65 protein-coding genes and 1 pseudogene (1 of these 66 running past the window's edge) are annotated in these 57,671 nt (G+C 35.3%); 61 read left to right on the plus strand and 5 right to left on the minus strand.

The window, feature by feature from the left end:
* A pseudogene (locus B9Y87_RS04560) lies at positions 1-269 on the minus strand (IS110 family transposase); the annotation flags it as partial.
* Positions 270-481: 212 nt separating this feature from the next.
* Between B9Y87_RS04560 and B9Y87_RS04565 the strand changes: the two are divergent.
* The 44 genes from B9Y87_RS04565 (at position 482) to B9Y87_RS04775 (ending at position 41,182) form a co-directional block, all read left to right on the plus strand.
* The gene (locus B9Y87_RS04565; RefSeq protein ID WP_085496686.1) at positions 482-1,012 is read left to right on the plus strand and encodes a GNAT family N-acetyltransferase; all 531 of its coding nucleotides are present in this window, start codon (positions 482-484) and stop codon (positions 1,010-1,012) included.
* A gap of 469 nt (positions 1,013-1,481) precedes the next feature.
* On the plus strand, positions 1,482-2,234 hold the full coding sequence (locus B9Y87_RS04570; RefSeq protein ID WP_085496688.1) for a DUF7079 family protein: 753 nt from the start codon (positions 1,482-1,484) through the stop codon (positions 2,232-2,234).
* A gap of 163 nt (positions 2,235-2,397) precedes the next feature.
* Entirely contained in the window at positions 2,398-2,919 is a 522-nt protein-coding gene (locus B9Y87_RS04575; protein WP_085496690.1) for an SMI1/KNR4 family protein, read from the plus strand.
* 83 nt (positions 2,920-3,002) lie between these two features.
* A complete protein-coding gene (locus B9Y87_RS04580; RefSeq protein WP_085496692.1) occupies positions 3,003-3,698 on the plus strand; it encodes a hypothetical protein in 696 nt (231 codons plus the stop codon).
* Positions 3,699-3,840: 142 nt separating this feature from the next.
* Positions 3,841-4,503: a hypothetical protein gene (locus B9Y87_RS04585; protein WP_085496693.1), complete on the plus strand. Its 663-nt coding sequence runs from the start codon at positions 3,841-3,843 to the stop codon at positions 4,501-4,503.
* Positions 4,504-5,088: 585 nt separating this feature from the next.
* Complete coding sequence (locus B9Y87_RS04595; protein WP_085496697.1) at positions 5,089-5,475, plus strand: hypothetical protein; 387 nt, start codon at positions 5,089-5,091, stop codon at positions 5,473-5,475.
* A gap of 397 nt (positions 5,476-5,872) precedes the next feature.
* Entirely contained in the window at positions 5,873-6,367 is a 495-nt protein-coding gene (locus B9Y87_RS04600; RefSeq protein WP_085496698.1) for a hypothetical protein, read from the plus strand.
* Positions 6,368-6,535: 168 nt separating this feature from the next.
* A complete protein-coding gene (locus B9Y87_RS04605) occupies positions 6,536-7,063 on the plus strand; it encodes a Crp/Fnr family transcriptional regulator (protein WP_085496700.1) in 528 nt (175 codons plus the stop codon).
* A 102-nt stretch (positions 7,064-7,165) separates the two neighbouring features.
* On the plus strand, positions 7,166-7,765 hold the full coding sequence (gene ribA, locus B9Y87_RS04610) for a GTP cyclohydrolase II (protein ID WP_085496701.1): 600 nt from the start codon (positions 7,166-7,168) through the stop codon (positions 7,763-7,765).
* Positions 7,766-7,838: 73 nt separating this feature from the next.
* Positions 7,839-8,255: a DoxX family protein gene (locus B9Y87_RS04615; protein ID WP_085496703.1), complete on the plus strand. Its 417-nt coding sequence runs from the start codon at positions 7,839-7,841 to the stop codon at positions 8,253-8,255.
* A gap of 15 nt (positions 8,256-8,270) precedes the next feature.
* Positions 8,271-9,215 (plus strand): dioxygenase family protein, encoded by a 945-nt coding sequence (locus tag B9Y87_RS04620; RefSeq protein WP_085496704.1) that lies wholly within the window; start codon positions 8,271-8,273, stop codon positions 9,213-9,215.
* 2 nt (positions 9,216-9,217) lie between these two features.
* Positions 9,218-10,036, plus strand: a complete 819-nt coding sequence (locus B9Y87_RS04625; protein ID WP_085496706.1) for an SDR family oxidoreductase — start codon at positions 9,218-9,220, stop codon at positions 10,034-10,036.
* Positions 10,037-10,798: 762 nt separating this feature from the next.
* On the plus strand, positions 10,799-11,755 hold the full coding sequence (locus B9Y87_RS04630; protein ID WP_085496708.1) for an alpha/beta hydrolase family protein: 957 nt from the start codon (positions 10,799-10,801) through the stop codon (positions 11,753-11,755).
* 148 nt (positions 11,756-11,903) lie between these two features.
* Positions 11,904-14,363 (plus strand): glycosyl hydrolase 115 family protein, encoded by a 2,460-nt coding sequence (locus tag B9Y87_RS04635; protein WP_085496711.1) that lies wholly within the window; start codon positions 11,904-11,906, stop codon positions 14,361-14,363.
* Between the two features lie 192 nt (positions 14,364-14,555).
* Positions 14,556-15,107 carry an NADPH-dependent FMN reductase gene (locus tag B9Y87_RS04640; protein WP_085496713.1) on the plus strand — a complete coding sequence of 184 codons (552 nt, stop codon included), beginning with the start codon at positions 14,556-14,558 and terminating at the stop codon, positions 15,105-15,107.
* 181 nt (positions 15,108-15,288) lie between these two features.
* Positions 15,289-15,843 carry a dihydrofolate reductase family protein gene (locus tag B9Y87_RS04645; protein ID WP_085496715.1) on the plus strand — a complete coding sequence of 185 codons (555 nt, stop codon included), beginning with the start codon at positions 15,289-15,291 and terminating at the stop codon, positions 15,841-15,843.
* Between the two features lie 531 nt (positions 15,844-16,374).
* Positions 16,375-17,412 (plus strand): alpha/beta hydrolase, encoded by a 1,038-nt coding sequence (locus tag B9Y87_RS04650; protein WP_085496718.1) that lies wholly within the window; start codon positions 16,375-16,377, stop codon positions 17,410-17,412.
* A gap of 372 nt (positions 17,413-17,784) precedes the next feature.
* Positions 17,785-18,186: a hypothetical protein gene (locus B9Y87_RS04655; RefSeq protein ID WP_139827162.1), complete on the plus strand. Its 402-nt coding sequence runs from the start codon at positions 17,785-17,787 to the stop codon at positions 18,184-18,186.
* A 430-nt stretch (positions 18,187-18,616) separates the two neighbouring features.
* Positions 18,617-18,949 carry a hypothetical protein gene (locus B9Y87_RS04660; protein WP_085496722.1) on the plus strand — a complete coding sequence of 111 codons (333 nt, stop codon included), beginning with the start codon at positions 18,617-18,619 and terminating at the stop codon, positions 18,947-18,949.
* A 155-nt stretch (positions 18,950-19,104) separates the two neighbouring features.
* On the plus strand, positions 19,105-20,139 hold the full coding sequence (locus B9Y87_RS04665; protein WP_139827163.1) for a serine hydrolase domain-containing protein: 1,035 nt from the start codon (positions 19,105-19,107) through the stop codon (positions 20,137-20,139).
* A 629-nt stretch (positions 20,140-20,768) separates the two neighbouring features.
* Complete coding sequence (locus B9Y87_RS04670) at positions 20,769-22,103, plus strand: YfcC family protein (protein ID WP_085496726.1); 1,335 nt, start codon at positions 20,769-20,771, stop codon at positions 22,101-22,103.
* A gap of 157 nt (positions 22,104-22,260) precedes the next feature.
* Positions 22,261-23,613 carry a TrkH family potassium uptake protein gene (locus B9Y87_RS04675; RefSeq protein WP_085496728.1) on the plus strand — a complete coding sequence of 451 codons (1,353 nt, stop codon included), beginning with the start codon at positions 22,261-22,263 and terminating at the stop codon, positions 23,611-23,613.
* A 145-nt stretch (positions 23,614-23,758) separates the two neighbouring features.
* Positions 23,759-24,475 (plus strand): hypothetical protein, encoded by a 717-nt coding sequence (locus tag B9Y87_RS04680; protein WP_139827164.1) that lies wholly within the window; start codon positions 23,759-23,761, stop codon positions 24,473-24,475.
* A gap of 164 nt (positions 24,476-24,639) precedes the next feature.
* Positions 24,640-25,101: a GNAT family N-acetyltransferase gene (locus tag B9Y87_RS04685; RefSeq protein WP_317045111.1), complete on the plus strand. Its 462-nt coding sequence runs from the start codon at positions 24,640-24,642 to the stop codon at positions 25,099-25,101.
* A 186-nt stretch (positions 25,102-25,287) separates the two neighbouring features.
* Positions 25,288-25,869 (plus strand): Crp/Fnr family transcriptional regulator, encoded by a 582-nt coding sequence (locus B9Y87_RS04690; RefSeq protein WP_085496734.1) that lies wholly within the window; start codon positions 25,288-25,290, stop codon positions 25,867-25,869.
* Between the two features lie 86 nt (positions 25,870-25,955).
* Positions 25,956-26,846 carry an MBL fold metallo-hydrolase gene (locus B9Y87_RS04695; RefSeq protein ID WP_085496736.1) on the plus strand — a complete coding sequence of 297 codons (891 nt, stop codon included), beginning with the start codon at positions 25,956-25,958 and terminating at the stop codon, positions 26,844-26,846.
* A 68-nt stretch (positions 26,847-26,914) separates the two neighbouring features.
* Positions 26,915-27,304, plus strand: a complete 390-nt coding sequence (locus B9Y87_RS04700) for a nuclear transport factor 2 family protein (RefSeq protein ID WP_085497507.1) — start codon at positions 26,915-26,917, stop codon at positions 27,302-27,304.
* A 503-nt stretch (positions 27,305-27,807) separates the two neighbouring features.
* Positions 27,808-28,140, plus strand: a complete 333-nt coding sequence (locus tag B9Y87_RS04705) for a hypothetical protein (protein WP_085496737.1) — start codon at positions 27,808-27,810, stop codon at positions 28,138-28,140.
* Complete coding sequence (locus B9Y87_RS22410; RefSeq protein WP_394334958.1) at positions 28,137-28,283, plus strand: hypothetical protein; 147 nt, start codon at positions 28,137-28,139, stop codon at positions 28,281-28,283. Before B9Y87_RS04705 ends, B9Y87_RS22410 begins: the two co-directional genes overlap by 4 nt.
* Before the next feature lie 221 nt (positions 28,284-28,504).
* Entirely contained in the window at positions 28,505-29,302 is a 798-nt protein-coding gene (locus B9Y87_RS04710; protein ID WP_085497509.1) for an SDR family NAD(P)-dependent oxidoreductase, read from the plus strand.
* 376 nt (positions 29,303-29,678) lie between these two features.
* The gene (locus tag B9Y87_RS04715) at positions 29,679-30,152 is read left to right on the plus strand and encodes a Crp/Fnr family transcriptional regulator (RefSeq protein ID WP_085496739.1); all 474 of its coding nucleotides are present in this window, start codon (positions 29,679-29,681) and stop codon (positions 30,150-30,152) included.
* A gap of 57 nt (positions 30,153-30,209) precedes the next feature.
* On the plus strand, positions 30,210-30,644 hold the full coding sequence (locus tag B9Y87_RS04720) for a DoxX family protein (protein ID WP_245808646.1): 435 nt from the start codon (positions 30,210-30,212) through the stop codon (positions 30,642-30,644).
* Positions 30,645-30,842: 198 nt separating this feature from the next.
* A complete protein-coding gene (locus tag B9Y87_RS04725) occupies positions 30,843-31,418 on the plus strand; it encodes a Crp/Fnr family transcriptional regulator (RefSeq protein WP_085496741.1) in 576 nt (191 codons plus the stop codon).
* A gap of 162 nt (positions 31,419-31,580) precedes the next feature.
* On the plus strand, positions 31,581-31,994 hold the full coding sequence (locus B9Y87_RS04730) for a RidA family protein (RefSeq protein WP_176225591.1): 414 nt from the start codon (positions 31,581-31,583) through the stop codon (positions 31,992-31,994).
* A 6-nt stretch (positions 31,995-32,000) separates the two neighbouring features.
* The gene (locus B9Y87_RS04735) at positions 32,001-32,822 is read left to right on the plus strand and encodes a DJ-1/PfpI family protein (protein WP_139827165.1); all 822 of its coding nucleotides are present in this window, start codon (positions 32,001-32,003) and stop codon (positions 32,820-32,822) included.
* Between the two features lie 421 nt (positions 32,823-33,243).
* Positions 33,244-33,690, plus strand: a complete 447-nt coding sequence (locus B9Y87_RS04740; protein WP_085496746.1) for a hypothetical protein — start codon at positions 33,244-33,246, stop codon at positions 33,688-33,690.
* Positions 33,691-33,834: 144 nt separating this feature from the next.
* Positions 33,835-34,491 carry an SDR family NAD(P)-dependent oxidoreductase gene (locus tag B9Y87_RS04745; RefSeq protein WP_085496747.1) on the plus strand — a complete coding sequence of 219 codons (657 nt, stop codon included), beginning with the start codon at positions 33,835-33,837 and terminating at the stop codon, positions 34,489-34,491.
* A gap of 321 nt (positions 34,492-34,812) precedes the next feature.
* The gene (locus tag B9Y87_RS04750) at positions 34,813-36,579 is read left to right on the plus strand and encodes a Na/Pi cotransporter family protein (RefSeq protein WP_245808647.1); all 1,767 of its coding nucleotides are present in this window, start codon (positions 34,813-34,815) and stop codon (positions 36,577-36,579) included.
* A gap of 182 nt (positions 36,580-36,761) precedes the next feature.
* Complete coding sequence (locus tag B9Y87_RS21900; protein ID WP_176225592.1) at positions 36,762-36,932, plus strand: hypothetical protein; 171 nt, start codon at positions 36,762-36,764, stop codon at positions 36,930-36,932.
* Positions 36,933-37,499: 567 nt separating this feature from the next.
* Positions 37,500-37,979: a DUF2975 domain-containing protein gene (locus tag B9Y87_RS04755; protein WP_085496751.1), complete on the plus strand. Its 480-nt coding sequence runs from the start codon at positions 37,500-37,502 to the stop codon at positions 37,977-37,979.
* A gap of 3 nt (positions 37,980-37,982) precedes the next feature.
* A complete protein-coding gene (locus B9Y87_RS04760; protein WP_085496752.1) occupies positions 37,983-38,189 on the plus strand; it encodes a helix-turn-helix domain-containing protein in 207 nt (68 codons plus the stop codon).
* A gap of 232 nt (positions 38,190-38,421) precedes the next feature.
* Complete coding sequence (locus tag B9Y87_RS04765; protein WP_085496754.1) at positions 38,422-39,342, plus strand: NAD(P)-dependent alcohol dehydrogenase; 921 nt, start codon at positions 38,422-38,424, stop codon at positions 39,340-39,342.
* A 679-nt stretch (positions 39,343-40,021) separates the two neighbouring features.
* The gene (locus B9Y87_RS04770; protein ID WP_085496756.1) at positions 40,022-40,489 is read left to right on the plus strand and encodes a DinB family protein; all 468 of its coding nucleotides are present in this window, start codon (positions 40,022-40,024) and stop codon (positions 40,487-40,489) included.
* 249 nt (positions 40,490-40,738) lie between these two features.
* Positions 40,739-41,182 (plus strand): DUF1330 domain-containing protein, encoded by a 444-nt coding sequence (locus B9Y87_RS04775; protein WP_085497513.1) that lies wholly within the window; start codon positions 40,739-40,741, stop codon positions 41,180-41,182.
* Between the two features lie 141 nt (positions 41,183-41,323).
* Here the strand turns inward: B9Y87_RS04775 and B9Y87_RS04780 are convergent, their stop codons facing one another.
* Complete coding sequence (locus tag B9Y87_RS04780) at positions 41,324-41,530, minus strand: helix-turn-helix transcriptional regulator (RefSeq protein WP_085496758.1); 207 nt, start codon at positions 41,528-41,530, stop codon at positions 41,324-41,326.
* On the minus strand, positions 41,520-41,996 hold the full coding sequence (locus tag B9Y87_RS04785) for a hypothetical protein (protein ID WP_085496760.1): 477 nt from the start codon (positions 41,994-41,996) through the stop codon (positions 41,520-41,522). The genes B9Y87_RS04780 and B9Y87_RS04785 overlap by 11 nt, the downstream gene beginning before the upstream one ends.
* A gap of 161 nt (positions 41,997-42,157) precedes the next feature.
* Here B9Y87_RS04785 and B9Y87_RS04790 point away from each other — a divergent pair, with 161 nt between their 5' ends.
* From B9Y87_RS04790 to B9Y87_RS04870, 17 genes are all read left to right on the plus strand, one after another.
* Positions 42,158-42,655 carry a hypothetical protein gene (locus B9Y87_RS04790; RefSeq protein ID WP_245808648.1) on the plus strand — a complete coding sequence of 166 codons (498 nt, stop codon included), beginning with the start codon at positions 42,158-42,160 and terminating at the stop codon, positions 42,653-42,655.
* Between the two features lie 28 nt (positions 42,656-42,683).
* Positions 42,684-42,836, plus strand: coding sequence for a hypothetical protein (locus B9Y87_RS21905; protein WP_176225593.1), 153 nt, complete (start codon positions 42,684-42,686; stop codon positions 42,834-42,836).
* Between the two features lie 239 nt (positions 42,837-43,075).
* Positions 43,076-43,465: a VOC family protein gene (locus B9Y87_RS04795; protein WP_085496762.1), complete on the plus strand. Its 390-nt coding sequence runs from the start codon at positions 43,076-43,078 to the stop codon at positions 43,463-43,465.
* A 221-nt stretch (positions 43,466-43,686) separates the two neighbouring features.
* Positions 43,687-44,313, plus strand: a complete 627-nt coding sequence (locus B9Y87_RS04800) for a carbonic anhydrase (protein WP_085497517.1) — start codon at positions 43,687-43,689, stop codon at positions 44,311-44,313.
* A 122-nt stretch (positions 44,314-44,435) separates the two neighbouring features.
* Positions 44,436-45,230, plus strand: coding sequence for a cation efflux transmembrane domain-containing protein (locus tag B9Y87_RS04805; protein ID WP_085496764.1), 795 nt, complete (start codon positions 44,436-44,438; stop codon positions 45,228-45,230).
* Between the two features lie 216 nt (positions 45,231-45,446).
* On the plus strand, positions 45,447-46,178 hold the full coding sequence (locus B9Y87_RS04810) for an MBL fold metallo-hydrolase (protein ID WP_085496766.1): 732 nt from the start codon (positions 45,447-45,449) through the stop codon (positions 46,176-46,178).
* A 216-nt stretch (positions 46,179-46,394) separates the two neighbouring features.
* Complete coding sequence (locus B9Y87_RS04815; protein ID WP_085496768.1) at positions 46,395-47,363, plus strand: amidohydrolase family protein; 969 nt, start codon at positions 46,395-46,397, stop codon at positions 47,361-47,363.
* Positions 47,364-47,510: 147 nt separating this feature from the next.
* Positions 47,511-48,380, plus strand: a complete 870-nt coding sequence (locus tag B9Y87_RS04820; RefSeq protein WP_085496770.1) for a helix-turn-helix domain-containing protein — start codon at positions 47,511-47,513, stop codon at positions 48,378-48,380.
* A gap of 84 nt (positions 48,381-48,464) precedes the next feature.
* Positions 48,465-49,373 (plus strand): DMT family transporter, encoded by a 909-nt coding sequence (locus B9Y87_RS04825; protein ID WP_085496771.1) that lies wholly within the window; start codon positions 48,465-48,467, stop codon positions 49,371-49,373.
* A gap of 259 nt (positions 49,374-49,632) precedes the next feature.
* The gene (locus B9Y87_RS04835) at positions 49,633-50,052 is read left to right on the plus strand and encodes a DUF3995 domain-containing protein (protein ID WP_085496775.1); all 420 of its coding nucleotides are present in this window, start codon (positions 49,633-49,635) and stop codon (positions 50,050-50,052) included.
* Positions 50,053-50,293: 241 nt separating this feature from the next.
* Complete coding sequence (locus B9Y87_RS04840; protein WP_085496777.1) at positions 50,294-50,701, plus strand: nuclear transport factor 2 family protein; 408 nt, start codon at positions 50,294-50,296, stop codon at positions 50,699-50,701.
* 226 nt (positions 50,702-50,927) lie between these two features.
* A complete protein-coding gene (locus B9Y87_RS22130) occupies positions 50,928-51,101 on the plus strand; it encodes an SDR family oxidoreductase (protein WP_394334959.1) in 174 nt (57 codons plus the stop codon).
* A gap of 383 nt (positions 51,102-51,484) precedes the next feature.
* A complete protein-coding gene (locus tag B9Y87_RS04850; protein ID WP_085496779.1) occupies positions 51,485-52,042 on the plus strand; it encodes a DUF1572 family protein in 558 nt (185 codons plus the stop codon).
* A 51-nt stretch (positions 52,043-52,093) separates the two neighbouring features.
* Positions 52,094-52,840 carry a carbon-nitrogen hydrolase family protein gene (locus tag B9Y87_RS04855; RefSeq protein ID WP_085496781.1) on the plus strand — a complete coding sequence of 249 codons (747 nt, stop codon included), beginning with the start codon at positions 52,094-52,096 and terminating at the stop codon, positions 52,838-52,840.
* Positions 52,841-53,068: 228 nt separating this feature from the next.
* Complete coding sequence (locus B9Y87_RS04860; RefSeq protein ID WP_085496783.1) at positions 53,069-53,830, plus strand: helix-turn-helix transcriptional regulator; 762 nt, start codon at positions 53,069-53,071, stop codon at positions 53,828-53,830.
* Between the two features lie 5 nt (positions 53,831-53,835).
* Entirely contained in the window at positions 53,836-54,309 is a 474-nt protein-coding gene (locus B9Y87_RS04865; protein ID WP_085496784.1) for a GyrI-like domain-containing protein, read from the plus strand.
* A complete protein-coding gene (locus tag B9Y87_RS04870; protein ID WP_085496786.1) occupies positions 54,302-54,730 on the plus strand; it encodes a DUF1801 domain-containing protein in 429 nt (142 codons plus the stop codon). Before B9Y87_RS04865 ends, B9Y87_RS04870 begins: the two co-directional genes overlap by 8 nt.
* Positions 54,731-55,766: 1,036 nt before the next feature.
* On the opposite strand, the gene B9Y87_RS04880 is transcribed toward B9Y87_RS04870, so the two are convergent.
* On the minus strand, positions 55,767-56,591 hold the full coding sequence (locus tag B9Y87_RS04880) for a universal stress protein (RefSeq protein WP_085496789.1): 825 nt from the start codon (positions 56,589-56,591) through the stop codon (positions 55,767-55,769).
* Between the two features lie 294 nt (positions 56,592-56,885).
* Positions 56,886-57,671, minus strand: the 3' portion of a protein-coding gene (locus tag B9Y87_RS04885) for a universal stress protein (RefSeq protein WP_085496791.1). Its footprint extends 51 nt past the window's final position; only the last 786 of its 837 coding nucleotides appear in the window; its start codon lies off the right edge, out of view; its stop codon occupies positions 56,886-56,888.

A 57,671-nucleotide genomic window follows, 5' to 3' on the forward strand; every position in this document is an offset into this window, starting at 1 on the left:
ACGTCGGCAGGGTTCACCACCATTGAACGCCAACCATAACCCTCAAAGCAACGATGGGCATGGTAACCACAGCAACCGGCCTCATAGACAACATTGACCTCATGTCCTGCAAAATGTTTGTCTACATACTTCCGTAAAAGTTCCGGATCGGGAGCCATGCTAAAGGATTTGCCTGAAAAAAGGTCCGTGGAACAATGAATCTTCCAGCTTCGTTTGTGTATATCGATACCAATGAATAACTTAGGTGTGGCAGTAATTTGAGTGTTCATATCTTTAAGGTTTTAGCTATAATTTAAAGATACTCGACTTACTGCTTTTTCATCGATGCTATAGCTCATTGCGGCTGAATTCCTAATCGGAATTCATTGCAATTTGCTATCTTTCGGTTACTGCTGAAAATCATAGCTGATTTTCAGCAACAAGCCATACACAAACCGTTGTGGTGCATATAACAGGAACGCAGAAGAAACTGAAAAAGTAAATGAAATTAACGATAAGAAAAGAAAAACCAGAAGACTTTAAAACAGTCTTTAACCTTATAGAAAAGGCATTTGAAAATGAACAAATGAGCGACCACAAGGAACAGTTTTTAGTGGAACGATTGAGAAAGTCAAATGCTTTTGTTCCCGAACTTTCAATGGTAGCCGAAACTGAAAACAAAATTGTTGGACATATTCTGTTGACAAAACTTAAGATTAAAAACGAATCGAACGAATTTGACTCATTGGCTTTAGCACCTGTTTCTGTGTTGCCTGAATTTCAAGGAAAAGGAATTGGCGGAAAATTGATAGTCGAAGCTCATAAAAAAGCTAAAGAATTAGGACATAAATCAATCGTTCTACTTGGACACGAAAATTACTATCCAAGATTTGGTTATGAACAAGCTGATAAATATGGAATCGAATTACCGTTTGAAGTTCCGAAAGAGAATTGTATGGTAATTGAATTGATTGAAAACGGACTTAAAGGAGTAAATGGAATGGTTGAATATCCAAAAGAGTTTTATGAATAAAAAATACGACACCACAACACCGTATATAAAAAATTGCTGGTGTTGTGCTAAAACAAAGGTCGTTGCACGTTTGCTATGTCTGAATTTCCTTCGGAAATTCCTCGCACGCAAACACGCTACTTTTCATATACAAAACCGATGATGTTGCATTCTCCTACGTCGACCCTATGTGCTACATCTCGTACCTCGATTCTCGCACAAAGGGAAATGCAACATCATCGCAGCGCTATGTCAGATCACATAAAACCGTAGGATAAGGGTACTTTTTCTAAGAACGACGCTTAACGGAAGAAACCAACGCAACATATCAAGTCACTATATGTAATCTGGACCGCCACATTTTATTCCCAATACCGTCGAAAACCAAAAAAGGTTTTCACTTTATTTCCATAAAATTGCCCACCAACGCTACAACCCGCCCACTGCTGTCGTAGATGTCGTAAATAGCGCTGCGTTATATGCCATTTGAATGAACAAAACTTTGAACATAGAAGAAAGGAAACCTATTTGGATTGCATTATCTGATTTCTATCTTGACACGGAACTTCAAGAATCCGATTTCAGACATATTGCTTTCAAAATTATTGAAAGTCCTTATTCCTTTGAAAAAGTCAAAAAAATTAATAAGTATGAGATTTTCCCAGTGTTACAGCCAAATTTAATGAGCGTTGCTGGAGAATGGGCCGGCTTTGATGAAGAATGGTTAGTTAATCGAATTCAGGAATCGCTTTCCAAAAGGAATACGGTAAAGAAAATAGGAATTGAAGGCTCATACTTGACTTTTAAATGGATGTTTAAAGATTATTGGGAAAGATTGGAAAAAGTTTACATCGAATTAAAATCAAATCCTGAATCTTATATACTTACTTGCAAAGAATTATGGAAAGCCAATATTGAGCCATTTGAATATTTAGAAAATAAACCAGAATTACAAAATAAGCTTGAAAGGATTGCTTTGAGACATAAGAATAGACTTTCGGACTTTTACCAGTATCTGCAAGAAGGGCAATATTGGTTAAACCTTTGGACTGCATATTACCTACTCGAAGTTTTTGAGTTGAAAGAATCGGACAAACTAATCGGACTGAATAATGAAGTTGGAATTATAGATTTTTGTATCGAGACAGTTCAGCGGAATCAACCGTATTTAGAAAAAGAAATAGCAAAGTCGAATTGCAAAAAATGGATCAATAATAAAAAAACAGCATACAACAAGGAATAACGGCAATTACGGCAGATTCGACTACGTCCGAATCCACTCGGAATTGCTAATGTCAGTGCTTAACCGAAAATTATTAATTCTAAATCCGTAACTGACGGTAATACAAAACCGTAGTGCGTCATTTGAAAACCAGCGCGAATAAAAATTAAATAAATGATTAATTATGAGATTTAACACCATTAAGGTTTCAGATTTCTGGGAAGATAGCGATTACGCCCAAGAAGAGTATGTGGAGCAATATCTTACTGATGAACTCATTACATCAATTGAAAAGGACCTTGGTTATAAGCTTCCAGCGTCTTATATAGAATTAATGAAATTACAGAACGGCGGGATTCCTAAAAACACTTGTTTTCCCACAAACGAAAGCACATCTTGGGCAGAAGACCATATAGCTATTACTGGAATAATGGGCATAGGAAGGGAAAAACCAAATTCGCTATGTGGAGAATATGGCAGTAAATTTTGGATTGAGGATTGGGGATATCCTGATACGGGAATTTATATTTGTGACTGTCCATCGGGAGGGCACGATATGGTAATGTTAGATTATTCTAATTGTGGAAAGCAAGGTGAACCCGAAGTTGTACATATTGATCAAGAATATGACTATAAAAAGACATGGCTTGCGAAGGATTTTGAAACTTTTATTAGTGGACTTAAAAACGAAAATGATTACGATTAAAGTATTGCTGCTCATATTAACTTGATACTAACTGGTAGGCCTTACAAAATACTTCAGCGAATACTAACATTTATAGGAAAAAGATGAAAAAAGGATGCCCTGTATGTATTGATGAAAACACAATTACTTTTTCGGAAAATTTTCTGCGTTCAGAATACAACGCAAAACTGGATAAAGCGGAAGCAGTAGGTGCCACACGGTTATATAAATGCGCTGATTGTAATTCGGATTTCTATAAGGAAAAGAGTATGTACCATAAATTGACAGAACGTTCAAAGCAGGTATTGATTGCCTTTTTTAAACGTGATCTGGTTTTGAATAAAATGTTTAAAGACCAAGCTAGCCAAATTGGAATTACAGAAAACTATAATGGCGACAAATTAATTCCCGCTAAAATAGAACTGAACAACGGAGTGGTTCATGAAATAGCCAGAATACAACTATCCAAAAATCCACCAATGGAATTTGATTTTGATTCTTTCGAAAGTATAGTTTACATGGATGAAGTAAAATCGATAAGTAGTAGCGATTTTGCGTTATCTAAAGAAATTAGAGAGGAATCTAAAAATGCCGACGAATTAAGAATGGGTTTTTATCCAACGGTTTTAAAGACTACTGATAACAGAAAAGTTGTCATCAACAGTTTGGCATTGTTTTTTGACTCGCATCAAATAAAAGGTTCTGATTTAGAGCTGGCAAATGAAACCTTTGATTTCACGAATGATCAATACATCTATGAGGCTCTTCTAAAAGAAGTATTGGTAATAGCAAGAGAATAAATAGGCTGCAGAACAATCATTCCGTCCTGGCAATAAAACATCATATATCCTTAGGCTCCTTATTTTTAATCATGTAACACCTTCATATAAATGATGCTCAAAAACACTAATTTTATTGACACTTTTTCATAAGCAAAAAAAAATGAATGACCTGATAATTTTTAACTACCTAATAAATAAAACATTAAAAGGAAAATTTAAAGATAGCGGCTGGTCTGGAACAAGTCCTGTTTTTTATAAAAAAGATATTCCTAACATTATAAAGTGTGTAGAGCTTATAAAACTGATCAATCAAGATATTTTTTGTTGTTATCTTAAAATCTATTCTAGCTTCAACTTTTCAAATTCTATCAAAGGTAGAGGCATTCAATCGCTCAACGAGATATTCATTATCGGTTTAACCCCAAAAAAAGTTTCGAATGAGGCCTATTATTGGGATTTATCAAAGCACGATGACTCAAATTCTAAACAAATGGATTTGTTATGGGAAGCCATCATAAGGCACGGTAATGCTTTTTTTGATAACTTTAATGAGTTTCCAGCCTCCTTTTTAGATATAAAACCAGAAGATTTTCTAAAAGGTACCGTACAGTTATTCGGCGCATACGAAGTTTATAACCAGGTAGCCTACTTAAATTTTTTAAAAGAGGCACATATAGCCAGTAATGATACCATAACAGCTGCTGCTTTTTCTGAACTGGCAATAGAACGGTTTTTAAAAAATATAGAGGGTAAAAATGTAGCCCAAAATAAAGAATACAAATCTTATTTAAATTCCTTACGGATGCCAAATACACATAGATAAATTAAAACATAAACTCGATGTAAATAAACTTGTCCAACCAATAAATTAAGGCCAATTGAAATATAAAAAGACCATAATCTATATAATGCTTGGGTTGCCACTTCTTATCTATCCATTTGTTTTACTTGCCAACATAATGAGTGCAGTAGCTGAACCAAGCAATACTTCAGATTTTAAAAAAATCATAGTACAAGGATTTTTATTGACCAGTAGCTTGTATCCGGTGAGTTATTTTCTATCGTTGTTACCATTTATCAGAAAACGAAAATATGGTTTTGTGATTTCTCTAATTCACCTTTTTTTAATTCTGGTACTTTTTACTTTATGGAATTATCTTGACTAGTTTGTTAGTGTGTTTTAAATCCTAATTTAGTGTTTCTAGGATTTCTTTATGAAAGATGATTGTAACCAACTGTTCAATCTTAAATTTAGTGATCGGAATCGTGCATAGCGCTGCATTGTTATTAATCGCTCAAAAAGGTTGAAAAACACCAAACCTAACAATTGAAAATTTATCTATCTTTATATTGAAATCGTGGAGTTTTTGAACATCCTAGTTAATGTTTAAATTCAAATACTTGTAATATGAAGTATGCAGTATTGTTATTCGCATTTACTTTTTTATGCTGTTCCAAAGATGATACAAAAAGTCAGACCTCTGCTAGCCTAATAGGAAAATGGGTTGAGACTGAAACTCGAATGGACACTTTGTTTTTCGAATCCATAGACGATGTGGATTTTATGAATTTGAACAGGGGAAAAGAACTAAGAAACGGTAATTTGTTACCCAAACCTCACTCAGGAACCTATATATATAAACTCTTAGAAGAAAAAATATCTTTAAATTGGGTGTTATCCAGCAATTCCAACTTTAATGACTATTATTTTGAAGTTATTGATAATAGACTGAATATTGGAAATTTTTATAATTCCACATCGGGGGAAACCTTGACTTTTGAAAGATTAGATTAACACCTCGTTCACAATAATAGAAGGACCTCCCTAGGCCGCAAATTCTGCGCAAATGGACTCCCCTCGGACGGCAAAAATAAGGAAACGCAATCGCTCGTGCTTACTCGTACATGTTGCTACAAATTACAACAAAACCTATAAACAGTAAGGGCTTTGGACTTAATCCTTAGCTTTGCGTATTTTAATGAAGTCCACAAAATCTTTGGGATTTTACATTAAACAAGGAATAGAAAAAACAAAACCTGCCCGTACCGAAAAGGCACGTTCGGGCGGGTAAAAAGCATTGGAAAGTAAATCAGACCATGCCCTATGCGTGGCAAACGGAAACGAAAATGTTACCTTACAGGCCTTCTTGCCATAGCCGAGTGGTTGTGCAACAATTGAAAAAAATACGCGAATGAAAAAATATTTCCTGATTTTAGCTTTAGTAATTAGTTCAGCAACTTATTCCCAAGATTTACCAACTGAACCAGCAAACGGATTTGCATTTCCTTTAGGGACAAAGTTTACCATAAAAATGCATCCGACCGATTCAACAAATTTTGACTATTCCGTAATAAAATTAGAACCCTTTCAAGAAATTGTTGACATTTATGAGAATGATTCACTTTTTAAAGATCCTGACGAAAAAAATGGAACAATTGAATTCTATTTTTGTTTAGGCACAAGCGTAGAAACAGACGAGGAAAAAGAAAAAAATATGAAAGTTCTGTTACTTATGAAAAATCTGACTGAAAACTCATTCGGATACAATTCCGACATACAAACTGAAGAAAATGGGGAATTTAAAACGACTTCAAATGTTGGAACATATTCCGGTGCAAAAGGAACAGAAATATGGCCATATATGATTCACCAAATAGCACTAAACGAATTTAAAATCGCTAAATAAAAACATTGCACAACATCGTATAAAAAAAATTGCTAGTTTTAGTTAAACCAATATCAGTTGCACGTTCGCCAGCTTCTGATTTTCCTTTGGAAAATCCTCGCTCGCAAACACGCAGCTTTTCTTATACATTAACGTATTTTGTGCATCATAATGACCCGTCCTGAATAAATGTTTGATGAAATTTTTAAAAATACTGGTAACACAAAATCGTTCTCGAAAGGAGCTATACTTCAAAGTGCTGGTCAAAAATTGGCCAAGGCGTTTTATGTAAAAAAAGGTCTTTTAAAAAGTTATATTGTTGATGAAAAAGGTAAAGAACACATTTTTATGTTTGCATCTGAAGGCTGGATCGTCTCAGATATAGAATCCCAAGCTTTTAACAATGAAACAGTACTTTTCATAGAAGCCATCGAAAACTCAGAAGTTGTACTTGTAGATGTAAGTGATTTTTCTCAATCAGAAAAAAACCAAAAAGAGTTTAAATTAATTTTAGAAGCATTAACAAAAAGAATGGGTGTTATGCAAAGACGCATTTTATCGTTAATGAGTGCATCAGCTAGAGAGCGCTATGAGTATTTTCTTCAAACATATCCAGAACTACCCAATCGGGTACCTCAAAAAATGATTGCATCCTATCTTGGAATTACACCTGAAGCGTTGAGCACGATAAGAAATAAAATTACCAAAAGACATTAAGCAATTCACCTTATTTCTTAATCTAGATTAATGTTTAAAACTATATAAATAACAACCTTTGTGGTTATCATTTCATATAGCAAGACATTAATATTTACCACTATGTTACTTCATAAAGAAAAAGTACAGTTTTCTAATACCGCTAAATTACCAACTAAGTATGGACTATTTAACATTGTTTCCTTTAAAGAAGACAACAGTGAAAAGGAGCATTTAATTGTTACAATAGGAAATTTAAAAAACAAAGAAAATGTTCTTACCAGAGTACACTCAGAATGTTTAACTGGAGATGTTTTTACCTCACTAAAATGTGATTGCGGTGAACAACTAGAAACAAGCATGAAATTGGTAGCTGAAAAAAAAGAAGGTATTATCATTTACCTAAAACAAGAAGGACGTGGAATTGGTCTTTTTAATAAAGTAAATGCTTACGCTTTACAAGACGAAGGACTAGACACCATAGCCGCCAATCATTCATTGGGTTTTGACACCGATTTAAGAACGTTTGATATCGTTGCCAATGTGATTGATTTTCTGGGTGTTGCATCCATAAAACTATTAACAAATAATCCAGAGAAATTAAATACCATTTCTAAATCTACGGGCATTTCAACAAATGTGCAACCGCTTAGAACTAAACCGAACAAGTATAATCTTGACTATTTAACGATAAAAAAACAACAGCTTAAGCACACGCTTTAATTTCTTAATCTACATTAATGCATAACCCTATTGCATTGATGAAATTTGCGCTATTAATTTAAAAACATAAAAAATGACTACAATAGCAAAATCTAAACAATCAAAAGCATTAAACGTTTTACTTTGGATAGCACAAGGTCTTATTGCATTAACCTTAATTTGGGCAGCATACGCCAAATTGCTTCAACCCATTGAAGAAACTGCAAAAATGCTACCATGGGCTTTGGACAATCCTAAACTACTTACTTTCACTGGAATAATAGATTTACTCGGCGGTATAGGTATCATCTTACCAGCAGCTCTTAAAATACAACCAAAACTATCTGTTTATGCTGCTTACGGTACTATTGTTCTTATGATTGCTGCAAGTATTTTTCATGTTTCAAGAGGAGAATCATCATTAATTGGTATGAATATATTTTTCTTTATGCTTGCTGTGTTTGTAGTATGGGGACGTACTAAAAAAGCACTTGTTTTACCTAAACAATAGATTGAACATTCTAGCATGAATAGAAAGGATTTTATAAAAAAATCAATTTTATTAAGTGGTAGCATATCACTTGGTGCAACTTACGCATTTAATACTATGAACGGATTAGAAGACCTTAAAAAATATACCGACCACCTACCAAAGCAGTCTAAAAAAATGCCTGTTCTATTTACTTCTCATGGTAATCCTATGGACATTCCTGTTAGCAAAGAAGATCGTCCTTTTTGGATGAAATTATACGATTTAGGAAAGGAATTGAAGCAGAACTATGAAGTAAAAGCAGCCTTGGTGGTTTCTGCACATTGGTGTACCAATGGAAAAACAATGGTTAACAATTCGTTACAACAAAAACAGATTTATGATTACTATGGTTTTCCGGAGCATTACTACGATCCAAAATATAGTGCGCAAGGTGCACCAGATATGGCGAAGGAAATCACCAAATTGGTGACTACAATAGAAGAAACCGATGAATGGGGGTTGGACCATGGTGCTTGGCCCATGTTGATGCACTTATTTCCAGCAGCAGATGTACCTGTATTCCAAATGAGTATTAACTACAACGCACAACCAGAATACCATTTTAACATGGGACAGCAACTTAAATCTTTAAGAGAAAAAGGTGTTTTAGTTATTGGTAGTGGTTCTTTAATTCACAATTTAAGTTTGGTGATGCAGAAAATGCGAACAGGAGATCGATCTATTTTTGGATGGGAAACAGAGTATGATGCTTGGTTAAAACAACAACTTGAAGCTAGAAACTTTAAAGACTTAACCAATTACCTTACTAGTCATAAATTAGGAAAACTCGCAGCACCTACACCAGACCATTACGTGCCATTGCTTTACAGCTTAGGTATGATGGACAAAAAAGATGAAATAGACTTTTTTTATGAAGCAACACCTACAATTCCTGCATTTAGTGAGCGAAGTTTTATCATAGAACCAGAAAACAGTTAAAAATGAAAATACTAATAATAGGTGCTTCAGGAATGATTGCACAACAAACCATAAAAGAATTATCAAAAGCAGGTAATGAGTTACGGTTATTTTCTAGAGGTATTAAATCAGAAAATTACCCTGGTCATGAAGTTACACCAGGCGATGTACTAAAAAAGAGTGACTTAGAAAATGCTATTAGGGGCTGTGATGCCATACATATTACAATCAACACTCCAGATGAGGCATTAGCGGTTCAAAATATTGTCGACATAGCAAAAAGGAATAACATAAAACGCATTAGCTATGTAAGTGGTGCAACGGTTTGCAAAGAAAATAGCTGGTTTACCATGGTCGGTAATAAATATAAGGCGGAACAATTACTTAAATCCAGTGGCATACCCTATATGATATTTAGACCTACTTGGTTTATGGAATCCTTGGACATGATGATTCAAAACGGAAAGGCCAACGTAATGGGAAAACAGCCTTTAAAAATACATTGGATTAGCGCTAAAGACTTTGCAAAGCAATTAAGTAGTGCCTATGCCATTGAAGAATCTTTGAATCAAGAATTTTATTCTTATGGACCAGAAAAGTTCACCCTCAAGGAAGCTTTAGAGCAATATATTAAGGTAAGACACCCTAACATAAAAAAAGTAGCGAACGTACCTTTTGGTTTGCTTAAATTTATTGCTTTCATCACAGGAAATAAGGAATTGAAAAATATTATTCCAATGTTCGAGTATTTTGAAAAAACAAAAGAAGTTGGTAGCAGTGATGACACAAATAGCCTTCTTGGTCAACCAAGTATCACTTTAAGTGATTGGTTAATCCAATAGAACAAAAACTATACCTTACAGAATATAAATACAAGTACGGCTTGGGTTTTGCCCATGCCGTTTTTGTATTTAATTAAGAATTTTGTAAACCAAAGGTAATTGTCTTTTATTGTACATCTAATCTTATAGAATACCAATGGTGGCGAAAAGAAGCAAGTCTTAAAAATTTGGAGAGAAAACTCAATAAATAACTATGCACAATAACCAAGTCTTCGTCTGGTTGGTACGGCCAAACATGAAGACCGTGATGACACAACCGGGTCCGGTTTACTCGTACTAGGGGATTGCTATGGTTTAATGGAGTTTTACGGATAGATCTTGAGGCCGGAGCGGCCTTTACCTCAGTTATTTTAATTTTGGCCATGGGCCTCCCCTTACACTTTTTGTAGCGTTGTCCTTGGCGTACTTTTTTTCAAACGGTCCGTCCACTACTTTTCTTCATAAATTTAAATGTTATGATTAATCACTATCCTACAGGTAGTGAACAGTAAGGTAACACTTGTTTGAAGCTACCTTTAGGTTTAGTTCAACGATGCTATAATTCATTTTTGCTCTCTGCAAAACCTAATATTACTTTTTCATTAAGTCAGCTTTATTTCCTTTCCGAAAATACTTTCAGATTTTCAAAACGAAATCATGGCCTGAAAGGTTAGGATAAATCAAAAAAAACAATTCGTCCTTAAAAAAGCACAGTACGGAAATAAAAAATTCCGTATTTAAACAAAGAAATTTAGATTTGAATAATAAAACAATTTTGGTTACATGAACAAAACTTTTAGAATTTTAAAAAAAGTAATCTTATCTACCTTATCAATTCTTTTACTTCTTTCAGTTACAGGCTATGTGTATCTCTACATACTACCTAAAGGACCTGAAGTAAAAAAAACCAATACAGTGAAAATAGGTATAGACTCAATTGTTATCTACGCTTATAAAGATAGTAAGAGAAAATCTATTAAGGTTTGGACCTACAAACCCATAAATTGGAAAGATAAAGACAAAATAGTTTTTGTGATGCACGGAGGAGGACGCAATGCGGATGATTATCTAAACGCTTGGATAGATTTAGCAGACAAAAACAACCTATTTATAGTCGCGCCTGAATTTGAGAATAAATTTTCAAAATATACAACAAACGATTACCAAGAAGGAAATTTATTTACCTTCTTTGGGACTAAAAACCCAAAAAGCGAGTGGGCATATACAGTCGTAGAAAATATTTTTGACCATATCAAATCGGTTAACAGTATTACAAATGAACAATATGACATTTTTGGACATTCGGCCGGCGGACAATTTGTGCATAGAATGGTAATGTTAATGCCCGAATCGAGAATTGGAACGGCTATCGCTGCAAATTCCGGCTTTTATACTCTACCAAATAAGAAACTTGAATTTCCCTATGGCACTCAAAATATAGAAATCAATTTGCAAAAATCTTATAATAATAGATTGATTATTCTATTGGGAGAATTAGATAACGACCCAAGTTTAGGGACTTTCAGAACTACGGATTTGGCAATGGAACAAGGAGCCAATAGGTTAGAACGCGGAACTACTTTTTTTAATGCGAATAAAGAATTGAAGAACAAAAACAATTGGACTTTTAATTGGGAAATTGACACAATAAAAAATGTTGGTCACGACTATAAAAAAATGTCGGAAAAGGCAATCAAGTGGATAAAAACCAACCCTAATATTGCTACAATTAACGACTAGAGCTTTCCTACTTACAAAAATCTTCCCAAGTCCAAAAACGTGGCGTGACGAGTTTTTCATTCGGTTTGCATTTGCTAATTTAGTTGCTGAAACAGGCTACAATTCATACACAAACACGTTGTTACCAATTAAACCTTAATCATAAAATATGAAGGAATACATTGCATGCATAATACTATTCTTACTAGTGTCATGTCAAAAGATAGATACCAATAATTTTGTTATCAATAATAAGTCGTCAAATACGAATTTTTATATTCATAAGGATTCTGACGAACTAGTGAAATGGGCTGCTAATGATTTGGCCCAAGACATAGAAAGAATACTTGGAAGGAAAATCTCAATTAACTATACAGATAAATATCAGCCTGAAAAAAAAGGAATTTATATAGGGCAATTTAACGATAAGTTGATAGAAGAACTGCCTCATAGTTATAACACCCAGTTGAAGAATAAATGGGAAAAATTCGTCATTAAATATCATCAGGATAATCTTTTTATAGTTGGTAGCGACATTAGAGGAACAGTATATGGAATATTTGACGTAGCAGAACGCATAGGTATTTCACCTTGGAAATGGTGGGCTGATGTTCATCCTAAAAAAAAGGAATCAATAGTATTGAACTTGCCCCAAAATGGAATTGAGGACAGTCCTTCCGTACAATACCGCGGGATCTTTTTAAATGATGAAGATTGGGGATTGCAACCTTGGGCAGCAAAAACATTTGAGAAACAAACAGGTGATATTGGTCCCAAAACCTATGAAAAAATATTTCAATTGTTACTAAGGCTTAAGGCAAATACCATATGGCCAGCGATGCACCCTTCCACCAAAGCGTTTTACAGCATTCCTGGAAATCGGGCTATGGCAGAAAAATATCACATATCCATAGGGACTTCGCATGCCGAACCCATGCTAAGAAACAATGTTGATGAATGGAACAAAGTAGAATACGGCGAGTTCAATTACTTTACGAATAGCGAGAAAATTAAGGAGTATTGGCAAGAACGAATATCCGAAACTAAAAATGGGGATAACCATATAAGTATGGGAATGCGCGGAATTCATGATTCAGGTATGGAAGGAAATGCCACGCAAGAAGAAAAGGTGGAAATGCTTGAAAATATTATATTGGATCAGCGGGATATGCTTAGCAAAACTATAAACAAACCTATCGAAAATATTTCTCAGGTCTTTACACTTTATAAGGAAGTATTGGATCTGTACAATGATGGTTTAAAAGTTCCAGAAGATATTACCCTGATGTGGACAGATGACAATTATGGTTATATCCGTAGGTTAAGTAATGACGAAGAACAGCAACGAAAAGGTGGTAGTGGTGTGTATTATCATTTGAGTTATTGGGGTAGACCGCATGATTACCTCTGGCTCTCTACAACGCAACCTGGATTAATCTGGTATGAAATGTCAAGAGCCTATCAAAACGGTGCAAAAAAAATATGGATTGCCAATGTAGGCGATATCAAACCTGGAGAATATGCTATGGAATTTTTTCTTGACCTAGCTTGGGATGTTAACAGTATCAATGAATCGACAATAAAAAAACATTTGGTTGGTTGGAGCATTAGAGAGTTTGGCGAAGAAAAAGCTGAAGAAATTGCTGATGTTTTGGAAGAATATTATCGTCTAGCCTTCTTACGGAAGCCTGAATATATGGGTTGGAGTAAAACCGAACCACAAACCCCTACAAGGATAACCGAGTTTAACCAAGAGGAGTCAAAACGTAGAATCGACGCTTATCTCCAATTAGTTGAAAAAGTGGACGCCATTAAACCTACCATATCAAAAGAACGTTCAGATGCTTACTTTCAGCTTGTAGAATATCCTATAAAGGGTGCTGCATTAATGAATTACAAATTTCTGTATGCACAACAGTCTTTTTTAAATACAGACATTGCAGAGAAAGAAAGCTTAGCTAATCAATCACAAAAAGCATATGATGACATTGTTACCCTCACTGCACATTACAATCAAAATATCAGCGACGGCAAGTGGCAAAATATCATATCAATGAAACCTCGTAATCTTCCAGCATTTGAAATGCCAAGCTATCATTTGACCGACCCCCTCCCTATTGAGGAAGAACAGCGAAAACAACCTAACCCAATAGCTCCAATATTTTTACAGGCCAGCGAATATTCCAAAGCCTATGGTACGGAGGGTTACCAATGGAAAATTATTGATGGATTGGGGTATAGTAATTCAAGTTTAACACTTTTCCCTTTTAGAAATCGTACTTTTCATACAGAAAAACCTTATGTAGAATATACATTTGATATTGAAAAGGCTGGTACGTATCAACTAGAAATTCGTAGTTTGCCCTCTCATTCCAATAATTTTGACCACAAGATCTGGGTAGAACTAAATGATAAAGAAATTAAGGAGTTTCCCCTAAACACTAAAGGAAGGAGTGACCAATGGAAAGAAAATGTATTGCGTAATTTTGCAGCTGTTACTTGCTCCATGATAATTGATAAAACAGGTAAGCAGACTTTGAGAATCTTTATTAATCAACCTGGGATTGTATTGGATCAAATTGCAATATCCCTAGAAAATAGCCAAAAATACTACGAAATAGTTAACTGAATGAAAAATAGGGACTACTAAGGGCCAACCATAACAATGCTCAAAAATATTAGTGAAACAGCTGCAATTCCAAGGGCTTTAACCCGCTTCATCATTCTTGTGGCTTCACTAGAAAGTACCACACTATCGGTTGCTATTCCTATACTCAACCTTAATATGCTGAATCTTGAAAAACAGCACTGAATTGAACAAATGAAACATAGGAAGAAGATAATTGGAATTTGCGGAAGCGCCAGCCAGTATTCGGCAAATCTTTCCATTTTGAAATACATAGCCGAATCTGAAAAATCTGAATTTGATTTTGAAATAATAGATGACTTAGCCTCTTTTCCACAATTTAGAACTGAACTGACAGACAAAAATGTTCCCGAAAAAATTGTTGCCTTCCGACAAAAAGTTACCAACGCAGACGGAATATTAATCTGCACACCTGAATATGTTTTCAGTATCCCAAGCGGACTGAAAAATATTTTGGAATGGTGTGTATCCACAACGGTGTTTTCGGATAAACCAATAGGTCTCATAACTGCTTCAGCAAGTGGAGAAAAAGGACACGAACAACTAAAACTGATTATGGAAACCATACAGACTAACTTTACCGAAGAAACAACTCTCTTAATTAAAGGAATAAAAAGTAAGGTTTCCCAAAATGGAAAAATAACTGATATAAAAACGAAATCTGAATTACGAAAACTAATTGAATCTTTTAAAAAACTGACCAAAAAGCTAGCAGCTAACACTTAATAAAATAATTACTAGGTTATGCCTTATTCTGGAAATGCTCCCACCCCTAATATGTGGCGGTACGGAATTCCCAACTTGGTGCGTACTCGCTAGGTTAACTGCTATATCGATAGCTATCGGGACACTCAATTGATCATAGACAGGACCGACATGTGCAAAAAAACAACTTTGAAATAAAATTATGGCAAAACTGACATCATTTACATTCATTTCCTTAAATGGATTTTATAAAGGAAAAAATGGAGATATAAATTGGCACCAACACGGAGGAGAAGAGGCAGAATATTCGGTAGAGAGTTTAAAATTGAACAATATCCTTTTATTCGGCAGAGTGACTTATGAAATGATGAAAAGTTTTTGGCCAACACAAATGGCTTATGATTCCTTTCCCGAAGTTGCAGATGGAATGAACCACTCGGAAAAACTAGTTGTTTCCAAAACACTAAAATCGACTGATTGGGAAAACACCCAAATCATTAAGGAAAATCTCATTGAAAGAATAACCGAATTGAAAAAAGAGAGTAAAAAGAACATTACTCTTTTAGGAAGCGGAAAGATTTTAAAACAGCTTTCGAATGCTAATTTAGTAGACGAATATCAAATAATGATCGACCCAATATTCATTGAAAAGGGAGAACCAATTTTGGACAACCTAAATGATAATATTAATCTGGAACTTTCAAAGACCAAAATTTTCAAAAGTGGGACAATCTTACTTCATTACCGCCCAAAGTAAATAAAAGGTATTAAACCTCAAGGCAAGCCCAGAACCCAATAAAAGGAATCGACCCATTGGTCGAGGTATTGAACCTAGATCCCCCGGAAAAAGGCGGGATTAGGTCAACTCGCAATTTTCAGTGCGTCTTACCGACTTCTCAAAATTGGGTTTCACTAATAAAGAAATATAGCCAGCCCACCTAAATGTATAAGAAAATAGGTAAAAACTTAGTGATCACAAGGCTTATAGCTTAATTCGAAATTTGTGTTCAATCGCGAGATTCGTACATTCAAATCCCCTATTTGTATAATATTAACCAATCCTCGATTTAGCAATACACTACCTACTTCTAACATTTAGATGCTATAAGCCAAATCGAAATTGTAAGATGTTTATATTTTATGTATTTTGAAGGGCTGTGTTAATCTGGTAAATTAGTGCCTAAAATTCGTTAAGGCCTATAAGCGAGAACGCTATAGTAATTATAAACTCTTGGTAACAATTCCTCTTTTTTAACGTCTTACTATTGTTTAATAATACTCCGTTACTATGAAAACAATAAACGCTATCATTATTACTTTTTTAATTTCAAGTTTTTCAATCGCTCAAACTAAATCCATCAATGAGAGCAAGTTTGTTTCCATTGGGGGAATTGAACAATGGATTACTATTAAAGGTGATGACCTATCAAAGCCTATAATTCTTTTCATACATGGTGGTCCAGGTAGCACAATGAGCCAGTATGACAATGCCATGTATAGAGGGTGGGAAAAGAATTTTATTTTGGTCAATTGGGACCAAAGAGGTGCCGGAAAAACCTATGGACGTAATACACCAGCGGACATCACGGAAGAATATTGGATAAAAAACCCTTTGACCTTAAAGCAGATGACTCAAGATGGGATTGAACTTACCCATTACCTAATTGATTACTTAAATAAGAAGAAAGTTATTCTAGTAGGTACTTCTTGGGGCTCAATTCTTGGTACTGAAATGGCTTTAAGTAATCCTGAACTTTTCCATGCTTATATTGGGCATGCCCAGTTTGTTAATTTTTCGGATAATATTATGTATTCATATCAAAAAGTGTTCGAAATGGCCAAAGATCAGAAAGATAAGGTTTCCATAGATGAACTTATCACCTTAGGAAAACCGCTTTATAATAATGCCAAAAGTTATGGTCAATTATTAAGAATTGTTAAAAAATATGAAATAAAAAATTCAACTCCAGCTCCAAATTTTTGGTGGGAAATAGCTTCAGAATATGATAATGAAAAAGACAGTAAGGACCGTTATGATGGGGATGATTATTCCTTTATCAATTTTGTTGGGCATGAAAAGCTTGGAATAAAATCGATGGTAGCAGATACGGATTACAATATTGATGGTTTAGAATTTAAAATTCCCGTTTATCTGATACAGGGAGAGCAAGACATATTAACTTCAAAAGAAGTTAACAAACCATATTTTGACAAAATCAATGCCCCGAAGAAAGAATACTTTTTATTGCAAGATGCAGGACATGGACATAATCAATCTATTGTCAATAAGCAATTTGAAATTGTAAGTCAATTACAAATCAAATAAGAAAACTGGCTATACTAAAACCTATTGATAATAAGTGCTGTTCCTATATTTGCTGGTTTTATGTACTTTTATTATGTCTACAAAATCCCTAGGATTTGGCTTTTAAAATGAAAAAGAAAAAAACCCAACCGTCCTCCATCGAAACCAGCCCGGCAAATCATTCGGGAGGGAGGCACGTTCCGGCGGACCAAATGCTTTTGTTATATGCCTAGACGAAAAATAATAGGATTCCATAGCTCCGCACTAATCATGACCAGGACCAATGATGTTGCTTTCTCATAGGCCCACCCAATATGGAGTATGTATGTTAACATAATTGTACCAATAAAAACAAACAAAAGGCTTGTACTTTGGATTATATAATTAAACATCGTGAACACAAAATATTTAATGACTGTAACTGCTTTATATCTTGGAATCATTGGATTTGGACTAACTTTCCTTCCTAAAGAAATAGCAGAATTTTTTGATGCAGGAACTAATCGGACCTTTATATTGACATTGCAGATTTTTGGATCTTTGTATTTGGGATTCGGAATGATGAATTGGATGGCAAAAAATAATTTAATAGGTGGAATTTATAATCGTCCACTTGTTTTTGGAAATTTACTTCATTTTTTTGTAAGTGCTTTTGCCTTAATAAAAGTGGTTGGGAATTACGCTGATTACCAATTTAAAGTGATTCTTACAATTACTATTTTATATTCCTTGTTTGCAGTTTGCTTTGGATATTTATTAAGAACGAGTCCGGTTAAAACTCGAAATGAACACTGAAATGAATGGTAAAATAATATTGAAGACGGGTATCACAACCATGGTTATAGGTATTTGCCTTGTCCGTCCAATTTCAAAAATCTTCCCACGCTTTTAAGTGCTGCGAGACGGATTTTACATACGGTATGTATTTGCTAATTCAGTAACTAAAATATGCTACTAAATCATAGATATTATACTGTTGGTGAACATTAAATGCAAAACATGAAACACATGAATAAATTAATACTTATCCTATTATTTACATTGTTTAAAACCCAAATTTGGAACCAAAAAATATTGCCTTAACAAGTGATGAATCTTTAATTGAATTTTTTAATAAAACTTAAATGGAAGGGCTGGAATCAATGGTCAAGTATGTTGACAACATGGTTTTAACCGAAACCATGAGACCGATATTGATAATGCCTACCACCACTATTTTGAAGAAATGGATAAATATAATTTCTTGGAAATCCTGGACTCCTTTAATTTCCATACTATCCGGAATTTCGGCTATAAGAGGGATAGGATCAATGCGGACGATACTATCGGCCAAATTCTTGATGATTTGAAAATGACAAACCTAAAGCCATTTAGCAAATACATGGACTATTTAAAGGATACTGCCAAAGAGGACTATTATTTAAAATACCTACTGCAAGAGTTTAAAGGCATATTAAACCTTATGCAGGTTCTGGTAGGTAAACCAAGTGGATCTAAGCCTAAACCAATGGGAGGGTCTAGAAGGTTTCAATTACAATATTCTGGATTGATGGGATGAGTTTCCACAAAGTTCCACTCCAATTCAAAATCATAGGACAACATAAATTGGATTGCTCCACATATTCCTGTCAACCTAAGGTCGGTAGGTTACTATTCAGAGGATGACAGACCATTGACTACCATAATGGAATTAATTAAAGTTTTAAAGAAAAAATGATGAAAAACAAAAAAGCCAAGTGGACAGTGCGCATTTTGCTACTGACAGGAACCGTAATTTCACTTTATTTTGTACCATGGCTATTGCTAAAAGCATGGATATTTCCACTACCCGATACCATTCAGGAACAAACGGATGAAGCCATCGATCATGGATTTGACGGAATGATTGTTTATATAGACCAAACTGGCAAACCCCCTCAGTATTATGCTTCAGGCTGGCACAATCGTGATTCCAGGATACTTGCCAACCCCAACGCATTGTTTAAGATTGCAAGCATTAGCAAGCTATATGATGCTGTAGCAGTGGCCAAACTGGTAAGTAATGGACGGTTATCTCTAGAAAAAACCCTCGCTGCCTATTTACCGGAACTTGTGGGTAAAATTGACAAGGCAGAAAAAATCACCTTGAGGATGATGATACAGCATAGAAGTGGCATCCCCAATTTTACGGATGCTCCAAATTTTTGGGCGTCGCCAACCCAATCCTATGAAGAAAGTCTGGCGTTGATCCTGAACAAACCTGCCAACTTTGAACCTGGCACCGATTATGAATATTGCAATACCAATTACTTATTAATCAATAAGATAATGGACAATGTGCTAGGTTATGACAACTTTCAATTTATTCAGGAAGAAATTTTAAAGCCTCTCAATCTGAAACATACCTATGGTTCGTTGGATGAAGTGAATTTAGATGATGTAATGAGTGGCTATCACGTAGGACATCCTTTTGATTTGAAGGCCGATGAACACGGCATGTTAGCTACAGCAGAAGACGTGGGTACTTTCCTAAGGGCATTAAATGATGGATCATTGTTTGAACAGGGTGAACAGGAGTTATATTCCTCCATGTACAAGTATGATCATTCCGGTTGGGTTCCTGGATACCAAAGTTTTGCAAAATATTACAAAGACCTTGATGCTGTTGTTATAGAGTTCTACAGCACGACCGACGCTAAACTCTACAACTGGAACCTGTCAGAAATCATTAATAGTAGAATTTATAAAATATTAAAAAAACAAAAATAGAATGTCCGTATTGACAGCCGGAGCAAATGGTGCAACGGGTAGGCATTTAATCAATCAATTTTTGCGTAAAGGAAATAATGGCAAAATGATACGTTTGGCAATGAAGAAGTAGTCGCAGCGTATGAACCATATCGCCTATAAGAAGTACAATTTTTAACCCCGGAAAGATAAGTCGAATAAAAGGTATTAAACCCCAGAGCAAGCCCTGAACCCAATTAAAGGAATCGACCCAAGGGTCGAGGCATTGAACCTAGATCCCGCCGAAAAAGGCGGGATTGGTTCAACCTGCAATTCTAAGTGCGTCTTACTGACCTCTCAAAATTGAGTTTCACTAATACATGTTGGACACTTCAGGACAGAATTGATTAATGATTGTAGACTACAGCAATAATGGAATCCAATAGTTATGATTTTGCTAAAATACCCATGTTAAACCTAAAAAATTAAAAACACAGCTCCTAATAACCCTATCTCAACGGAAATACCGGTAACAAAAGCTCCTATTAATATGGCTGGATTTTCTGATCGGAATTCATTGCTATTTGCTATCTTTCGCTTTAGACGGAAAATCAGCAATGGTTTACCGCAACGAGCCATACAAGAAGACCGCTGCCAATAATATTTAAAAAATGAAAAAATTCCCTAATGCTTTTGTCATCATTCTATCCGTAATACTTTTTGCCTGGATACTGACCTTCATTATTCCCAAGGGGAATTACCAAAGAGAAATTAATACCGAAAACAATCGCACCATTGTAGTGCCCAACTCTTATGAACAACGGAACGCCCCCCATCTTTCTGCTTTTGATGCATTATTGGCAATACCTAAGGGCATTGCTGGACGGGCTGATTTAATTGTATTAATTTTATTACTGGGAGGATGTTTTTATGTTATTGAGAAGACTGGAGCGCTCAATCAAGGCTTAAATCAACTAATCCTGGCCCTAAAAGGAAGGGAGGTCTTTGCTTTGGCCATCATAACCTTATTATTCTTAACGGCAGGATTTACTATAGCCTTGCAGGAAGAGGCTATAGCCATGACTCCAATCCTACTCTTGTTTGGTCGCACGCTTGGTTATAATACATCCACTATCATTGGAGCTAGTTACGGGTCGGCGGTTGTTGGTGCTGCCTTTAGTCCGTTTAATCCTTTTGGAGTTTTACTTGCGCAAAAGGAAGCCGAGGTGGAACTACTTTCAGGAACTGAATTCAGATTAGTTTTTTTGCTCATTGCTGCCATAGTTTGGACTATGTACATCCTACGTTATGCGAGCAAACATCGTGTTGAAAAATCCGCACTAGAATTGGAAGTAATAAAATTAACGACCAGAAGCAAAATAATATTGACACTATTGGCATTGACATTTGGATTGGTTACTTACGGATTAATAGTATTGGAATGGGGTTTCAACGAAATGTCAGCTTGTTTTTTCGGATTAGGCATATTATCCGGTCTAATTGCGCATTTTGGATTTAATAAAACTACAGAAATTTATGTTGACGGTTTTAGGGAGATGGTTTTTGCATGTGTAATCATTGGACTTGCAAACAGTATATCTATTATTTTGAGTGAGGGATCTATTGTAGACACTATTATCTATGGGCTTTTTTCTCCTTTAAAAAATGTTTCACCTTCTGTTTCCGCCATTCTTATGATGTTTTCCCATAGCATTCTACATTTTCCGATACCGAGTTATTCAGGACAAGCTATTTTAACAATGCCGATTCTGACGCCTCTAGCTGATTTGATTGGACTTTCAAGGCAAGTGTGCGTACTTGCCTATCAATATGGAACCATCATGATGGATGTAATTGTACCTACGAATGGAGCTCTAATGGCAGTATTGGCATTAGGAGGAATAAAATACAATAACTGGATAAAGTTTATAATAAAACCTACAGTAATACTATTAGTCATTGCGGCTATTGCAATCCTAATTGCAGTGCAAATTGGTTATGAATAAAGCAAGTAACAATGGCCAATAGTAAGTTCTTGTTCCCGCCTATCAAAGATTTTCTATTCCGTTTGTATTTGCTAAATTTGGAGCCTGAAAGTGGCCACTAATCTTTTACATCTACTTTGTACAACATTATGACCCGGACTGATATAGTATACAAAGAATGGAAAATAAAACCTACAGAAAAGTATCTAAGTGGTATCGAAAATTTCAAATTAGCAAATCGCCTCAGATGAATTTAGTCTGGGGATTCTTTTTGTATACGCTGATTGGGTTTATTTTACTGTCTATTCCTATATTTCATAAAAAGGACATATCCTTATTGGATAATTTATTTATTTCAACTTCCGCTATTTCAACTACTGGACTTGTGACTGTAAGCATTTTCGATGCCTATAATTTTTTCGGTCAGTTTGTGATTATGGCGTTAATACAAATTGGTGGCATTGGATATATGACGTTAACAACATACTATTTAATATTTACGACCAAGAAAATAACACATTGGCATAGTAAATTAATAGGAACGGAATTTACATTGCCCAATACAATAAAGACCAATGATTTCATTAAAAGTGTAATAGTCTTTACCCTAATAATGGAAACTATTGGAACTATACTTTTCTATTTTGCCTTTACCAATTCTGGAATGGGAAGTTTAAAAGCGATTTGGTTTTCAATTTTTCATAGTATTTCATCGTTTTGTACAGCAGGATTTGGATTGTTTAATAATGGCTTCGAAAGTTTTCATGACAATACTTTTATGAACACAATTATTGCCGTGCTAGCCATTTCTGGTTCTTTGGGCTTTATTGTTATTACAGATTTGTGGTATCGCATAACAGGTAAATCCAAAGAAATTTCGTTTACGACAAAAATCATTGTTTACGGCTTTTTGCTCTTACTTTTTTTAGGCACTCTACTCATTTACACAACAGAGTCTTCATCTATTCTTGGCTCTAACAGTTCACTTATGACCTCATTCTTTCAAGCAATGTCTGCTATGACAACAGTTGGGTTTAATACCATACCAATTGGTGAAATGTCCTTGCCAATACTATTGCTTATTACCTTTCTTATGTATATAGGAGCGTCGCCTTCGGGAACAGCGGGCGGAATGAAAATAACGACTTTAACGGCAATGCTATCAATATTAAAAAGCCGATTGTTTGGGCAAAAAAAAATCACATTTTTAAACAGACTTATCCCATTTGAGAGAATATATGTTGCCACATCCACTTTTATGCTTTACACGAGTTTAATTTTCCTGTTTTCCTTTTTGCTTTCTTACTTTGAAAACTTTTCTTTCGACAGCATTTTATTTGAAGTGGCATCCGCATTGGGAACTGTGGGATTAAGTACGGGAATTACAGCGGATTTATCCAACATTGGTAAAGTATTGATAATCATTTTAATGTTTATTGGACGGGTTGGAGTTCTAACTTTTGGGTTTGCCTTATTGCAACAAAAAGAGAACGATGTCAATAAAATTAGAACCGATGATTTAGCTGTTTAAGAATATTATTTGCAAATCGGTAGTCGTTAAATTCTTGGGTGGAAGGTATTTAAGTACCAAAGAAAAAGCAACAAGCTTTGATACCAATTTAGTGTAAAGGCCAATCTGTAAACTGTATTAACTTAAGCAATAACGAACAGTGCTCATGAAAATTCCGATTTTACTATTCAGTTTATCAGTAACTATGGGTTATTCACAAAAGCTATATGATTTTGATCATATCATGGAATATGATGTAAACTTATTCTACAAAAAACCAGTTAAAGTTAAGAATCAGCATAGCAGGGTTTCCCATCAAAATATGAATAGGTATTACCTAATAAATTCTAAACAAAATGAATATTTTGCTGTTATTTTCGAGAAAGATAGTTTAAATTATCAACTCAATTTTTATGATCACAAAAGTAAAATCCATGCAAATGCGATAGTCTTAAAACCAGATTTAAATGACGCTGATTTGATTGATATGAATTGTAGATATGTTTTAGGCGTAACAAATCCCTTAAAAAATGACGACTATGATTTTACTAGAGTAAAAGATACGTTACTTAATAATGAATCATTTATTGAATACAAGTATAGTTTCAGGAATAAAAAGAAAGCCAAAAGAAAAAAAATAGGAACTTATTATTTTATAATTGAAACAACATCAAATTTTGAATTGCCGATTTTTACACATCTTAACCTATTTGAAAAATGGTTGTTAAATAGAAAAATACCAATAGGCTTAATAAAAGAAATATATTATATCGATTATTACGGAAAATTAAGATATACCGAAAAACTTAAAAATTTTATAAAAACCGATAAGAAGATGTATATACCAAAAAGTTGTCCTATAACAGAAATAATTGTTGAGTAAACATGACTTTTTGTAACACCGTATAATTCATTGTTGGCTTATAACTACGAACCAAAACCCTCACGCACCCAAATGTGTGTCGCAATGGATATATTTGCTCATTTAGGTGATTAAAACACCTTGGACTGAATTTAACAAACCCATACTGAATCAATTTGGAGATTTTGGAAAAATATAATAATGACTATTTGATTTCTACCGACAAAAAAAAATTGGACATTGCATTGATCCATAATTTTTTAACCTACGAATCGGGCTGGAGCAAGGGAATTTCATTTGAAAAAGTCGAAAAATCAATCGATAATTCCCTGAATTTTGGCATTTATATTGGACCAAATTTAATTGGTTACGCAAGAGTAATTTCTGATTTTTCAACCATAGCATATTTGGGAGACGTTTTTATTCTGAAGGAATATCGAGGACTAGGATTAAGTAAATGGCTTATGGAAACAATAATGGAACATAAGGAATTGCAAGGTTTAAGACGTTGGATTTTATTGACAAGCACAGCGGAATGGCTTTATGAAAAATATGGGTTTACAAAACTGCCAAAGCCAGAAATCTATATGGAGAAATTTAATCCAAATGTTTACCTGAATAAAGAAAAAACCAATGCCAACAACTAAATCTTCGTGTGTAAGGGAAAATACAAGGTTGCCTTGGCTCCGCACTACGTACGGCGCAAAAGTTCACGGTAAGTAAATACCCAGCCCTAAAGAGTGGGCTTGTAGGATTCCCTAAAAACAAGACAGCATTAAACTTATTTTTATAGATTTATTGTCCTAACAATGGGGTAATTATAACCCACGAATATGAAAGAGTTACTAAAACAAAATATACTAAAGCATATTGCTCTTTCAAACAAAGAGATAGACAGTTTTTGCAACTTATTCAATGAAAATAAAGTTATGAAAAAACAGTTCCTTCTGCGTGAAGGGGATATCTGTAAGTTTGAAGGTTTTGTCACAAAAGGACTTTTTAGAATCTACCATATAGATCAAAATGGTTTTGAACAGGTACTCTATTTTGCCCAAGAAAATTGGTGGATTACGGATATGGACAGTTTTACCAATGAGAAACCATCCCATCTTTATATACAAGCTTTAGAAGATAGCGTAGTATTATTGATTTCAAAAAAGGATAAAGAGTTTGCATATAACAACATTCCTAAAATAGAAAAACTGTTCAGAATAATGACTCAAAAAACTCATATCTCGTTACAACGAAGAATGATAGATAATTTGAGCAAAACAGCTGACCAACGTTATATAGACTTTATAGAAAAATACCCTAATCTCTTTCAACGATTAACCAACCTGCAGATAGCCGCTTACCTAGGCATAAGCCACGAGTTTTTGAGTAAAATAAGACGGAAAATAGCTAGTAAAAAATAGTAGGGAATTCATTTATTGAACTTGTTCAATGTTTTGTGATAGGGATCCATCGCATCTTTGTACCATCATTATAAACAAGACATAAAATGAAATCTATTATTTCAACAGTATTTTTAACTATTTTAATTTTATTCAAAATGAACGCACAAGAACAAAGTTTCAAAACAATAGAAACAAACAGTTTTAAATTACAAGTTTACAACGCATCAGAAAACAGCTTTGGTGTTGCTTCAGTAATTATTTCAGGTAAAAACGAAGCGGTATTGATAGATGCACAATTTACTTTGGGAGATGCAGAAAAGGTAGCAAAAGAAATCAAAAACTCAGGAAAGAAATTAACCACGATTTATGTTTCGCATGGGGATCCTGATTTTTATTTCGGATTAGAAGTGTTCAAAAAATATTTTCCAGGGGTTACGGCTTATGCTTCACCTGCAACCGTAGAGCACATTAAAGCAACAGCTCAAAAAAAATTGGAAGTATGGGGCGAAAAATTAGGCGATAAAATTACCTCCAATGTAATTTTACCGCAGGTAATTAAAGGAAATCATATCGATTTAGAAGGCGAAAAATTGGAAATCATTGGGCTGGAGGATTTCCCAAAAAGAACTTTTATATGGATTCCTTCCATAAAAACAACTTTAGGTGGTATTAATGTTTTTGGTACAACATTTAATGCGTGGATGGCCGATGCACAAACCACAGAGGTACGTAACAACTGGATCTCAATTTTAAATACAATTAGTGAATTAAAACCTGAAATTGTAATCCCTGCACACGCAAATACCAATTCTGATTTCACTATTGATGCTGTAAAGCACACAAAAAGTTATATTCAATTTTATGAAGAAGCTTTGAAAAGCAATAAAACTTCTGAAGCGTTAATAGCAACTATAAAAGCAAAATATCCAAATTTAACTTTTGAAACAGCTTTACTCCTTGGGGCAAAAGTGAACACAGGAGAAATGAAATGGTAAAACCCATAATAATTATCAACTTGACAATGCTTTTAGCGCTGTCAAGTTGTTCTTTAAAACAAAATGCTATGACAAATTTAGATATCATAAAAAGCACGTATGAAGGGAGTACTTCCGAAGAAAATGGTAAAAACTTGGCCAGACACGTAGCCGACGATATTTGTTGGACAGAAGCAAAAGGCTTTCCGTATGCAGGAACATATATTGGTTTAGAAAGTGTTACTGAGAATGTTTTTAAGCGCTTAGGTAGCGAGTGGATTGATTATCAATTTACTCCTGAAGATTATATTGCAAGTAATGACGAAGTAGTTGCTTATGGCACTTATTCCGGTACCTATAAAAAAACGAACAAGTATTTTGAAGCTAGAGTTGCCCATATTTGGAAACTGAGCAATGGTAAGATTATTAGTTTTGAGCAGTTTGTAGATAGTAAATCGGTTGCTGAGGCATTACGTTGATAATACACTACCAATAACGAATACTATTGCCCATAGAAGTCCACATACAAAAATCCTCTCATGCCCAAAAACGTGGCGATACCGATATGTATTTACTGGATTGGTTGCTTAAACGAAGTAACCCAACTTATTCCAATACAATGACTTTGCATTCTACCACGACCACTTCATATACTACAATACGTTTGCCAGTGCCCCAACCAGCCAGCTACTATCGCAGAGGTCGTCTTCTCAAAGGGATCCGCATCCCTATAAAGGACACATTAACGCGCAGGATAAGAATAACTCTTTAATGAACCACTATTAACCAAAAAAAACAATTCCACAGAGTTCCACACGCTATGTGATTTGCCCTGCACTAATTTATTCCCAAGTCAGTCGAAAACCAATAATGGTTTTCACTATATTTCCATAAAATTACGGGGCCAGGCAACAACTCCCCCACTGCCGTCCCAGATGTAACACCTAGCGTTGTATTGTAGCCCATTTAAGCAAAAGGAGAAATGAGAAACTATTTTTTACTTTTTGTCAGTATCGGGGTATTACAATCAACTTTAGGATTTTCTCAAGATTTGACTATCAAAATTGAAATCAAAGACAGTATTCAGTCAAAAATATTGAGCGGGAACAGACCCGTTGTTGTAAATCTTCCCAAAGATTACGAAATTTCAAATATAAAAAGGGCAAGGGATATGATACCATTAAGCACACCAACATGCGAAGTTAAAAATCCTGCAACTGAAAACTTTTTTTCATTCATTGGTAATGACCTAATCCCCATATCGAGAAAAACTATCGCTCAAATGGTAAAAGGCCTATTCATGGCAGGTCCCTGAGTGGTTTATTTGTAATGTATGCCTTTTTGGAAAAGCCAGATTTGTTCGACAACTATATTGGAAATAGTGCCGGTTGGTATGCATATATGAGTTCTTTTTTCAGTGCTTTGACAGCCAAATCTTTTAAACAAAGACCAATTTAATGGAAAAACATTGTCTACGGCCAACTCTTCATCTGACCCATTTGATCCCAATTAGGAAGTTAATAATGAAATGCTTGAATTTTATAAAAAAGTAAAATCTCAATTAGTAGATAGAGTGTCAGTCTCATTCGTAGCCTAGGATAATTATGGACTCGTACCCTATCCCAGTTTTGATGACGGATTAAAATATATTTTAGAAAAGAATGAATAATACACCTAAAATGACAAATACAAAAGAAAACGTTGTTTGGATAACAGGAGCTTCGTCCGGTATTGGCAAAGCTATGGCCTTAGAGTGGGCAAGATTGGGATATAAAGTTGTGCTATCTGCCAGACGCAAAGAATTATTGGAAGAGATTGCTCTTCAAATTAAGAATTCGGGTGGCGAAGCATTGGTAGTTCCAATTGATATTATGGAAGAAAAATCAATAAAAAATGCTGTTCAAAGCATAATCGACTATTGGGGACGTATAGATGTTGCTGTGGCCAATGCCGGATTTGGTGTTTTTGGTAGTATCGACAAACTGACTGCAACAGATTGGAATAGGCAATTGCGAGGTAATGTCACGGGATTGGCCTTGACGGTAAAATACGCCCTACCATATTTGAAACAAAGCCAGGGTCGTATTGGTCTATTGGGAAGTGTTGGAGCTTACCTTCCCAATCCTAATCTCGGAGCCTATGGAGCATCAAAAGCCGCCGTACACTCAATTGGTCTTACCTTACAACTCGAATTAAAGGGTTCTGGCGTGAGTTCTACAACCATTCATCCAGGATTTGTGGTGTCGGAGATTGCCAAGATCGATAATGAAGGTGTTTGGCATCCTGATCGGCCAGACCCACGTCCAGCAAATTTAATGTGGCCTACAAATAAGGCAGCGAAAGTCATAGTGAAGGCTATAATTAAACGGAAAAGAAATTATATATTCACAACCCACGGCAAAGTTTTAGTTTGGTTGCAACGTTGGTTTCCCAGCCTGCTCAGAACTATTATTACCAAAGGACCAAAACCAGAATAAAAAATAAAACGTAATATAAAACTTTTGGTCGTCCATATAAATTCAGGAATCCCATTTGGAATTCCTGTTTAATAAAAGAAAATATTGATAATTTAATATCCAAAAAGGGAAAGGCTACCAATGGAATAGGTTTAGGAACAATTGGAGTATCAAATGAATAATGACCATTAACAACATCTAGCAATTACAATCCCTATGGTGGCGTTTCCATGGGTTTCCAAGTCTCTACCGACACACGAACGTTACATTGAAAATTCTATCTATGATTTATTCGATATATTGATGTCCTAGCAACCTGCCTAAGTGGGGCAAGGACAACTACTCGGAAACTTTACTATTTTAAGCCAAAAAAATAAATCTTAATAAAAATTCATAATTGAAAAAAATAAACGTAAAAAAAGGAACTGTTTTACAACGAAAAGGAGATATAAATTCCAAGGTTTATCTTGTTGAAAGTGGTTTGTTGCGTAGTTATATCATTGATGAAAAAGGAAAAGAGCATATTTATATGTTTGGACCTGAAAACTGGCTGGTTACGGACAATTGTGAGTCCGATATACCCTGCCAATTATATATCGATGCTATTGAAGACACCACTATAAATGTGGCTTCTAAAGAGGAATTATTAAAAGAAGGTCCAGACCTAAATGCCTTGTTAAGACGATTAAATACGATGCAAAATAGGATAATAATGTTAATGAGCTCTAATGCCAAAAAAAGGTATGAGCATTTTATCTCAACTTACCCAAACATTACCCAAAGAGTACCCCTAAAAATGGTAGCCTCCTATTTGGGCATTACCCCTGAAGCTTTAAGTCGTGTCAGAAACGAACTTTCCCAACAAAAATAATCTATTGTCATTTCTTGATGTACATCAATGTATAGACTTTCCAAAACTATGATTTTTGTGACAAAAATAAAAGCGAGTAAAATGACAAATCAAAAAAACAACAAAGCAATTAACATAGTTTTATGGATTGCACAAGGATTATTGGCAGCCATGTTTGTGATGGCCGGAATTATGAAAGCTACCCAACCGTTGGAAGTATTGGCGGAATCACTACCATGGGTAACATCTACACCATTAGGATTGGTAAGATTTATAGGTATTAGTGAATTACTCGGTGGGTTAGGTTTATTAATTCCAACTATTTTCCGTTTCAAACCTTTTTTAACTGTTTGGGCTGCTTTAGGTCTTGGATTGGTAATGGTCTTTGCCGCCGTATTTCATGCGTCACGAGGCGAATTTTCAAATATAGGTATGAATGCCGTGTTGTTAGGTATTGCACTTTTTATTGCCTGGGGAAGAAGTAAAAAGGCCCCAATACTTGCCAAAAATTAGTGGAAAGTTAATAGCTTGCCAAAGTATATGATCGGAAGATAACCGATATAAGACAATGTAAAAATACAACAACGGTTTGAGTATGCACTCAAACCGTTGTTGTATTTAATTAAGTATATTGCTACTTGAAAGTGGTTGCAGATTAAACCGCTCCTACTCCTATATTTACGGGTATATATCATTTAAAAACATAGCAATTTGAACGAACTATTCCACTATTTTAATACTATTTCGCCCATTCATCAGAATACTTGGAAGGTAGTAAAGAATATTTTTAGTGAGTATTCATTAAAAAAAGGGGACTATTTTGTTAACGAAGGTAAAGTTGCCAAGGAATTTGGATTCTTAATAAAGGGAGTAATAAGGGCTTTTTACCGAAACAATGAAGGAGTAGAATACAATAAACACTTCTTTATAAAACATAATATGGTCGGGGGTTATTCCTCTTTGGTAACCCAGCTACCAAGCACTATAAATCAACAAGCCCTAACAGATTGTACAATGTTACTGGGGGATTATGAAAAATTAACCGACTTATTGGATCAGCATCAAGACCTAGAAAGACTTCTAAGAAAAATTGCTGAAGGTTATTTTGTGGAAAAAGAAAAACGTGAAGTGGAAATCGTATTGTTGGAAGCCAATAAGCGTTATGCCATTTTTAAAAAAGAATATCCTCAATTAGAGCAACTTATACCTCAGTATCACATTGCTTCCTATCTTGGCATAACACCAACGCAATTAAGCCGAATTAGAGCCCAGAAAAATAAAATATAGTTTTCTTTACATATGTAAATGTACAAGGATCCAATGCTCACTTCCTTTGTCAAATCATTTTAAACTTAAAATATGATTGGACGCATAGTATCACTTGGTACACTCACATTCTTGTTGGCCTGTACAAATTCCACAAATCCAAACCCCAAAAAGAACATTGTTATGACAACCGTAAAAAACAGTTTTATCAACCCAAAAGGATTATTTAATCCTACGTATAATGGCTTTTCCCATATTGTTAAAGTTCCAGAAGGAAAAGAAATTTATTATTTCTCAGGTCAATGGGCTTCTAACCTAGAAGGCAAATTGGTCTCGGAAAACTTTGAAGAACAAGTCAAACAGACTGTATCCAATGTTAAGACGGCTCTTGAAACTGCTGGATTATCCTTAGATGATGTAGTAAAACAGACTGTTTACATTGTAGATTTTACAACCGAAAAAAAACAGACTCTTATAGACATAGCATCTAAAGAATGGAGAGTGAAAAATTTTCCTGCCAGTACCATTGTTCCTTTACCTTTATTGGCAACAGCTCCAAATTGTAAAATAGAAATAGAAATTATCGCAGCTAAATAAGCTAAAATGAAAAGACTAAATTTACTGATAATAGTTGCTATGATTACCAACTTATCCCTTTACTCCCAAAACAAGAAGATTCTTTTTGTTTTGAGTGCAGCAAACACTTTAGAACTTAACAAAGGACAAAAATTACGGCAAACTGGAGTCTTTTTAAATGAATTCTACTTGGCATATAAATCTGTTACCGAAAATGGATTTACAGTTGAATTTGCCACACCAAATGGAGTGGTCGCCACAATTGATGAAGAAAGCATTAACGATAAATATTGGAAAGAAATATTTGAAATTAAGAGTAAAGCAATAGAATTTGTAAAAAAAGATTATTCCTTCAATAATCCAATTACACTTGAAAATGCGATTGAAAATAAAGCTGATTATATAGGTATCATTATTCCAGGCGGTCAAGGTTTAATGATAGATTTAATAGTGGATAAAAATATTCCTATTCTGTTGGAACACTTTGCAAGGGAAAACAAACCAACTGGGCTTATATGCCACGCTCCTAGTCTTATTTTGACAATTCCTAAAAAGGAAAATCCATACATTGGTTATAAAGTCAATGCAGTATCACCTATGGAAGAATTTGTAATAGAAAAATTCATTATGAAAGGTAAGCCTAAAAACAGGAAAATAGCCAAGCAACTAAGAAAGTTGGGACTAAAATATAAAAGTGGTTTGCCAAAAGCTAACTTTGCCATAAAAGACAGAAACTTAATCACTAGTCAGAATCCATTTTCAAGTAGCTCTTTCAACACCCTATTTCTAGTAGCGTTAACAGGATATTTGGAAACAATAAAAGGTATTGAACCTCAGGGCAAGCCCTGAACCCAATCATTGGAATCGACCCGCGGGTCCAGATTTTGAACCTAGTCCCGCCGAAAAAGGCGGAATCAGTTCAACTTACCATTTTCAACACGCTTTACTAACTTCTCAAAAATGAGTTTCACTAATAAAATGATTAGATACTTCGGCCCAAAACAGTATATATAAAATATAGCGGTCCCGGCGCATATCTGAACGGTTTATCATTACACCAAAGAATATTGATCCCTAGATAGCGGTTAGTTAAATTCCCATACCCATAGTACACGAGACCTCCAACGTTGTAACCAAATTAAAATGAACATAGGCAGGCTTGTTAAATTTGCGCAAGGACCCAAATTGTCCTAGCCATGAACATTGTTTGAATTAAAAATTCAAAAATATGACCGTATAATATCCCTTTAAAATCAATCCTGAAAGTATCTTGACCAATTTAGGAACTGCGGAATTGAAAAGTCCATTGAATGTGAAAGAAAAAAGCTTTTACCTTAAATGGATTTCTGATGACAAGTTTATCATCAGTTTAAATTTCTCCATTGGGACCAACACGGCATTGGACCTAAATAGTGATGCAAAAAGTGCCGTAATAGTATACGGAACCATATATAAACTATCAGAAAATAAGACTGATATTGTATTGGTGACAAAATTTAAATACGGACTAATATTAATTTTGGCCATTCCGTTAATCATGTTGATACTGGAACTTACAATGGATTTGGGAATACCTTTGCCATTCTACTTTGTTTTTCCTTTGGTCTTTATCTTAGTTCTTTTTTTCTCCAGGAACGAAGAAAAAAAACTAATCCAAAATTTCAGGGAATTCTTAAAATCTGAAATAACTACGCATTACAACAACACTTATCATTGATTTCGATCGGATTTTCCCTTCGAAAAATCCATTCAATGTAGTATTTTTAACATTTGGACCAAAATCCTATCACCTGTCTGGCCCTTGTACAATTAAAAAATCTAGGTTGCTTTGTTTACTAATATCTAAAAATACCAATCGAATATGAAAACCGGCATAATAACTGGATGCAGTAGAGGAATTGGATATGCAACAGTAGACCTACTTACCGATAATCAGATAAATGTTATTGGAACTTCAACTTCGGGAACTTGCTCCATTTCAAAATCGAACTTTGAATGCCATACATTAAATCTTGCCGAGAGTAAGTCAATAGACAATTTCATTAATATTATTTGCAACAGAAAAATTGACTTCCTTATTAATAATGCTGGAATTTTGTTGGAAAAATGGAATGAATCTGCCATAAACCTCAAATATTTAAAACAAACGTTTAATGTGAATTTATTTGGAACAATTGAGTTGACCGAAAAGTTGATTCCAAATTTTAATAAAAACGGACAAATAATTAATTTTACTTCGGATTGGGGTTCGTTCAGCGAAAAAAACTTTGATGAATTTCAACCCCATTATAAAATGTCCAAGTCCGCCTTGAATATGTACACCAAACTTCTGGCCAAAAGACTTGAAAAACAAAATATAGTAGTTTCGTCTTTGGATCCGGGATGGACTCAAACAGATATGGGCGGAAAGGATGCTTCCAGAAAACCAAAAGAAGTTGCCAGCGACATTAAGAACATGCTAAACAAGAGTCCTGAAAGCGGAAACTTTTGGTATCAAGGTAAAATTAGAAAATGGTAAATGGGCCACAAAACTATATATAGAGACAATTTTTTGCATTGTTCGTTTCACTCGCAACGGCAGATTCTACAACCTTTTAATTTAACTTCGTACCGTGGAATTCAATCGAAATTAGCCCCCTGGATTAAGTTTGTTGCAAGGTTCTGAACACCTAATATCCACGCTTATCCAAAAAAATAATTTGATGCTCGGTGAGTCATGGTTTAACGGGATATTACCCAATAAGCATGGATAAGTATAAATTATTTTATACAATAGGTAAGCTGAAATAATTTCCTATTTTTAAATTACTATTTACAATAAAGCTCAAAAAAAGGCAAATTGAAAAAAATATTATTATTCAGTAGTCTAATTCTTTTGGGGATGTTACTGTTTATGAACCCGACAGTAAAAGAGATTGCTGCAGGAATAGCTATTCTTCTCTTTGGTATGATCATGTTGGAAGAAGGGTTTCACTCCTTTGCTTCTGGTCCACTGCAGGTGCTCCTCAAAAAATCTACCGATAAGTTGTACAAAAGTATTGGCTTGGGATTTTTGAGTGCGGCAATCCTGCAATCGAGTTCATTGATTTCTGTAATACTCATTTCCTTTATAAGTGCCGGTCTAATTGGACTTAGAGCTGGCATTGGGATAATTTTTGGCTCAAACATAGGAACAACAGCAACCACCTGGCTGGTATCTACGCTAGGACTAAAAATAGATATTGCCGGACTTGCCATGCCTATGCTGGCTTTCGGAATTGTGTTGGTATTACAAAAACCCAAAAAACTAAAAGGCATTGGTCAGATATTGGCCGGTCTAGGATTTTTCTTTATGGGCATCTTTTTTATGAAGAATGGTTTTGATGTCTATAAGGACAATATTAACCTTGCCGACTTTGCCATTCCTGGAGTATTGGACTTAGTAATATATACTTTTATTGGGGTGTTAATAACCATGATATTGCAATCAAGTAGTGCCACCATGGCCCTTATTCTCACTGCATTGGCAGTTGGTCAGATTACCTATACCAACTCATTGGCACTGTCTATTGGAGCAAACGTGGGTACCACTATAACTGCTATAATTGGTTCCCTCGGTTCCAATATTTCCGGAAAAAGGTTGGCGGGTGCACACTTTATATTCAATATCGTAACGGGATTGATTGCATTGGTATTCATTGGCTATTTGGGACAACTGGTAGATATAATTTCTGGGTGGGTGGGTATATCCCAATCCAATTACACTTTTAAACTATCCGTATTTCATAGCATATTCAATGTCCTTGGCGTCATCATAATGATACCCCTGATCAATCCGTTAATCAATATCTTGAACAGGGTATTCAAGTCTTCCGATGAGGAAGACATCATAGAACAACCTCAGTTTTTGGATGAAAATGCGTTGGCCTATCCTCAAACTGCCCTGCTTGCTTTGCGCAATGAAACCAAACGGTTATTTGAGAAAGCCGCTTTCACTATCATTCCCCATGGTATGAATATTCACCGGACCGATCTTTTTGGAGAAGAGAAAATTAAGGAGGTGGTAAAAAAATCGAGAAAGGAGATTGAAGTGAACATTGAAGAGTTGTACCTACGAAAGATAAAGACCATATACGGTAAAATCATTGAGTTTACCACCTTGGCCCAATCCCGTTCTTCCGTTTCTCCGGAATTGACCAAACAATTTGCACAAATTAAATTGGCCAGTAGAGACATTGTGGAGGCCATCAAGGCCTTAGAAGAAATCAGGAAAAACATGAACGTACATCTTTTCTCTGAAAATATGCACATCCGGCATGAATATGATCTTTTGAGGCAGAAAATTTCCAAAATCCTTAGAGCATTATATTTGTTACAAAAAAGCCCAGAACCAACCCTGCACCTAAAGAAACTAAAAAAATTAAAATCAGACACTGAAAAGAGCGACATCCTGCTGGATGGAACCTTGGATCAATTGATCCGAGAAGGTAAAATTCCCAGTACCGTAGTTAGCTCATTGGTCAACGACAGCCATATCGTAGCCTTAATTTCAAAAAAGCTGATCGAAGCTGGTGAATTAATATATATTAACCAAGATACCATGGATCTAACTGAAACTAATCCCTGATGTTTTTAATTAAGGAAGAAATGGGTTCATTGTCAATAGTCAGCCTAGAACTAAAGGTTAATTGTTTATACCGTCTCCCTATTCATACCCTGCTGTAGGTCTCTAAATGGACACATTTATATTAGGCAATATATCCGACAAAGTATTTAAAGTGAAAACAGGTATACCATCAGAATACCTAAATGAAGAATTTTAATGAACCAACAGACGCCATAATTGCTACTGCCAGACTAGCCCATCTTGAGTTGATGAATGGTGTTTATGATTACATTACACCAGGTAAAGCCTTGGAAAAAGGAAAATGGCCATTTAAATTGCACATAAAGCTCCTAGCTTTGGGCTCTGTAGACTAAAAATTTAATTTTATGTATTGTTGGTAAAGGGCCCTGTTGTAACTTAATTATGAGGAAATTGCGGCCCTAAACGGAATTAATAATAACCATTGTTTATTTACTTTGCAATAGATCAACTAACATAGATAGGATAGCACTTTTAGAATTACCAAAATGAAACTATCTACAATACCGAGTACCAGTATCAAGCCCAGAGGCAAACTATTGCAATACCATCATATGCAAACACCTGCTATGGCAACCCTGCTCCATCAATTCTTCTTCTGAATTTTCAAATCCGTTGAGTATCACCATTAATTACCGTTAATCATTATATTTTTATTGTTTATCAATTAATATTTATTAATTTAGTATAGTAATCTGATATAGCTGGTCAACGAAAAATATAGTAGTCAAAAACTAGATTTGAGCATAATGTATTCTCGACCAACTATAGTCATGGGAGCCAGTTACTAATTTATATGATTGCGGCCGAAGAAGAACTAGCTGCTTTATTAGTAGTAATTTTGATCCTAATCGGTATCATTTAGTTTATGACAACCTTAGCTTAAGTTAAAATTTAATATTATGAAACGGGTTTCCATCGTATTCCTTCAGGCAGTCATTGTACTTATAGGTCTTGTGACACTGGTACTTTTAATTTGGCTTCCCTTAATGGAAGGGAGAGCCACAAACTTGGACCTAGTCAACATTTACTCGGACAGGTTCATTCTATATGGGTACACAATATCAATTCCTTTTTTTGTTGCCTTGTACAACGCCTTCAAATTGCTTGGTTATATTGGGCTAAATAAAGTGTTCACTACAAACGCTGTTAAAACTTTGGGGAACATAAAGTTCTGTGCAATTATATTAAGTGCGTTGGTTATGATAGCGGGACTTTTCATAAAGTTTACTCATCATAAAGAGGACGACCCCGCCGGTTTTCTTGCCATTTGTATTGTAACTACTTTTGCTTCCATTGTTGTTGCAACTGCTGCGGCCATATTTGAAAAACTTTTGCAAAATGCCGTAGATATGAAATCTGAAAACGACTTAACCATTTAAGCTATGCCGATAATCGTACACTTGGACGTGATGATGGCAAAGCGAAAAATGTCATTAAATGAACTTTCCCAAAAAGTAGGCTTAACGCTTTCCAACCTTTCCATCTTAAAGACGGGAAAAGCGAAAGCTATTCGTTTTAGCACCCTAGAAGCCATTTGTAAGGCTCTGGATTGCCAACCTGGCGACATTTTGGAATGTGTTAATGACTAAAAAAAACAATCCCCCCTACCCTTGGCTATTATTAACCAATCCAACAATTCATCCTAGCGGACTACAAATTTTCCCCAACTACTAAAATTCCTGTTTCACTCTTGGACGTGCAGGATGGATTTTCTAATCTGTTAAGATTTACTAAATTAGTTGCTTAAACATCTGTCTGGCGCAGGCAGGCAGAGGTAAATATCATGTACTAAACCGTTGTGGCTAATTCATAAATAAAAAAATGAAAGCAGTTATCTACACAAAATATGGAGCACCAAGCGTTCTGAAATTGGTTGATATTGAAAAGCCAAAGCCAAAGGACAACGAGATTCTTGTAAAAATATGTGCTACTACTGTCACTTCAGGTGATACACGATTACGAAGTTCTAATTTTCCTCCAGTAGCCTGGCTACTTGTTAGGCTAATGTTCGGTCTTTTTAAACCGAAAAAGGAAATATTGGGGCATGAACTGTCCGGAATTGTGGAAGCTGTTGGAAAGGTGGTTACCAAGTACAAAGTTGGCGATGAAGTTATTGCCACTCCTACCATGCTAAGTACCGGCTCCTACACCGAATATATATGCATACCGCAAGAAAGAAAAAAAGGAGTCCTGGGGTTAAAGCCAAAAAGTCTTGATTTTAAAGAAGCAGCGGCCCTGCCCGTTGGAGGGATGACCGCTTTGTTTTTGCTACTCAAAGCCAAGCTCGGCACAGGACAGGAGGTATTAGTTTATGGAGCTTCCGGAAGCGTAGGAAGCTACGCCATACAAATTGCCAAAGAACAGGGAGCAAGAGTAGTTGCAGTCTGCAGTAGTTCCAATTTTGAAATGGTAACAGCCCTAGGGGCTGATAGCGCTATTGACTACAGGAAGCAGGATTATTCTTTACTTGAAAAGAAGTTTGATATCGTTTTTGACGCAGTGGGAAAAACATCAAAACCCAAAGCAAAGAAAGTCTTGAAACAAGGAGGTAGCTTTGTTACTGTAAAGTCGATCACAAGCCCGAAACAGGAGCACCTAAATAAACTATGTGAACTGGCCGAAACTGGAAATGTTAGACCATACATAGACAAATGTTTTCCTCTTTCGGAAATGGTGGCCGCTCACGAATATGTTGATAAGGGACAAAAAAAAGGGAATGTAGTGATTGAAATAGCAAATTAAAAGTATTCCATTTAAAGAGATACAATAATGGTGTAATGTTGGTTACAGCACAAAATTTGGGTAAATTTTTAGGGCTCTGAATGTTGGCTCCGTATTTCAAGACAATAAAAACAGGAGATCTATACCTCGATTTATGAGCATGAACATACAGTTTTAATTCCAGGCTATCAAAACCAGGGCCAGATACCTCAGAGATATTGATTCCGTAGTTATTCAATTTACAAATACGGCAGACTTTGAAGGATTACAATAGGAATTTATCGGAAATGATGTAGTACCGAATAGTAAAAATACTGAGAGAAACAAACGTGTTTATATGTAATGACCGTAAGATAATACATTTAAATCAATAACTTAATACAAGGTCAATACCTAGCCGTAGGGTGAGGTTGTGGAAATCCGCTTGTTTATACAATACAGTGCCCGCTGACCGCGATTAGATAAAACAATGCAATTTAAAGCAACTATAACTGTTCTTCTTCTAATTTTGACTTCAACCCTATTATTGGGTCAGAATAAAAAACAATTCAGCAATGGATGGAAAAGAACAATTGTTTTATTGCAGTAGGATTAAGTCACCTAATGTATGAATGAGGCCTAATTAACGCATTACAAATTCTTGGATATAGAATTGAACCAATAAACACCATTTAAAACTAGGTATCCCAAACAAAAGAAAATGACCCAAACCGAACTCATTATTTTGAATCTAAATGAAATAAGAAGAAGAAGTATAAAACTTTGGAACGGACTTCCCAAAAGTCATTACCACTGGAAACCGGACGAAAATGCAATGAGTGCTATAGAAATGATAAGACACGTATTGGAAGCCGATTATGGATGGAACATTATTATCAATCAAGGGAACATGGCCAATTACAAAACGCCATGGAAAAACCGCCCATTCGTAAGTGTAACCGATGAACTTGAATTTGCCAAACCTTACAGGAAGATTTTTTTGAAAAGTGTCCTTCAGTTCACTGAAACGGAATTAAGCGAAACTAAAATAGTCCACCCTGGAAATGGAGAAAAGAAAACCCTAGGAGCATATTTATTGCGGATCGGGTATCACGAATCTGTTCACGCAGGACAATTTTTATCATATTTAAGAGCAATGAAAATTGAACGACCTGAAATATGGGATTAATATCGGAAACCTATGGGCAATAATGTTTCACTGTAAATTGAATTACTGTTCCCTTCAATCCGAACAGTGGATTCGATTACCCTACAATGGTTTTTTGGCGGACTAAAGCCAAACCAACCCCTAAGAAAGACTTGGTTGGACAGGTCATAATTGCTAGGGTATGTAACTCCTCGAAATTGACGTATAGCTATCCGTCATCGAACCTAAAGAAAAGGCATTAAGAGTAATATGGGAAAAACAAAAAATAATATGGAAAAACACCTAAACGCGAATCCTGAATCCGGAAAAAAATTCTATCAAAACTTTCACGATAAAGGAAGAATTGTAATGCTGAATTTACTAAAGTTTCGTGAAAAAGCTGATTATACCAACATGGAACAATTACAACCCAACAAAGAGATCAGCGGTGAGGAAGCCTACCAACTCTATATGGAAAAGACTTTGCCCGAACTGAAAAAAGCGGGTAGCCGAATCATCTACTACGGAAAAAGTAAAAATTTTATAATTGGACCTGAAGCAGAACAATGGGATGCCATTTTATTGGTAGAACACCAGTCCGTTGTTAAGTTTATGGAATTTGCCCAAAACAAGGATTATTTAAAAAATGCAGGACATAGAACGGCCGCATTGGAAGATTCCCGGTTGCTGCCATCAACCGAAATGAATCTTACACCTAATATTATCCATAGCTAAGCAACTAGGCATAATCGTCCCAGCTTAACAAACCTTTCCAAATGGCCACCAACCAAATTGGTCATGGCCAGCTTAAGTATTGTGATCCCTTCCGGAAGATGGGCACAACTCTTCATACAAGTTTGTTGGCTGCGTTATGACCTAATCCCAATCGGAATCTTCCAAAGTAAAAATCTGACTAACATCGACTTCAAAAATTTGGGCCAATCTCAAAGCCAACACTGTAGATGGCACATATTTGCCCAGTTCCATAGCATTTATAGTTTGTCTACTAACTTTCGATAATTTGGCTAAATCAGCTTGGGTAATATTTTTTTTTGCTCTTTCTACTTTTATACTATTCTTCATAACCAGCAGATTTTTCAAGTTTGGAAATTTGCCAATTAAATCTGAGCACAAAAAACAATAAAACTGTAAACATATTAAAGATCATAACCCATAAAAAGGAAAAGTCGAAAATGAATATAAATGCAAACAAGAGAATGCCATAATTAACATAAACAGCCCAAACCAATGACTCCAATCTAATTTTGGAAATATATTCATCTTCTAATTTTTCTTTGGAAAAAGCAACCAATAAAGCACTAATAATAATTAAAATCCCGAAGATTTCATTGAGAATATTATTCTGCACCATTCCGAATAGTTGCTTATCCTTAAAAAGGTCATCCACAAAAATAGCTGGAACATTAAAATCCAAAAAACTCGGCTCGTACTCGTAAAAAAGTGAGACCAGACCAATTATTGCTGATGGAATAAGTATAAACCAACCTATCCTTTTATACCTATTGGGAAATAAATAATTTACTTTCATAATGCATGGATTTAAGTTTAATCAAATGTAAAACAAATATTTCTTTTAGACAAACAAACTTTACATTTAGTAAAACAAACACTACTAAATAACTACTAGTTATGGTCCACTTACAAATTTTCCCGAGGAATCTTATTTCCGAGATTTAATTGCTAAATTAGATGCTCAACCACAAGCTGCGGCTGGCAGGAACAACAGATAATAACCTAACCGCTGGCAAAATGGGTAAACAATCCGCATGTATGAAAACTAAAATTAAATTCACAAGAAAGAGACTTAATTATAACTTGTTTTTTGGACTAGCCTGGTTGATATTGGGAATATTGAAACTGGTTATGGATTCGACTTTAGATGAAATTGACTATGTCTGGTTTGCCATAGCTGGACTTTCAATTGGAACTTATTTTTATGAATACATGAACCAATATTTGACAATAGAAGGTGGAATAATTTCTAAAAGTTATCCTTTTGGAAATAAAATAAAATTGCGAGAAATAAAACATATAAAAAAAATTGCAGGCGATTATATCTTAAAAACTGACCGAAACGAATTGACAATAAACACTCAAATAATTGATAAAAATTCTCTATCTGAATTGAATGAAATACTCGGCCAGTTAGACTTACCTTCTGAAAAAACACCTTTTGTTAGCAGTTAATGCAATGAATTAATCTATTATAAGACATATGAAAAGAAAATTAAAAGTGTTGGAATTTGACAAGAAACAAAAACTTGTAGATTATGTAAACACCAACTCGGACAAATTGGACGTACTAACTATTACAACCAGTCAGGAAGCAATTTCCTTCAAGCATTTTCTGTGGTATTACGAAAACTAAAAAAGTAAGTCATTGAAATAAAATAATTATTTGCTAACTCCAGGCCGAATCAATTTAACACCAATGGCTAATAAAACCAAACATTAATGGCGGGCATATTTTCCAGAGTGAAATCCGTGCATTTTTAGTAAGTTTAGTAAGCGGACGTATATCTTGTCAAATTATTCACCGTAACTACAATCATGGTTTAACCGTTGGCAACACTCCAAAAACAGAACTGAAAATTAAAAACCAACCAAATGACAAAAACAGACCCAATAATAGCCGTAAAAGATGTAAATGTTAGTGCGGAATGGTATCAAAGTGTTTTTGGTTGTAATAGAACACACGGAGGAAATGACTTTGCCGTTATTGAAGACGATAATGGGGAAATATTGATATGTCTCCATAAATGGGGCGAACACGAACACCCAACCATGAAAAATCCTGATATTCCCAATGGAAATGGTTTGATTTTTTACTTTAGAACGAACAAGTTGTACATTACTAGAGCAAACATTGAAAAAATGAATTATCCAACAGAAGCGGACATTCACTTCAACCCAAATTCAATGAAAAAAGAATTTTCGCTGCGAGACCCAGATGGGTATTATGTTTCGATAACCGAATACCACAATTATGACCGATAGAAAAGTAGGCTACCAATAATTAATTGCAATTGGCGGTACTGTTCCATAAGCATGGAACTGCCAATTCCATAACCGTTCCACTTTGATCAGTGGAGGCAAACATTTGGAATTAAAAATGTCTATGTTAAATCAAAAAATTTACGATTAAAACCAGTAAAGACCGCCATAGGAAAAAGCTTTGCGCAAGCCAAACAAAAACAATGAACCAAAAAAACAGAAAAATGAACATCAACCAAATCTTTAAAAACAACCAAAAATGGGTTCAAGACAAATTGGACATTGATGCCAATTATTTCAAAAACCTATCGGAAGGACAAAATCCGGATATCCTATATATTGGATGTTCTGACAGCCGGGTAACGGCCGAAGAACTAATGGGTGTTTCTCCCGGAGAAGCCTTTATTCACCGAAATATTGCAAATATGGTACCCAACACAGATTTGAGTGTAATGTCGGTGATCGATTATGCCGTGCTACATTTAAAGGTAAATCACGTTGTGGTTTGCGGACATTATTTTTGTGGAGGTGTTAAAGCTGCCATGGAGTCGGCAGATTTGGGAATTCTTAATCCCTGGTTGCGAAATATAAGAGATGTATACAGAACCCACAGAATTGAATTGAACGGAATTATGGATGAAGAGCTACGCTATAAGCGACTTGTGGAGCTGAATGTACAAGAACAATGTATCAATGTAATTAAAACCGCAGAAGTGCAGAGGGCCTACCGCGATAGAGGAATAACAGTTCACGGTTGGGTATTTGATATACACTCAGGGAAACTGATAGATTTAAAAATTGACTTCAATAAGATTTTAGAAAATGTAATGGAAATTTATCGACTTGATTAATGAAAAAAGAAAAATCATATCCCTTTTGGCAAGCCTCTAATAGGTAACATTTATAGCTTTAACTTTTTTAAGGACAACACTCAATTGAAAAAGTGTAAAGTTGTTGTTATAAAACAATTATTATGCAAAAAACAATATTTGAAATTACCAAAATGGATTGTCCTTCAGAGGAAAATCTAGTTCGCATGAAATTGGACGAAATTTCAAGTATTGTCCATTTGGATTTTGATATTCCAAATCGAAAATTGACCGTTTTTCACAGCGGAGAAACTGAGCAAATAGAAAAGTCGGTTATCGCACTCCATTTAGGCGGAAAAAAAATCTCTACCGAACAAAGCGACCGAACTGATTTTAAAGAAACTACCAACCAAAAAAGGATCCTTTGGTCTGTACTCGCCATCAATTTTGCTTTTTTCATAATTGAAATGGCCACCGGTATAGTTTCAAAATCGATGGGACTAGTTGCCGATAGTTTGGATATGCTTGCGGACAGCTTCGTTTATGGAATTAGCTTGATTGCGGTTGGAGGAACATTGATGAAGAAAAAGCGGATAGCCAAACTTGCTGGGTATTTTCAAATTACACTAGCAATAATTGGATTTGTGGAAGTCTTGCGGAGGTTTTTCGGAGCCGACAAACTTCCCGATTTTTCAACGATGATTATCGTTTCTATTTTTGCGCTTGTTGCCAACGGAATTTGTCTTTACATTTTACAAAAGTCCAAAAGCAAAGAAGAGGCCCATATGAAAGCAAGTATGATCTTCACCTCAAATGATGTGATTATCAATTTGGGCGTTATTATCGCTGGGCTTTTGGTACATTGGTTAAACTCGAGCAAACCCGATTTAATTATTGGAACAATAGTTTTTGTTTTAGTAATCCAAGGAGCGTTTAGAATATTGAAATTAAGTAAATAAAAACACTAGCCTCTACAATGCCATAAGGAACCAGACCCAACTAGTCTTTCTGCCTGCCAAGCTATAAGGTGTACGCCCTACCCCACTGGTTACTAGAATGCGGCTTAATCAGCCAATAAATTTTCAGAAAAAATACATTTTTGAATAAAAATCCTTTACTTTTCATATACCTGAAATATGGAAGAATATCGGAACTACTAATGGAATTAAAACAGCATGGAAATAATATCTAAAACTGATATAACCTGGTTTCCAAATTCCTGGATTCGATTGCGGATCAACAAAAAAGTAATCTATTTTGACCCTGCCTATTTAAAAACGTATTTTTCAAAATATCCGGATAAAACAGAGTACTCAAAATGGCCGGACCCAATTGATGGAATGCCTAACGGACTCGAGAAAGCGGATTTTATATTTATAAAAGACCATTGCAAAAAAGTAACGGTAGATCGACTAATAAAACAGGATACAATAATTTTTGCCCCTAAAAGTTGTTTGAAAGAGCTTGGGGATAGAATCAACCTAGTGAAGCCAAATGAAACCCTCCAAATAGATAATGGCATCTCCTTGACCGTTTTGAATGCCTATAACACTCAACAAGGAACATCAACCATAAAACAACATAAAAAAGGAAAAGGTGTTGGCTTTATTTTGACAATTAACGGCTTGTCCTTTTATCACTTGGGCGACACGGACTTTTTAGTAGAAATGGAGGCAGTGAAAGATATTCATGTAGCATTTGTCCCTATAGGTGGGAAATTCACAATGAACATTGACGAGGCTGTTAAAACAACCTTGTCTATAAATCCGAAAATTGTTATCCCTATTCACAATCTTGGACAAGATTTTTGGGAGTTTCAAAATAAGTTAAATGATAAAGGAAAAAATATAAGGTGTATCATTCCCACAATTGGTCAACCAATAAAAGTACAAAAACAACGTGACTAACAAAGGTTAAAATTAACCTCACTGTGGAAACCAACTGTTCAAAGCCAACAGGCGTAAATAATCATTCAATGTCATTTTGTTCTTCATCCCAATAATTTCTTATTTTTAATCTCGTACTATTTCGATCCCAAAAAATCCTGACTGCCCAAAAGCCTGGTTGCTAAAATTATCCAGACCGAAATCACAGCCCAGACCTTGTGCACAATATATCGAAACATGAAAAAGGAAATTTTAAAAATAGCCCTCTTATTTCTAAGTATTACATCTTCTTCAACCTTTGCTCAAGAAACACTTGATGCCTTTTTAAAGGATCAGCCTATTATCGATATGCATTTTCATATCACTAAAGGGTATGGGGATAATGAAATATACCGGCATCTAAATGTTGATATTGATAGTGCAAAACTATATTGGGCCATTGAAGATTACAAAAAGAATAATGTGGTGCTGGCTTTAGGCGGCGGACCATTAAAATATGCTAAAATGTATGCTGGGGCAGAGCGCCTTTTTTGGTCAGGACTAATTTTTCCCTGTACAAAAACCGTAGAACAAGACAAACCTTGCGAAAAGGAATTCTATTCTGAATCCGAATTGCGTGAAATATACCAAAGGGGAAATTTTAAGAGTTTAGGGGAATCTATGTTTAATTATTATGGTATACCGCCTGCCGACAAACGATTAGAACCTTATTGGAAAATAGCTATGGAGTATGATATTCCCATTGGCATTCATGCAGATAGCGGACCACCCGTGGAGCGAGTCAATAAGGAGGAAAGGCCCAATTATAATCCAACCTATGCGAATCCTGAATTACTAAAACCTATTTTGAAAAAATATCCTAAGCTAAAGTTATACCTGATGCATTATGGTGGGGAATATTCTGATCAATCACTAAATTTAATGAAGGAGTATCCTCAAATTTATTGTGAGATTTCTGCAGTTAGTATGTTCCTTCCAAAAGAAGTTTGGGAACCAAATGTAAAAAAGTTATTTAGCGAAGGGCTTGGAGACAGGTTAATGTTTGCTTCTGATTATTTTGGGACAGTAAGAAAGAATATTGAAATAATTTATAATCTGGATTGGCTGAGCGAAGAACAAAAAAGGGATGTTTTTTATAATAATGCCGCCAGATTTCTTGAGCTATCAGATTCTGAAATAAGGGAGCACAGAAAGAAATTGAATTAAGAACCGAGGCTACTATTAACAACCATTATTTGTTGAAATTTTGCCTTCCTTGGGAACTTAGCGTTAGCCTAACCTAGAAATATTAACTTTATTCCCTTAACTGGCGATTATACAAATTGTTTTCCCAAGAACTAAAAACACCGATAAGTGATTAAAAATGAATTTGAAAAATTAATTAAAAAGTATGATAAAAAAATTGTCATAGATAAAATTGTTGATGGTAAATATAACACTGTAAACAATTACGGCACAATTCTTCATCGTCACGTTTTTTATCAAATTGTTTGGATTGCGAAGGGCTCCGGAGCCCATATGATTGAAGGGCAAAATTATGAATATTCCGATGGAACCATTTTTCTACTGGCACCTTATTATTTACATAAAATAAGTTATGACAAAAATGTACAAGGCTATGTTATTAGTTTTTGCGATAGTTTATTAGACCGCTTTCAAAATAAATCCACACTTCTTTTTCACAACATAGACAAGGCCTACATAGAAGTTCCTAATAAGGAAGTTGAACTCTTAAATGATGAATTTAATTTATTGAATCATTATTCAATAACAAACACAAGTATATCACAAAGCATAGTTCAGGATTATCTACATATAATTCTAACCAAAATAAACGGATTTAAAAGCTTAAAAGAAAAAGATAGTGTTCAGGCCCAAACAAATGACACTAAAATATTGGAACAGTTTGTATTACTTGTTAGGCAGCATTACACCGAAGAAAAACAATTGCACTTTTATACTTCCCAATTGGCAATTTCTCAAAAAAAGCTTAATCAAATAGTACGAAATGCTACTGGTCATACTCCTGCTAAATTTCTAGAAACTTACATTTTAAATGAGGCGGCAAGAATACTGCGTTATAGCGACCTTAGTGTTAAACAAACTGTAGCAGAGCTTGGGTACTCTGATAGTTCGTACTTTATAAAAGCCTTTAAGAAACAATTTAAAAAAACACCAACGGAGTATAGAAAATCTGCCAAGTTCAACTTAAATACCAAATAATACCATAATCTTCCCCAATTGTCATATTTATAGTCGCACATAAAACTGAAGTTTGTAGCAATTATAAACCTTAAGTTTTCTAGTATGAACAAATCAATCGTTTATGTTTTAGTCTGTGTATTCTTATGGGCATTAATTCCTGTAGTATCCAAACTAGGACAAAATGGGTTGGATAACCATCAATTTCTTTTTTGGTCCAGCTTATCCTCACTATTGTTTTTTTTGGGTATTGGGATCTATAAAAAAAATATTGCCCATTTATACAAAATCTCCAAAAACAAATGGCTCAAGGCAATATCTCTGGGCTTCTTAGGTACTTATTTGTATTATGTACTACTCTATTTTGGCTATGCCAATGCACCAGGAATGGAAGTCCTTATTGTTCAATATTCCTGGCCAATACTAGTTGCTGTTCTATCACTCATAATTTTAAGGGAAAAACTTACAACCCCAAAAGTAATTTCCATTCTTTTGGGGTTTTTAGGTGTATTTATGGTATTGACAAAAGGAAATTTTAGCCAATTAAAATTTGAAAACTTAACTATAGATTTAATCGTATTCTTTGGAGCATTTGTTTTTGCCTTATTTTCGGTTCTAAGTAAAAAAATTGAAATGAACGATATTAGTTTATTAACTATCTATTTTTTAACTGCCAGTGTTGCTTCGTTCATTTCAATGAATATATTCTCGGAGTTTAAAACACCTGGATTAAATACTATAACTCCTATTGTCATAAATGGCTTTTTTGTCAATGGACTCTCATATATTTTTTGGATTAAAGCGCTCAAAATTGGCGAAGCTTCCTTTATAGCCCCGTTTGTTTTTTTAACCCCGGTCTTGTCTTCCATTTTTTTGATCGTTTTTTTTAATGAACCTTTTTACACTGCTTACCTTATAGGAATGTCTTGTGTAATTCTGGGGGGTCTATTAAACGCTAGAAAAGCAAAGAAAAACGCTTTCTACCACAACGTAAAAATTAACCAGCCCGAATGAGTTGTACCCGCTGGCCAAGCTTTTTGGCATGGTTCCCTTCAAAATTAGTAAGGGCCAGCGAACAGGCATTGCAGGACTGGCTAATTTTATGGTTAAAGCCCACTCACGAAAATCATCCAAGGCATAAAAAAATGGCAGGACCTATTTTCTGTCGGTTAGGCGAAAAGTTCGGGTTTTATTTTTTAAATTAGGTGCTTAACCCCCGCAACTGAATTAATAGGAACTTCAGCTAAAAACAGAAAGCAACCAACTGGGAACTATGATATTATCGATTCTATTGGGCATAATACTAATTGGACTTGGACTAATTCATTTCAATTGGGTGATGGGAGGCAAATTTGGTTTTTCAGAATCCTTACCCACAAAGGAAAATGGAGAAAGAGTATTGAATCCTAAAAAAATTGATAGTGCCATTGTTGGAATTGGATTAACAATATTCGGTATTTTTTATGTTCTTAAATCAGGACTTATTGAATACAGTTTACCAGCATGGATCATAAAATACGGAAGTTGGATAATACCAATAATTTTTCTTTTAAGAGCAATTGGCGAATTTAGATATGTTGGATTTTTTAAAAGTATCAAGACAACGGAATTCGGAAAATTGGACACCAAACTATTTTCACCCCTATGTTTGGCAATCGGAATATTGGGATTAATAATTCACCTTGTAAAATAAAAACTAGTGCCATATGGCTTAAATAAATATCGTTGCAGGTATAGTATGTCCAAGTCCCCTATAGAAGTTTCCCCGGCATAAACCCCAAACTATCCATATCTAAGAGCCCAGTGCTTAATAAAGGAATGGACAAGAGTATTAGAATCACACCTAAATTTATGAAGCCTTTGGAAAGGGCCTTAGATTTTCGAAAGACAAAAAAAAAGAATTGGAAATACATGTATAACTTAAACCAAAAATCATGGAAAACAAACAAAATCTTAAGGTTATCGAGAATCTTTACAATGCTTTTGCCACTGGGGATATGCCTACAGTCCTTGGGTCTATGGATCCCAATATTGAATGGAACGAAGCCGAAAGTAATGCGCTTTCGGACGGCAATCCCTATATTGGTCCAAATGCAATTTTAGAAGGCGTATTTGCCCGTCTTGGAGCCAACCATGAGTATTTTGGCTTAAAGGATATTAATATCCACAGCATGAATGGCAACAAGATCTTGGCCACCCTACGCTATGATGCCAAAGTAAAAACGACCGGAAAGTCTTACAATGCCCAAGCTGCACATCTATGGACACTTAATGATAAAGGCAAAATTACCGCTTTTCAACAATACGTAGATACCAAGAAGTTGGCAGACGCTGAAAAGTAAAACCAGCCTCACCGACGGTTAAAACAACGATAACACTTTATTGACTATAAGATGCAGCCATAGTGACTGCCGTAACTATTGGATCGGGCCAGTTTTCGGGCGGGCAAAAGCCATCATTTAACTTAAGGAAGATAGTGGAAAAATTCCTCCCCTCTACTCCTGCCCTGATCGTTACCCCTTACCCGGGATACTTGGTCTATTCAACTGGCAAAGGTGCAATTCTTACATTAACACCCATACCACCAAAGAATCGGCCGCCGCTACCATAGCTGTTATTCCAATCCAAGGAGCAGGTAAGACCGATGACGTAGCGCGGGCAGTATTATTTCTGGCTTCCGAATTCGAAGGCTTTATTACCGGTGCCACACTAGACCTTAATGGCGGCGTCTACAATTTGTAATTCTTCCATTATCTGAACGTGGACATACCTAGAGCCAAATGCAAGTGGTCAATGTATTATTAGAAAGCATAAGATTTAAATAGTAATTTAGGAGAACCTAGTACATTGGGCTTTCAATGAAACTATCGGGGAAACTTATATCGAATTGAAAAATCAAATAGGTTGACAGTACCGATTTTCGAATTTGATCTTAATGGTATGTGTGGTAAAAATGGCAGAAGTATTTACTAAAAAACTTATCCATTTCATAAAAATTGCTCAATTTAGAGTCTCTAAGCAGTTAGTTGCATTTTTACTAGACCTGATTTTCTTCAGAGAATTCTAGAATCCCATCCCAGCATAATTTACAAGCAGCTTGGGGTTGCCAATTTGAATAATATATTATGAGTACTGAATATCTAAATAGCATAAGGAATCAATTTGAATATTACAAATCCCTTGTGGAAAAAACCTTTGAACAATTAAAGGCAAAAGACTTTTTTTGGCAATACAGTGAAGAGTCCAATTCCATTGCCATTATAGTGAACCACCTTTGTGGAAATATGAAATCGCGCTGGACAGATTTTTTAACCACAGACGGAGAAAAGGAATGGCGTAATCGTGATTCGGAATTTGAATCCGAAATAAAATCAGAAGTTGAACTACTATCAAAATGGAATGATGCCTGGAATTGCCTGTTTGGGGCATTAAACTCCGTTGACAACGAAAATTTTGATACCAAAGTTTATATCAGGAACCAAGAGCATTCAATAATCGAGGCGATAAACAGACAATTGGCCCATTATTCCTATCATATTGGACAAATAGTCTATATAGGCAAAATGATCAAAGGAAGTGAATGGAAAAGTTTGACTATTCCAAAAGGAAAATCAACAGAATTTAACCATGGGAAATTTTCTAAAGGAAGACACAAAGGACATTTCTCCGACGACATTATTTAAAATCAAAAAAGGAACTTTTATTGTAATAGTATTGTTTAAAAAACAAATACCGTGAAAATTAGTGTGGCACAGACAAAATCGGAAAAAGGAAATATAAAGGCCAATATCCAAAACCACTTAAAGTGGATAGAACTTGCCGTTTCCGAAAAAACCGACTTGATTATTTTTCCTGAACTATCTCTGTCAGGTTACGAACCGGAACTTGCCAAGGATTTGGCGACCGACCAAAACGATGGGAGATTGCAAGTTTTTCAAGATATAAGTGACGCCAATAAAATAGCCATTGGAGTTGGTTTGCCTATCCAATCCGAAGGTGGAATTCTAATCGGCATGGTTATTTTTCAAGCAAACCAACCACGGCAAACCTATTTTAAACAAATACTACATCCGGACGAAAATCCGTATTTCGTAGTAGGAAGCGAACATACTATTTTGACCGTAAAAGACAGGAAGATTGCCCTTGCCATCTGTTACGAATCGCTACAGCCACAACATGCAGAAAAGGCATGGGAAATGGGTGCCGACATCTATTTGGCCAGTGTAGCCAAATCACAGGCCGGAATAGAAAAAGCGTATGCGCACTTTCCGAAAATAGCGGATCAATATTCAATACCGGTACTAATGGCCAATTGCATAGGGTTTTGTGATAATTACCAAAGTGTAGGACAAACATCAATTTGGGATACTAAGGGATCTATCTGCGGACAACTGGATAGCCAAAGCGAGGGCCTACTTATCTATGATACAGTTTCAAAAACAACCCATACTATAATAGAAACGAAAGAAAGCGATATGTAAAAGTAATAGGGCCAATACATGTAAAACTTGAAAATGATTTGGTCGGTGCCCGGATCAAGCAACCACCGCAAATACTACAAAATACCGCGCACTTTTACATTTTTAGGCAATACAGCCTAACATCAATGTAGCCGAGCATCCTATTAATATATTCGGATAAAGCTGTATCTTACCTCCTCTTAATCCAAGACATAAAACACTTGCAAACTGGGAATCAGAAATAAAAGAATGGACAAAGAAAAACCTAGACTCGCTAGATTGACGGCAATCCTGACCCAGTTACAATCCAAACGGATTGTAAAAGCAAAGGATATAGCCGAAAGACACCATGTAAGTATTCGGACCGTTTATCGCGACATCCGAACACTGGAAAAATCTGGAATACCAATAGTTACCGAGGAAGGAAAAGGTTATTCCATAATGGAGGGTTATAAGATCCCTCCAGTTATGTTTACCCAAGAAGAAGCCAATGCGCTTATAACTGCCGAACAACTTATTAGACAAAACAAGGACCAATCCTTGGCAGAACATTATGAAAGTGCCATAACCAAAATTAAATCCGTTTTAAATTATACCCAAAAGGAAAAAACGGAATTATTGACAAACCGGTTACAAGTTCGCAACAACCGTGAAAATAGAAAAACAAGTAATTTTCTTATTCAGCTTCAAGCCACTATATCAAATTATCAAATCGTAAGAATTGATTATCTCTCCTTGGAAAATAAATTGAGTCAAAGGGAAATAGAACCTTTTGCATTATATACTACACAAGAAAATTGGGCACTTATAGCGTTTTGCAGGCTCAAAAATGATTTTAGGGCCTTCCGATTGGATTGCATACAAAAACTGCAACTTACAGAGCAACATTTTGAACCTCATAAAATGACCCTTCAACAATATCTCAAAAAGTGTAGCGAAAAATATAAAAATACCCCTGACATACCTTTGACACAAGTTCAATCTAAATTTGTATTAAATGAAAAAACATAATCCAGATGCAAAAAATAAGAATTGAACCCTTTAAAATTATCGGAATATCAATTAGAACAACAAATGAAAATAACCAAGCCAGTACGGCTATTGCAAAACTATGGCAACGATTTATTTCCGAAAACATAATATCGAAAATACCGAATAAGGTGGACGAGTGCATTTATTCCCTGTACACAGATTACGAAAGTGACCATACACGACCGTATACAACAATGCTTTGCTGCAAAGTTCAAAGCCTGGAAAATATTCCAGAAGGCATGGAAGGTAAATCATTTAATGGTGGGAATTATATAAAGACAACAGCTAAAGGAGACCTAATCCAGGGCTTAATCGTAAACCATTGGTCAAAAATATTTGAAATGGATTTGGATAGAAACTATAAGACCGACTTTGAAATTTATGGTGAGAAAGCACAGAATCCGCCCAATGTAGAGGTGGATTTTTACGTGGGTGTTAAAAACGAAAAAGATGGGTAAACTTGAATTGATCACAAGCCCGAAAGTTGATGTGGTTTTTGCAAACTATCCCGAATATGTTCGGGAGAAAATGCAATTGTTGCGGGAATTGGTCATTGAAACAGCGGAAGAATCCGAAGGGGTCTACAAATTGGAAGAAACTCTGAAATGGGGAGAACCAAGTTTTGTAACCAAAGATGGCAGTACCCTGCGCATGGATTGGAAAGAAAAAACACCGGACCAGTATGCCATGTATTTTCATTGTACCAGCAGATTGGTAGATACATTTAGATTGGTTTTCAACCACAAATTTCAATACGAAGGCAAGCGTGCCATCGTTTTTCAATTGAATCAGAAAATCCCGAAGGCAGAATTAAAAGAATGTATTAAAGCTGCATTGACCTATCATAAGGTAAAGGAATTGATAACCTTGGGAATTTGAATCATTGGGAGGGAGAAAGCAGATGATGTAATCTCCATATATTGAACCTTACATATTTAATAATGCCCATCTTTTAAGGCAGTCGAGACATTTTGAACAATGCTATCTTAAGAATCAGGATTCATACTATTGTCATTGGAAGGCATCTCCTTGATGGGCACAACATTAACGAACTCATAGGCACTAAGTATTAAAGGTACTCACGTTATTAATCTGTGCTATACTTCGGCCAATATCTTATACAGTAGAAAAACAACACATAGCAGAGCTGCAAACAATGGCAGTAAAAACTTCCGGTTCCCCCAACATTTCTTTATTCCATAATCATTAATGGCCAACTTGGCCTGGGATAAATTTACCATAACAAAAACACTTATAACAAGGTAGCTAGTAGTGTTGGCCAGTTCTACAATAGGCACAAAAATAGCAAATACAGCAATACCGATGATAATGGATGCACGACCACTTCGGAGCGCATGCCCTACATGTACATGAAACCCAGAAGACTATAAAAGAAAAAACACCCCCAGCCAAGAAACCGTTTCCAACATTATGTATGGGGGTTCGCTATTAGGAAAAAGCATGTTTTGTAAGTCTGGAGATACCCTTCCAAGAAGCGCTGGCCCCAAAATAACGCCAGCTAGAATTTCACCGTCAAGGTCGGAATCTTTATGGATTCACAAATAACACCAAGAGTACGAGCAACCCCGAGAAGAACAAGGATCTGCACAATAAAAAGTAGAATATGGCTTTCGTTGAGGTAATGCATATCAATAATTTATCCTATTGTAGTCATACTAAAATATATTAAGTGCCATTCATAAATGCACTTAGCAGATTGCCAACACTATATCTCCGGTAGTCCAATTTTCACTTTATCTGTTATATTCATACCATTAAATCCAGTGAAGCGAAACCTCAAATTTTAAATAGATAATCCTTGAATGGTTTCATTACCGTACTGTTCCTTCCCAAACCTAAAACTCGGTCAAAACAGTAATACTTTTTAGTAAGAGAACAATGCTTTGTTCAAGTTTTATACCTCCTTTTGAAAAGTAAAAAGTGGTATTCTAGTTTGAAATGCCGTATTTTGGGTTACACTCTTTTGAAATACCTTTTCCAAAAAGTTGGTATGGTGGGTAAACATGATTACCATATCTGCGTCAACGTCGGCCACAAACTTATTGATGCCCAATACAACGGAGTTGATTTTTAGTTCGGTCATTTTAATCTTTTGATAGGAAAAATCCTTTATTAAACTCTTTTCCTTTTGCTGCAGGTCTCCTTCAAAACCCTCATCGGCCTTATCAATATGAAGAATTTGAATCCATGCATCCATTAATTTTGCGAAAGGAATAATTAAATCAAGTTCTTTCTCAAGATTATAAAAATCACTGGAGTATACCATATTTTTGATACCCTTATATCGGGCAAATTCAGGAATGGTCAGTACTGGGATACTACTGTTCTCTATTATACTGGCGGCATTGCTGCCAAAGAGAATCTTTTTAAGCCCACTGGCACCTTTGGTTCCAATACATACAATATCAATATCATTTTTTAGCGCAGTCGTTTCTACATATTTTCCAATGGACGTACCAGAAGTAATTTCATAGCTTATATCGATCTGATGCGTATTATCTTTTTCAATAGATGCCAAAAGTTCTTTCATTGCCCTTTCGGAACTAGCTTTTATAGCCTCTTGAAGCTTATTGGAACCCACTCTGGCCCTTGAAGGGGCACTGGTATCTATTACGTGAAGTAGTTTAAGTTCTATCTCCAGGTCCTTACTCATATCTACCGCATACTTGATCGCTACCTTGGATAATTCTGAAAAATCTGTTGGGATTAAAATTCTCATAGAATAACTGTTTTAGGTTTATACCTTAAAAATATCCAACTCCTGGGTCAAATAATATGATATTGGTCATCCCTAGTAATAATATAATACAGACCCGCTTACGCAACAATTCTTAAACATACCAACTTTAGAACTGCTTTATAAAATGATATGGATTTTTAATGAACGCCAAACGTAGGCTGTTGAGGCTTCCTGTTGACTTCTATTGTATTGCCTAACACTACCCTTTAACCGTATTAAGCGCAACTATGCACCTTGCCCAATTCCTTAGAGTCCATTAAAGTACTCCTATCATCATCTTCTAAAGTCGTGTAAAGCCAAAACCGGTATAGTACTGTAATAACCAAGGTTTTTTACCATAGGTCGGGATAAAATCATTTTAAAAAAATGGTGCCTTCTATTCATAAAGGCAATCATATTACTACCACTGCTCTGTATGAACACATTGATCGCCGATTGCACATCTTTGTTAATTATGGTATGGAATGAATAGTCCAAGCCTTCAAAATAATCTTTTAAAAGGTTCTGATTATTAATCTGATCTGCATCCAGCATTTCATCCTTCGGGAGCACAATTAACACTTTTATTGATGATTTTGAGATTTTTGCTATGTCTACCATAGACTGAAATTCATGTCTTTTAAAGGTTGTCCTGTAATCCGTTGGAAAAGCAATTTCCTTTATTTTGGTATAAGTTGTATTTGAAGGTATGGCAAGTACCGGGCAGCTTCTTATTTCTTCCATGGCAAGAACGGTCTGGCTCCCGTAAATTTCCATTCTAGAATCCGCAGCTCCCTTGGTCCCCATAATAACCATATCTATATCGTGTTTATCCACCATATTTTTCATGGTATCAATTAAATTACCACGTTCCGATACCGTATGGAATTCATGATGAACAGCCTTATCGGCAGTTATCCACTCACTAACCACTTGCAATCCGTCTGTCGATTTCTTTTTGGATTCCTCCAATGTATTGGTAAACGTGAGCTCCAAAGTATAAGCATCTACTTGATAAGTGTTTAGAATATAAAAAACACACTTTTCTTTCTTAAAAAGTGCAATGGCATAATCTATTGC

The sequence above is a fragment of the Arenibacter troitsensis genome, assembly GCF_900177645.1.
Classification (GTDB): domain Bacteria; phylum Bacteroidota; class Bacteroidia; order Flavobacteriales; family Flavobacteriaceae; genus Arenibacter; species Arenibacter troitsensis.

Excerpts from the sequence above, each read along its gene's own strand:
- B9Y87_RS04565 (WP_085496686.1), top strand. The coding sequence starts at position 482 with ATGAAATTAACGATAAGAAAAGAAAAACCAGAAGACTTTAAAACAGTC.
- B9Y87_RS04570 (WP_085496688.1), top strand. The coding sequence starts at position 1,482 with ATGAACAAAACTTTGAACATAGAAGAAAGGAAACCTATTTGGATTGCA.
- B9Y87_RS04575 (WP_085496690.1), top strand. The coding sequence starts at position 2,398 with ATGAGATTTAACACCATTAAGGTTTCAGATTTCTGGGAAGATAGCGAT.
- B9Y87_RS04580 (WP_085496692.1), top strand. The coding sequence starts at position 3,003 with ATGAAAAAAGGATGCCCTGTATGTATTGATGAAAACACAATTACTTTT.
- B9Y87_RS04585 (WP_085496693.1), top strand. The coding sequence starts at position 3,841 with ATGAATGACCTGATAATTTTTAACTACCTAATAAATAAAACATTAAAA.
- B9Y87_RS04595 (WP_085496697.1), top strand. The coding sequence starts at position 5,089 with ATGAAGTATGCAGTATTGTTATTCGCATTTACTTTTTTATGCTGTTCC.
- B9Y87_RS04600 (WP_085496698.1), top strand. The coding sequence starts at position 5,873 with ATGAAAAAATATTTCCTGATTTTAGCTTTAGTAATTAGTTCAGCAACT.
- B9Y87_RS04605 (WP_085496700.1), top strand. The coding sequence starts at position 6,536 with ATGTTTGATGAAATTTTTAAAAATACTGGTAACACAAAATCGTTCTCG.
- ribA (WP_085496701.1), top strand. The coding sequence starts at position 7,166 with ATGTTACTTCATAAAGAAAAAGTACAGTTTTCTAATACCGCTAAATTA.
- B9Y87_RS04615 (WP_085496703.1), top strand. The coding sequence starts at position 7,839 with ATGACTACAATAGCAAAATCTAAACAATCAAAAGCATTAAACGTTTTA.
- B9Y87_RS04620 (WP_085496704.1), top strand. The coding sequence starts at position 8,271 with ATGAATAGAAAGGATTTTATAAAAAAATCAATTTTATTAAGTGGTAGC.
- B9Y87_RS04625 (WP_085496706.1), top strand. The coding sequence starts at position 9,218 with ATGAAAATACTAATAATAGGTGCTTCAGGAATGATTGCACAACAAACC.
- B9Y87_RS04630 (WP_085496708.1), top strand. The coding sequence starts at position 10,799 with ATGAACAAAACTTTTAGAATTTTAAAAAAAGTAATCTTATCTACCTTA.
- B9Y87_RS04635 (WP_085496711.1), top strand. The coding sequence starts at position 11,904 with ATGAAGGAATACATTGCATGCATAATACTATTCTTACTAGTGTCATGT.
- B9Y87_RS04640 (WP_085496713.1), top strand. The coding sequence starts at position 14,556 with ATGAAACATAGGAAGAAGATAATTGGAATTTGCGGAAGCGCCAGCCAG.
- B9Y87_RS04645 (WP_085496715.1), top strand. The coding sequence starts at position 15,289 with ATGGCAAAACTGACATCATTTACATTCATTTCCTTAAATGGATTTTAT.
- B9Y87_RS04650 (WP_085496718.1), top strand. The coding sequence starts at position 16,375 with ATGAAAACAATAAACGCTATCATTATTACTTTTTTAATTTCAAGTTTT.
- B9Y87_RS04660 (WP_085496722.1), top strand. The coding sequence starts at position 18,617 with ATGGATAAATATAATTTCTTGGAAATCCTGGACTCCTTTAATTTCCAT.
- B9Y87_RS04665 (WP_139827163.1), top strand. The coding sequence starts at position 19,105 with ATGATGAAAAACAAAAAAGCCAAGTGGACAGTGCGCATTTTGCTACTG.
- B9Y87_RS04670 (WP_085496726.1), top strand. The coding sequence starts at position 20,769 with ATGAAAAAATTCCCTAATGCTTTTGTCATCATTCTATCCGTAATACTT.
- B9Y87_RS04675 (WP_085496728.1), top strand. The coding sequence starts at position 22,261 with ATGGAAAATAAAACCTACAGAAAAGTATCTAAGTGGTATCGAAAATTT.
- B9Y87_RS04680 (WP_139827164.1), top strand. The coding sequence starts at position 23,759 with ATGAAAATTCCGATTTTACTATTCAGTTTATCAGTAACTATGGGTTAT.
- B9Y87_RS04690 (WP_085496734.1), top strand. The coding sequence starts at position 25,288 with ATGAAAGAGTTACTAAAACAAAATATACTAAAGCATATTGCTCTTTCA.
- B9Y87_RS04695 (WP_085496736.1), top strand. The coding sequence starts at position 25,956 with ATGAAATCTATTATTTCAACAGTATTTTTAACTATTTTAATTTTATTC.
- B9Y87_RS04700 (WP_085497507.1), top strand. The coding sequence starts at position 26,915 with ATGACAAATTTAGATATCATAAAAAGCACGTATGAAGGGAGTACTTCC.
- B9Y87_RS04705 (WP_085496737.1), top strand. The coding sequence starts at position 27,808 with ATGAGAAACTATTTTTTACTTTTTGTCAGTATCGGGGTATTACAATCA.
- B9Y87_RS04710 (WP_085497509.1), top strand. The coding sequence starts at position 28,505 with ATGACAAATACAAAAGAAAACGTTGTTTGGATAACAGGAGCTTCGTCC.
- B9Y87_RS04730 (WP_176225591.1), top strand. The coding sequence starts at position 31,581 with ATGACAACCGTAAAAAACAGTTTTATCAACCCAAAAGGATTATTTAAT.
- B9Y87_RS04735 (WP_139827165.1), top strand. The coding sequence starts at position 32,001 with ATGAAAAGACTAAATTTACTGATAATAGTTGCTATGATTACCAACTTA.
- B9Y87_RS04745 (WP_085496747.1), top strand. The coding sequence starts at position 33,835 with ATGAAAACCGGCATAATAACTGGATGCAGTAGAGGAATTGGATATGCA.
- B9Y87_RS21900 (WP_176225592.1), top strand. The coding sequence starts at position 36,762 with ATGAAGAATTTTAATGAACCAACAGACGCCATAATTGCTACTGCCAGA.
- B9Y87_RS04755 (WP_085496751.1), top strand. The coding sequence starts at position 37,500 with ATGAAACGGGTTTCCATCGTATTCCTTCAGGCAGTCATTGTACTTATA.
- B9Y87_RS04760 (WP_085496752.1), top strand. The coding sequence starts at position 37,983 with ATGCCGATAATCGTACACTTGGACGTGATGATGGCAAAGCGAAAAATG.
- B9Y87_RS04765 (WP_085496754.1), top strand. The coding sequence starts at position 38,422 with ATGAAAGCAGTTATCTACACAAAATATGGAGCACCAAGCGTTCTGAAA.
- B9Y87_RS04770 (WP_085496756.1), top strand. The coding sequence starts at position 40,022 with ATGACCCAAACCGAACTCATTATTTTGAATCTAAATGAAATAAGAAGA.
- B9Y87_RS04775 (WP_085497513.1), top strand. The coding sequence starts at position 40,739 with ATGGAAAAACACCTAAACGCGAATCCTGAATCCGGAAAAAAATTCTAT.
- B9Y87_RS04780 (WP_085496758.1), bottom strand. The coding sequence starts at position 41,530 with ATGAAGAATAGTATAAAAGTAGAAAGAGCAAAAAAAAATATTACCCAA.
- B9Y87_RS04785 (WP_085496760.1), bottom strand. The coding sequence starts at position 41,996 with ATGAAAGTAAATTATTTATTTCCCAATAGGTATAAAAGGATAGGTTGG.
- B9Y87_RS04790 (WP_245808648.1), top strand. The coding sequence starts at position 42,158 with ATGCTCAACCACAAGCTGCGGCTGGCAGGAACAACAGATAATAACCTA.
- B9Y87_RS21905 (WP_176225593.1), top strand. The coding sequence starts at position 42,684 with ATGAAAAGAAAATTAAAAGTGTTGGAATTTGACAAGAAACAAAAACTT.
- B9Y87_RS04795 (WP_085496762.1), top strand. The coding sequence starts at position 43,076 with ATGACAAAAACAGACCCAATAATAGCCGTAAAAGATGTAAATGTTAGT.
- B9Y87_RS04800 (WP_085497517.1), top strand. The coding sequence starts at position 43,687 with ATGAACATCAACCAAATCTTTAAAAACAACCAAAAATGGGTTCAAGAC.
- B9Y87_RS04805 (WP_085496764.1), top strand. The coding sequence starts at position 44,436 with ATGCAAAAAACAATATTTGAAATTACCAAAATGGATTGTCCTTCAGAG.
- B9Y87_RS04810 (WP_085496766.1), top strand. The coding sequence starts at position 45,447 with ATGGAAATAATATCTAAAACTGATATAACCTGGTTTCCAAATTCCTGG.
- B9Y87_RS04815 (WP_085496768.1), top strand. The coding sequence starts at position 46,395 with ATGAAAAAGGAAATTTTAAAAATAGCCCTCTTATTTCTAAGTATTACA.
- B9Y87_RS04825 (WP_085496771.1), top strand. The coding sequence starts at position 48,465 with ATGAACAAATCAATCGTTTATGTTTTAGTCTGTGTATTCTTATGGGCA.
- B9Y87_RS04835 (WP_085496775.1), top strand. The coding sequence starts at position 49,633 with ATGATATTATCGATTCTATTGGGCATAATACTAATTGGACTTGGACTA.
- B9Y87_RS04840 (WP_085496777.1), top strand. The coding sequence starts at position 50,294 with ATGGAAAACAAACAAAATCTTAAGGTTATCGAGAATCTTTACAATGCT.
- B9Y87_RS04850 (WP_085496779.1), top strand. The coding sequence starts at position 51,485 with ATGAGTACTGAATATCTAAATAGCATAAGGAATCAATTTGAATATTAC.
- B9Y87_RS04860 (WP_085496783.1), top strand. The coding sequence starts at position 53,069 with ATGGACAAAGAAAAACCTAGACTCGCTAGATTGACGGCAATCCTGACC.
- B9Y87_RS04865 (WP_085496784.1), top strand. The coding sequence starts at position 53,836 with ATGCAAAAAATAAGAATTGAACCCTTTAAAATTATCGGAATATCAATT.
- B9Y87_RS04870 (WP_085496786.1), top strand. The coding sequence starts at position 54,302 with ATGGGTAAACTTGAATTGATCACAAGCCCGAAAGTTGATGTGGTTTTT.
- B9Y87_RS04880 (WP_085496789.1), bottom strand. The coding sequence starts at position 56,591 with ATGAGAATTTTAATCCCAACAGATTTTTCAGAATTATCCAAGGTAGCG.